Annotated in this window: 49 protein-coding genes and 1 tRNA gene; 30 read left to right on the top strand and 20 right to left on the bottom strand. The window is 42.8% G+C overall.

Features of this window, described 5'->3' with window-relative positions; genetic code table 11:
* The first annotated feature begins 352 nt into the window (after nucleotides 1–352).
* From AACX33_RS26490 to AACX33_RS10235, 3 genes are all read left to right on the top strand, one after another.
* Nucleotides 353–490 (top strand): plasmid mobilization protein, encoded by a 138-nt coding sequence (locus AACX33_RS26490; RefSeq protein ID WP_416209808.1) that lies wholly within the window; start codon nucleotides 353–355, stop codon nucleotides 488–490.
* A 193-nt stretch (nucleotides 491–683) separates the two neighbouring features.
* Nucleotides 684–3,950 carry a carbamoyl-phosphate synthase large subunit gene (carB, locus tag AACX33_RS10240; RefSeq protein WP_193997378.1) on the top strand — a complete coding sequence of 1,089 codons (3,267 nt, stop codon included), beginning with the start codon at nucleotides 684–686 and terminating at the stop codon, nucleotides 3,948–3,950.
* An 897-nt stretch (nucleotides 3,951–4,847) separates the two neighbouring features.
* A complete protein-coding gene (locus tag AACX33_RS10235; protein WP_193997379.1) occupies nucleotides 4,848–5,804 on the top strand; it encodes an RNA polymerase sigma factor, RpoD/SigA family in 957 nt (318 codons plus the stop codon).
* An 83-nt stretch (nucleotides 5,805–5,887) separates the two neighbouring features.
* Here the strand turns inward: AACX33_RS10235 and AACX33_RS10230 are convergent, their stop codons facing one another.
* A complete protein-coding gene (locus AACX33_RS10230; protein WP_227789006.1) occupies nucleotides 5,888–6,067 on the bottom strand; it encodes a DUF6364 family protein in 180 nt (59 codons plus the stop codon).
* Between the two features lie 709 nt (nucleotides 6,068–6,776).
* On the opposite strand from AACX33_RS10230, the gene AACX33_RS10225 reads away from it, so the two are divergent.
* The 5 genes from AACX33_RS10225 (at nucleotide 6,777) to AACX33_RS10205 (ending at nucleotide 10,440) form a co-directional block, all read left to right on the top strand.
* A complete protein-coding gene (locus tag AACX33_RS10225) occupies nucleotides 6,777–7,121 on the top strand; it encodes a DUF760 domain-containing protein (RefSeq protein ID WP_193997380.1) in 345 nt (114 codons plus the stop codon).
* A 272-nt stretch (nucleotides 7,122–7,393) separates the two neighbouring features.
* On the top strand, nucleotides 7,394–7,846 hold the full coding sequence (gene mutT, locus AACX33_RS10220) for an 8-oxo-dGTP diphosphatase MutT (protein WP_193997381.1): 453 nt from the start codon (nucleotides 7,394–7,396) through the stop codon (nucleotides 7,844–7,846).
* A 161-nt stretch (nucleotides 7,847–8,007) separates the two neighbouring features.
* A complete protein-coding gene (locus AACX33_RS10215) occupies nucleotides 8,008–8,466 on the top strand; it encodes a CBS domain-containing protein (protein WP_193997545.1) in 459 nt (152 codons plus the stop codon).
* Between the two features lie 95 nt (nucleotides 8,467–8,561).
* Nucleotides 8,562–9,224 (top strand): phycobilisome degradation protein NblB, encoded by a 663-nt coding sequence (gene nblB, locus AACX33_RS10210; RefSeq protein ID WP_193997382.1) that lies wholly within the window; start codon nucleotides 8,562–8,564, stop codon nucleotides 9,222–9,224.
* Nucleotides 9,225–9,804: 580 nt separating this feature from the next.
* On the top strand, nucleotides 9,805–10,440 hold the full coding sequence (locus AACX33_RS10205; RefSeq protein WP_193997383.1) for a PEP-CTERM sorting domain-containing protein: 636 nt from the start codon (nucleotides 9,805–9,807) through the stop codon (nucleotides 10,438–10,440).
* Between the two features lie 356 nt (nucleotides 10,441–10,796).
* Here the strand turns inward: AACX33_RS10205 and AACX33_RS10200 are convergent, their stop codons facing one another.
* The 3 genes from AACX33_RS10200 to rpaB all read right to left on the bottom strand — a co-directional run bounded on the left by AACX33_RS10200 (nucleotide 10,797) and on the right by rpaB (nucleotide 12,800).
* Nucleotides 10,797–11,318 (bottom strand): DUF456 domain-containing protein, encoded by a 522-nt coding sequence (locus tag AACX33_RS10200; protein ID WP_193997384.1) that lies wholly within the window; start codon nucleotides 11,316–11,318, stop codon nucleotides 10,797–10,799.
* Nucleotides 11,319–11,324: 6 nt separating this feature from the next.
* Entirely contained in the window at nucleotides 11,325–11,987 is a 663-nt protein-coding gene (locus AACX33_RS10195; RefSeq protein WP_193997385.1) for a cofactor assembly of complex C subunit B, read from the bottom strand.
* Between the two features lie 84 nt (nucleotides 11,988–12,071).
* Nucleotides 12,072–12,800 (bottom strand): response regulator transcription factor RpaB, encoded by a 729-nt coding sequence (gene rpaB / locus AACX33_RS10190; RefSeq protein WP_006196591.1) that lies wholly within the window; start codon nucleotides 12,798–12,800, stop codon nucleotides 12,072–12,074.
* A 171-nt stretch (nucleotides 12,801–12,971) separates the two neighbouring features.
* On the opposite strand from rpaB, the gene radA reads away from it, so the two are divergent.
* The 3 genes from radA (at nucleotide 12,972) to AACX33_RS10175 (ending at nucleotide 18,245) form a co-directional block, all read left to right on the top strand.
* Nucleotides 12,972–14,591 carry a DNA repair protein RadA gene (gene radA, locus AACX33_RS10185; protein ID WP_193997386.1) on the top strand — a complete coding sequence of 540 codons (1,620 nt, stop codon included), beginning with the start codon at nucleotides 12,972–12,974 and terminating at the stop codon, nucleotides 14,589–14,591.
* A gap of 224 nt (nucleotides 14,592–14,815) precedes the next feature.
* A complete protein-coding gene (locus AACX33_RS10180; protein ID WP_227789005.1) occupies nucleotides 14,816–17,131 on the top strand; it encodes a serine/threonine-protein kinase in 2,316 nt (771 codons plus the stop codon).
* Nucleotides 17,132–17,351: 220 nt separating this feature from the next.
* Nucleotides 17,352–18,245 (top strand): SDH family Clp fold serine proteinase, encoded by an 894-nt coding sequence (locus AACX33_RS10175; RefSeq protein WP_193997388.1) that lies wholly within the window; start codon nucleotides 17,352–17,354, stop codon nucleotides 18,243–18,245.
* Nucleotides 18,246–18,367: 122 nt separating this feature from the next.
* Here AACX33_RS10175 and AACX33_RS10170 read toward each other — a convergent pair whose 3' ends face one another.
* A complete protein-coding gene (locus AACX33_RS10170; RefSeq protein WP_227789004.1) occupies nucleotides 18,368–19,048 on the bottom strand; it encodes a peptidoglycan-binding domain-containing protein in 681 nt (226 codons plus the stop codon).
* Nucleotides 19,049–19,311: 263 nt separating this feature from the next.
* Here AACX33_RS10170 and AACX33_RS10165 point away from each other — a divergent pair, with 263 nt between their 5' ends.
* The 5 genes from AACX33_RS10165 (at nucleotide 19,312) to infB (ending at nucleotide 26,961) form a co-directional block, all read left to right on the top strand.
* A complete protein-coding gene (locus AACX33_RS10165; RefSeq protein WP_193997390.1) occupies nucleotides 19,312–20,760 on the top strand; it encodes a hypothetical protein in 1,449 nt (482 codons plus the stop codon).
* A gap of 310 nt (nucleotides 20,761–21,070) precedes the next feature.
* On the top strand, nucleotides 21,071–21,532 hold the full coding sequence (gene rimP / locus AACX33_RS10160; protein ID WP_193997391.1) for a ribosome maturation factor RimP: 462 nt from the start codon (nucleotides 21,071–21,073) through the stop codon (nucleotides 21,530–21,532).
* Nucleotides 21,533–21,729: 197 nt separating this feature from the next.
* Nucleotides 21,730–23,001, top strand: a complete 1,272-nt coding sequence (gene nusA, locus AACX33_RS10155) for a transcription termination factor NusA (protein ID WP_193997392.1) — start codon at nucleotides 21,730–21,732, stop codon at nucleotides 22,999–23,001.
* A 151-nt stretch (nucleotides 23,002–23,152) separates the two neighbouring features.
* On the top strand, nucleotides 23,153–23,422 hold the full coding sequence (locus AACX33_RS10150; RefSeq protein ID WP_193997393.1) for a YlxR family protein: 270 nt from the start codon (nucleotides 23,153–23,155) through the stop codon (nucleotides 23,420–23,422).
* Between the two features lie 416 nt (nucleotides 23,423–23,838).
* Nucleotides 23,839–26,961 carry a translation initiation factor IF-2 gene (infB, locus tag AACX33_RS10145; RefSeq protein WP_193997394.1) on the top strand — a complete coding sequence of 1,041 codons (3,123 nt, stop codon included), beginning with the start codon at nucleotides 23,839–23,841 and terminating at the stop codon, nucleotides 26,959–26,961.
* 83 nt (nucleotides 26,962–27,044) lie between these two features.
* Here the strand turns inward: infB and AACX33_RS10140 are convergent, their stop codons facing one another.
* On the bottom strand, nucleotides 27,045–27,200 hold the full coding sequence (locus tag AACX33_RS10140) for a hypothetical protein (RefSeq protein WP_193997395.1): 156 nt from the start codon (nucleotides 27,198–27,200) through the stop codon (nucleotides 27,045–27,047).
* Nucleotides 27,201–27,209: 9 nt separating this feature from the next.
* On the opposite strand from AACX33_RS10140, the gene AACX33_RS10135 reads away from it, so the two are divergent.
* Together AACX33_RS10135 and AACX33_RS10130 are read left to right on the top strand one after the other, a co-directional pair.
* Nucleotides 27,210–27,845, top strand: a complete 636-nt coding sequence (locus AACX33_RS10135; protein WP_193997396.1) for a low-complexity tail membrane protein — start codon at nucleotides 27,210–27,212, stop codon at nucleotides 27,843–27,845.
* 111 nt (nucleotides 27,846–27,956) lie between these two features.
* Complete coding sequence (locus AACX33_RS10130) at nucleotides 27,957–28,154, top strand: hypothetical protein (RefSeq protein WP_193997397.1); 198 nt, start codon at nucleotides 27,957–27,959, stop codon at nucleotides 28,152–28,154.
* On the opposite strand, the gene AACX33_RS10125 is transcribed toward AACX33_RS10130, so the two are convergent.
* On the bottom strand, nucleotides 28,151–28,669 hold the full coding sequence (locus AACX33_RS10125) for an alpha/beta hydrolase (RefSeq protein WP_193997398.1): 519 nt from the start codon (nucleotides 28,667–28,669) through the stop codon (nucleotides 28,151–28,153). The genes AACX33_RS10130 and AACX33_RS10125 overlap by 4 nt on opposite strands.
* A 384-nt stretch (nucleotides 28,670–29,053) precedes the next feature.
* Here AACX33_RS10125 and AACX33_RS10120 point away from each other — a divergent pair, with 384 nt between their 5' ends.
* Nucleotides 29,054–30,754, top strand: coding sequence for a DUF1565 domain-containing protein (locus AACX33_RS10120; protein WP_193997399.1), 1,701 nt, complete (start codon nucleotides 29,054–29,056; stop codon nucleotides 30,752–30,754).
* 233 nt (nucleotides 30,755–30,987) lie between these two features.
* On the opposite strand, the gene AACX33_RS10115 is transcribed toward AACX33_RS10120, so the two are convergent.
* Nucleotides 30,988–31,257, bottom strand: a complete 270-nt coding sequence (locus AACX33_RS10115) for a DUF3493 domain-containing protein (protein WP_193997400.1) — start codon at nucleotides 31,255–31,257, stop codon at nucleotides 30,988–30,990.
* Between the two features lie 33 nt (nucleotides 31,258–31,290).
* Between AACX33_RS10115 and AACX33_RS10110 the strand changes: the two genes are divergently transcribed.
* Nucleotides 31,291–31,362: transfer RNA gene (locus AACX33_RS10110), tRNA-Thr, on the top strand.
* Nucleotides 31,363–31,375: 13 nt separating this feature from the next.
* Here AACX33_RS10110 and AACX33_RS10105 read toward each other — a convergent pair.
* Nucleotides 31,376–31,522 carry a hypothetical protein gene (locus AACX33_RS10105; RefSeq protein WP_193997401.1) on the bottom strand — a complete coding sequence of 49 codons (147 nt, stop codon included), beginning with the start codon at nucleotides 31,520–31,522 and terminating at the stop codon, nucleotides 31,376–31,378.
* A 24-nt stretch (nucleotides 31,523–31,546) separates the two neighbouring features.
* Between AACX33_RS10105 and AACX33_RS10100 the strand changes: the two genes are divergently transcribed.
* A complete protein-coding gene (locus AACX33_RS10100; RefSeq protein WP_265338645.1) occupies nucleotides 31,547–32,323 on the top strand; it encodes a class II aldolase/adducin family protein in 777 nt (258 codons plus the stop codon).
* Here AACX33_RS10100 and AACX33_RS10095 read toward each other — a convergent pair.
* The 3 genes from AACX33_RS10095 to AACX33_RS10085 all read right to left on the bottom strand — a co-directional run bounded on the left by AACX33_RS10095 (nucleotide 32,265) and on the right by AACX33_RS10085 (nucleotide 36,752).
* Entirely contained in the window at nucleotides 32,265–33,338 is a 1,074-nt protein-coding gene (locus AACX33_RS10095) for an SGNH/GDSL hydrolase family protein (RefSeq protein ID WP_193997403.1), read from the bottom strand. The two genes, AACX33_RS10100 and AACX33_RS10095, sit on opposite strands and share 59 nt — an antisense overlap.
* Nucleotides 33,339–33,765: 427 nt before the next feature.
* Nucleotides 33,766–35,145, bottom strand: coding sequence for an S-layer homology domain-containing protein (locus tag AACX33_RS10090; protein ID WP_193997404.1), 1,380 nt, complete (start codon nucleotides 35,143–35,145; stop codon nucleotides 33,766–33,768).
* Between the two features lie 101 nt (nucleotides 35,146–35,246).
* A complete protein-coding gene (locus tag AACX33_RS10085) occupies nucleotides 35,247–36,752 on the bottom strand; it encodes a hypothetical protein (RefSeq protein ID WP_193997405.1) in 1,506 nt (501 codons plus the stop codon).
* A 131-nt stretch (nucleotides 36,753–36,883) separates the two neighbouring features.
* Here AACX33_RS10085 and AACX33_RS10080 point away from each other — a divergent pair, with 131 nt between their 5' ends.
* Nucleotides 36,884–38,089, top strand: coding sequence for a histidine kinase (locus AACX33_RS10080; RefSeq protein WP_193997406.1), 1,206 nt, complete (start codon nucleotides 36,884–36,886; stop codon nucleotides 38,087–38,089).
* Nucleotides 38,090–38,139: 50 nt separating this feature from the next.
* Here the strand turns inward: AACX33_RS10080 and AACX33_RS10075 are convergent, their stop codons facing one another.
* Nucleotides 38,140–39,177, bottom strand: a complete 1,038-nt coding sequence (locus AACX33_RS10075) for a response regulator (protein ID WP_193997407.1) — start codon at nucleotides 39,175–39,177, stop codon at nucleotides 38,140–38,142.
* Nucleotides 39,178–39,584: 407 nt separating this feature from the next.
* Between AACX33_RS10075 and AACX33_RS10070 the strand changes: the two genes are divergently transcribed.
* Both AACX33_RS10070 and AACX33_RS10065 read left to right on the top strand, forming a co-directional pair.
* On the top strand, nucleotides 39,585–39,845 hold the full coding sequence (locus AACX33_RS10070; RefSeq protein WP_193997408.1) for a chlororespiratory reduction protein 7: 261 nt from the start codon (nucleotides 39,585–39,587) through the stop codon (nucleotides 39,843–39,845).
* A 464-nt stretch (nucleotides 39,846–40,309) separates the two neighbouring features.
* On the top strand, nucleotides 40,310–41,464 hold the full coding sequence (locus AACX33_RS10065) for an RNA-guided endonuclease InsQ/TnpB family protein (RefSeq protein WP_322744516.1): 1,155 nt from the start codon (nucleotides 40,310–40,312) through the stop codon (nucleotides 41,462–41,464).
* A 59-nt stretch (nucleotides 41,465–41,523) separates the two neighbouring features.
* On the opposite strand, the gene AACX33_RS10060 is transcribed toward AACX33_RS10065, so the two are convergent.
* Entirely contained in the window at nucleotides 41,524–42,081 is a 558-nt protein-coding gene (locus AACX33_RS10060; protein ID WP_193997410.1) for a DUF2854 domain-containing protein, read from the bottom strand.
* 338 nt (nucleotides 42,082–42,419) lie between these two features.
* Here AACX33_RS10060 and AACX33_RS10055 point away from each other — a divergent pair, with 338 nt between their 5' ends.
* A complete protein-coding gene (locus AACX33_RS10055; protein WP_193997546.1) occupies nucleotides 42,420–42,602 on the top strand; it encodes a hypothetical protein in 183 nt (60 codons plus the stop codon).
* A gap of 155 nt (nucleotides 42,603–42,757) precedes the next feature.
* Here the strand turns inward: AACX33_RS10055 and AACX33_RS10050 are convergent, their stop codons facing one another.
* Together AACX33_RS10050 and ppk1 are read right to left on the bottom strand one after the other, a co-directional pair.
* Complete coding sequence (locus tag AACX33_RS10050; protein WP_193997411.1) at nucleotides 42,758–43,162, bottom strand: response regulator; 405 nt, start codon at nucleotides 43,160–43,162, stop codon at nucleotides 42,758–42,760.
* Between the two features lie 156 nt (nucleotides 43,163–43,318).
* Nucleotides 43,319–45,550 carry a polyphosphate kinase 1 gene (ppk1, locus tag AACX33_RS10045; protein ID WP_193997412.1) on the bottom strand — a complete coding sequence of 744 codons (2,232 nt, stop codon included), beginning with the start codon at nucleotides 45,548–45,550 and terminating at the stop codon, nucleotides 43,319–43,321.
* Between the two features lie 191 nt (nucleotides 45,551–45,741).
* On the opposite strand from ppk1, the gene AACX33_RS10040 reads away from it, so the two are divergent.
* From AACX33_RS10040 to AACX33_RS10030, 3 genes are all read left to right on the top strand, one after another.
* Nucleotides 45,742–47,169 (top strand): sensor histidine kinase, encoded by a 1,428-nt coding sequence (locus AACX33_RS10040; protein WP_193997413.1) that lies wholly within the window; start codon nucleotides 45,742–45,744, stop codon nucleotides 47,167–47,169.
* An 860-nt stretch (nucleotides 47,170–48,029) separates the two neighbouring features.
* Nucleotides 48,030–48,482, top strand: a complete 453-nt coding sequence (locus AACX33_RS10035) for a DUF2267 domain-containing protein (RefSeq protein WP_322744518.1) — start codon at nucleotides 48,030–48,032, stop codon at nucleotides 48,480–48,482.
* A gap of 413 nt (nucleotides 48,483–48,895) precedes the next feature.
* The gene (locus tag AACX33_RS10030) at nucleotides 48,896–49,723 is read left to right on the top strand and encodes a hypothetical protein (protein WP_193997415.1); all 828 of its coding nucleotides are present in this window, start codon (nucleotides 48,896–48,898) and stop codon (nucleotides 49,721–49,723) included.
* 47 nt (nucleotides 49,724–49,770) lie between these two features.
* Here the strand turns inward: AACX33_RS10030 and AACX33_RS10025 are convergent, their stop codons facing one another.
* The 3 genes from AACX33_RS10025 to AACX33_RS10015 form a co-directional block, all read right to left on the bottom strand.
* A complete protein-coding gene (locus AACX33_RS10025) occupies nucleotides 49,771–51,177 on the bottom strand; it encodes a GAF domain-containing sensor histidine kinase (RefSeq protein WP_193997416.1) in 1,407 nt (468 codons plus the stop codon).
* A gap of 52 nt (nucleotides 51,178–51,229) precedes the next feature.
* Entirely contained in the window at nucleotides 51,230–52,255 is a 1,026-nt protein-coding gene (locus AACX33_RS10020; protein WP_193997417.1) for a tetratricopeptide repeat protein, read from the bottom strand.
* 98 nt (nucleotides 52,256–52,353) lie between these two features.
* Nucleotides 52,354–52,983, bottom strand: a complete 630-nt coding sequence (locus tag AACX33_RS10015) for a sigma-70 family RNA polymerase sigma factor (RefSeq protein ID WP_193997547.1) — start codon at nucleotides 52,981–52,983, stop codon at nucleotides 52,354–52,356.
* A 175-nt stretch (nucleotides 52,984–53,158) separates the two neighbouring features.
* Here AACX33_RS10015 and AACX33_RS10010 point away from each other — a divergent pair, with 175 nt between their 5' ends.
* A complete protein-coding gene (locus AACX33_RS10010) occupies nucleotides 53,159–53,755 on the top strand; it encodes a glyoxalase-like domain protein (protein WP_193997418.1) in 597 nt (198 codons plus the stop codon).
* 109 nt (nucleotides 53,756–53,864) lie between these two features.
* The gene (locus tag AACX33_RS10005; protein ID WP_193997548.1) at nucleotides 53,865–56,081 is read left to right on the top strand and encodes an FdhF/YdeP family oxidoreductase; all 2,217 of its coding nucleotides are present in this window, start codon (nucleotides 53,865–53,867) and stop codon (nucleotides 56,079–56,081) included.
* A 322-nt stretch (nucleotides 56,082–56,403) separates the two neighbouring features.
* Here AACX33_RS10005 and AACX33_RS10000 read toward each other — a convergent pair.
* The coding region (locus AACX33_RS10000) for an FG-GAP-like repeat-containing protein (RefSeq protein ID WP_227789002.1) at nucleotides 56,404–57,671 on the bottom strand (1,268 nt) is incomplete at its 5' end.

The raw sequence follows: 57,671 nt of genomic DNA, 5'->3' as shown, positions 1-57,671 counted from the left end.
GTTCATCGACGTGCCTTAAAATTGTCTATCCTTGCGGCAATACTTAAACCTGATACCCGTTCAATAGAACCAAGTATCTAGTCTAATTTAAACAACTCCAGTGGGCTTCATCTCCCTAAGCGTTGGAGAATAATTCTCCAGTTCCGGTATGCCCTACCGTACTTTAATTCAATTAATAGTTTGATTTACTGGATTGAATGCTCATTGGCATCCTGGCTTTTTTTATCGTGGTATTTCGCTACCCACTATCCATTGTTTTTTCCTAGCCAGTCGTTTTGGGGTTGGTTATCCATTTGTGCTAGCGGTTATTCTACCTGTGGCATAATTACATTGTACCCTCAAATGTTCGTGTATGTCTAGGGAGAAATCAATTAAGGTTAGGCTATCTCAGTATGAGCTTCAGCAGTTAAAACAAGAGGCTGAAAAACAAGGGGTAGGAATGTCTGATATTCTCAGGAAGTGTATAGCTCAATTCCCAAAGCCGTCGTAGAACGACGGGGCTTTAAACCCAACTTTTCGGTAATTACGGCAGTTTCCCTGATCAAATAGCTGGCGTTCCAGATGAGAAAAATCAAGGTCTGTGCTATCTCAAACCTGGAAAACTTAATAATAAATAATATGACCGAGGGTAAAGACCCTTAAAATAATCAAGATTTGTATTCTCTTACTCAAACCCAAATACTATGCCCCGCCGTCAAGATATACATAAAATACTGCTGTTAGGCTCTGGTCCTATTGTCATAGGACAAGCCTGTGAATTTGACTATTCTGGGACTCAAGCCTGTAAAGCCCTGCGAGAAGAAGGCTATGAAGTGGTGTTAATCAATTCTAACCCCGCAACGATTATGACCGATCCAGAAACGGCTGATCGTACCTATATTGAGCCGCTAACACCGGATTTCGTGGAAAAAGTCATTGCTAAAGAACGTCCTGATGCTTTGCTACCCACAATGGGAGGACAAACTGCGCTCAATCTGGCTGTAGCCTTGGCGAAAAATGGCGCTTTAGATAAGTATAACGTGGAGTTAATCGGCGCTAAGTTACCAGCGATTGAGAAAGCCGAAGATCGTAAACTGTTTAACGAGGCGATGGCTAAGATAGGCGTGGCTGTGTGTCCTAGTGGTACAGCTTCATCTTTAGCAGAATCCAAGGCGATCGCACAAAAAATTGGTACTTATCCCCTAATTATCCGTCCTGCCTTTACAATGGGTGGTACTGGTGGGGGTATCGCCTACAACAAAGAAGAATTTGAAGAAATGGCACAGGTAGGTATTGATGCTAGCCCTGTTTCTCAAATTCTGATTGACCAATCTTTACTCGGTTGGAAAGAATACGAATTAGAAGTGATGCGCGATTTGGCAGATAACGTTGTGATTATCTGTTCCATCGAAAACATTGACCCTATGGGTATCCACACAGGGGACTCCATTACCGTCGCTCCCGCCCAAACTCTGACTGATAAAGAATATCAGCGTCTGCGGGATATGGCGATTAAAATTATCCGCGAGATTGGGGTAGAAACTGGCGGTTCTAATATCCAATTTGCTGTGAATCCCGTGAATGGGGATGTGGTAGTCATTGAGATGAATCCTCGTGTTTCGCGGAGTTCCGCTTTGGCTTCTAAAGCTACTGGTTTCCCCATTGCGAAAATTGCGGCGAAGTTAGCTGTGGGTTATACCCTGGATGAAATTAAAAACGATATCACCAAGCAAACCCCTGCATCCTTTGAGCCGACTATTGACTATGTAGTTACCAAAATTCCCCGCTTCGCTTTTGAGAAGTTCCCCGGTTCTGACCCGGTGCTGACCACTCAAATGAAGTCGGTGGGTGAAGCGATGGCTATTGGGCGGACATTTAATGAATCTTTCCAAAAGGCGTTGCGTTCCTTAGAAACTGGACGCGCTGGCTGGGGTTGCGACCAAGCCGAAAAGTTACCCAGTGGTGAACAAATTCGCGCGCAACTACGAACACCTCATCCTGACCGGATTTTTTCGGTGCGTCATGCTTTACAACTGGGGATAAGTACGGAGGAAATCTATGAACTTACGGCTATTGATCCGTGGTTCTTGGATAAAATGCAGCAAATGCTGGATGTGGAAAAGTTCCTGAAGCGGACTCCTTTAAAGCAGTTGACAAAAGAGCAGCTTTATGATGTCAAACGGGATGGTTTTAGCGATCGCCAAATTGCTTTTGCAACTAAAACTACTGAAGATGAAGTTCGCAGTTACCGCAAACAATTAGGTGTTATTCCAGTTTACAAAACTGTGGATACCTGTGCGGCTGAGTTTGAAGCTTTTACTCCTTACTATTACTCCACCTACGAAGACGAAACCGAAGTCTTACCCACAACCAAGCCCAAGGTGATGATTTTGGGCGGAGGTCCGAACCGCATTGGACAGGGAATTGAGTTTGACTATTGTTGTTGTCACGCCGCTTATGCTTTGAAGAAGGCGGGTTTTGAGACAATTATGGTCAATTCTAATCCTGAAACAGTTTCTACAGATTATGACACAAGCGATCGCCTCTACTTTGAGCCGTTGACCAAAGAAGATGTCATCAACATTATCGAAGCCGAAAATCCCGTAGGCATAATTATTCAGTTTGGCGGACAAACACCCCTAAAATTGGCGGTTCCTTTAGAACAATTTCTCAAAAATAACCCGTCTCTCCCCACCAAAATTTGGGGAACATCCCCAGATTCTATCGATATGGCGGAAAATCGGGAACGATTTGAGAAGATTCTCAATCAGTTAAATATTGCTCAACCGCCGAATGGAATTGCTCGCAGTTATGAAGATGCGCTGATTGTGGCGAAACGCATTGGTTATCCGGTGGTTGTGCGTCCTAGTTACGTGTTAGGCGGTCGGGCGATGGAAATCGTCTATTCTGATACGGAATTGGAACGTTACATGACCTTTGCGGTGTTGGTGGAACCAGAACATCCGATTTTAATCGATAAGTTCTTGGAAAATGCCATCGAAGTTGATGTGGATGCGATCGCCGATCATACCGGACGAGTGGTGATTGGTGGCATTATGGAACACATCGAGCAAGCGGGGATTCACTCAGGAGATTCTGCTTGTTCTTTACCGTCTATTTCCCTGTCGCCAGCAGTTCTGCAACAAATCCGCACCTGGACAGTGCAGTTAGCCCAAGCCTTATCAGTTGTGGGATTGATGAATATTCAATTCGCCGTTGTGGGCGCTCAAGGCTATTCTCCCCAAGTTTATATTCTGGAAGCCAACCCCCGCGCCTCGCGCACCGTGCCTTTTGTATCTAAATCTACTGGTGTACCTTTGGCAAAAGTCGCATCCTTGATTATGTCCGGTAAAACCTTAGAAGAGCTTAACTTTACCGAAGAAGTGATTCCATCCCATATTGCTGTCAAAGAAGCAGTATTACCGTTTAATAAATTCCCTGGAACTGATACAATATTAGGCCCAGAAATGCGCTCGACTGGTGAAGTGATGGGAATCGACAAAGACTTTGGGCGGGCGTTTGCTAAGGCAGAATTAGCGGCTGGTGAGTTTTTACCCCTCAAAGGAACTGTATTTGTCTCCATGAGCGATCGCGACAAATCTGATGCCGTTAATGTAGTCAAAGAACTGATAGCATTGGGCTTCACGGTCATGGCCACATTAGGTACACGCCGTGTCCTCCAGGAAAACGGCTTAGATGTGGAGTTAGTCCTCAAACTTCATGAAGGTCGTCCCCATGTTCTAGATGCGATTAAAAATCAGAACATTCAACTGATCATTAACACACCTTCAGGGGAAGAAGCCCAAACTGATGCCAGATTAATCCGGCGCACAGCCTTAGCTTACAAAATCCCGATTATTACGACCATCGCCGGAGCCAGAGCGACTGTGGCCGCTATCCATTCACTACAGACTACTACTTTAGACGTAAAAGTTATCCAAGATTACTGCACGGTTCTAGACCTGGGCTAAAAGCTGAGAAAGTAGGAGGAGACTAGGCTTTACTCAGCCAGTTGGGGACTATGGGGGAAAATTAATCTGAAAAATCCCCCCCTCTTCTTTTCTTAATCTGCATTAAGCGGTATTTACAAGAAAAATTAAGCAATTATTATAGAAGCAGGATTATTGTTTCCATTGAGATATGTTAAGAAATATGAGGAATTATTTTCTTTGCCAGACAAAGATTATCAAGTCTGCTACAAGCAGAATGTCCCAGAAAACGGTAATGTAAGTCCTTTGGTAAAAGTCAGTGTCTTTTATTTAGAGGTTGGTAGTTGTGGATAAATTCGATCTCAGTAGTAAAGTCGGCTCTAGTGGTCGTCAGCAGAAATTATTTATGTCAGTAACCCCAGGAGTCTTCAAGTGTGATCTCTGTGGGTTGGGGAGAGCTAGAGCTATGCTGTAATGAATTGGCCGCAGTCCGACAATGGATAACGCCGATGCTGCGTGGTAAAAACAAACAGAAAATGTGATTTACAGTGGCTATTTTTGACATCGGTAAAGACATCAGCAAAATCCAGCAGACAAGGAAAGTTTTCCTCTGCATATGAACTGGAAAAGCTAAAAAAATCAGGGACACAGGTCTTTCCATTTTTTCTCATAAAGGTTACAATTATTAATATTCGACAATACATAAAGCTTTTGTTTACTACGTTTTATCTAACCTGAGACACTTGTGAAAAATGCAAAATCATCGTAGCGTCTAGCAGTCAAGACCTTAAATTTGATTAATATGAGCAGCCGACAACATCGGAGGCGTAAATTAACCACCTGAGCATGGGTTCTCAGTCTAACTGGGTAATACCCCGCAGCAGCATCTATCAGTGAATGACCCCACCGTCAAATCCATCATTACCACAGAGTAGCGCCATGAAGACCGCTCAGACAGCCACAGACCTCGTGCGGACTTACCTGCGTGAGATTGGCCGTGTGCCACTCTTAACCCACGAGGAAGAAATTTGCTATGGCAAACAGGTGCAATATTCCCGTATTTTGCATGAAGTCAGGGATTCTCTTGTCAACCAACTGGGTCGTCAACCGAGTCTAGATGAGTGGGCTATAGCCGCAAATTTAGAAGTAGCACAATTGAACGATGCGATCGCCGATGGTGAAATTGCGAAACGCAAGATGGTAGAAGCCAATTTGCGTCTAGTGGTATCCGTTGCCAAAAAGTATATTAAACGTAACGTCGATCTACTGGATTTGATTCAAGAAGGTAGTATCGGGATGCAGCGGGGTGTAGAAAAATTTGACCCGACCAAAGGCTACAGATTTTCGACCTACGCTTATTGGTGGATACGTCAAGCCATCACGAGAGCGATCGCCGAAAAAGCGCGAACGATCAGATTACCAATTCACATTACAGAAAAATTAAATAAAATTAAAAAGGCACAGCGCCAGTTATCTCAGCAACTAGGACGCGCACCTTCAGCTGCTGAATTAGCTGATGAATTAGAGTTGACACCAAAGCAGGTACGAGAGTATCTAGAAAGGGCGCGTTTACCTCTGTCCCTAGATTTGCGCTTGGGAGATAACTACGACACCGAACTGGGAGAAATGTTAGAAGATCCAGGCGCTTCTCCCGAAGAGTTTGTCATGCAATCTTCTCTATCTTATGACTTAGAGCGTCTGATGGAAGAACTCACCCCGCAACAAAAGGAAGTGCTGAAACTTCGCTTTGGGTTACTTGATGGACAAGCTCTAACTCTAGCAAAAATAGGTGATCTCCTGAATATTAGCCGCGAACGAGTCCGGCAAATTGAACGGGAAGCCTTAACCAAACTTCGCAAGTCCAAAGCCAACATGAACGAATATTTGGCGAGTTAACGTGTCGAGGAAGTCCCCATCCTCAATGTACTCATAGGGTGGGGTAGTGACGCTTTCGGCGACGATTACACCTCCGACCGATATCAACCGTTAGGTTGATCAGGGAGTGGGGTGGACAAGGAGTCGTCAATCTTGGAACTAGGCAGCCTGTCAATCCAATCCTCAACCAACTGCGTAACCGTTTTTTCTCTGTTTTCTGCATAGATTTTGAGTTTGGCTAATCTCTTCTCAGATATCCTTAAATTCAATCTTCCAGTTTTCATGAGTAGACGTACAATGTATGTCTATTTATGGTAATATATAAATGGTTGCTAACCCACCCGACCGGATTGAACAGACAGGCTAACTTCAAAGTAGTAGTAGTAAGATACTTGCCGCAGATAAATCGGTAGATCGGGGAAGGAACACTGTTAGCTGGTTGACTATTGTCGTAAATCCAAGCGGTGTTGTACAAGTAAACAATCAAACCGCCTGTGGTAGATGGGCGGCTGCCTGTGGACGCTGTGTAAGACCATGATCGGGTTTAGTCCCGAACTTCTATTGCTAGAAGTTCCTAACGTGGCGACGGCGGTTGAGACGGGAAACCCGAAAGACGAATAAGACCGTCGTTGTTGTAGTTGAAATTGGAAGCCCCTTTTTCAGCGAAGCAAAAAGGGGTACTTCACGCAGTAGAGACGCGATTAATCAGCCAGCGCTTTGTGGCGGTCAACTGGGGTCGCGTCTCGACAAAAAAATGCTTTGAGCGCAGATTGGGAAGTCAACAGCCTGCCGATGCCAAACTAATACTGTGTTGAGAGGAGAAAATACGCTCCTTGAGGTACGGTTACACCGACTTCAAACTGCGAATGACACTGTTACATTAATTGATAGGAATAGTTCATAGCCAGTTAAATTTTAGAAGAAACCAGGCATTTACTATTCAAGTTGCAAACACTACACTACAGCTAGTAGTGGTAGTACAGGAGGTACAACATGAGTAACAGATCCAATAAAGTCTCAGAATTTTTTAACGGTGAGTCAGAAACCAGTAACTTGCTATGGCAATACGTTAAATCCCTGAGTCCGGACACAGTTACCCAGCTATCCAAACCTACTTCTTCAGAAGTTTTTCAGGTGATGGAACGTAATATCATTGGATTATTAGGTAACCTACCTTCAGAACACTTCGACATCACAGTCACCACCAGCCGGGAAAGTCTTGGTCAGTTACTTGCTTCCGCGATGATTAGTGGTTATTTTCTGCGGAACGCCGAACAGAGAATGAATTTTGAAGCTGTTTTGCAAGGAACCGAAAATAATCATCACGAAATTGACTAAATAATCCCCAATGTCAGCTAAAAAATTCCACATTATTGGGTGGGGATTTCTTTACATTCATGGATAAACCCATTAAATTTAATTTCATGTAGAATTTTCAAAATCTAACTTTCCTGAAAATAAATGGCAAGCTCGGCAGAAAGTAAGTTTATTTTGCCGATTTTTGCTATTTTTTGGATTTTCAGTTGATCTAAAATTCAGAACTCGGTTTTCTTAACCCGGCAGAAACCCTGGCTGATTAGCAAATACTTGTTCTACGCCACCGATAATCTATGAGTGTAACTAGTTCTTTCCCACCCCACAAAATTATTGGTGTGGCTGTAATTTGGAACGACCATGAGCAAATTTTAATTGATCGTCGCCTTCCAGAAGGTGTAATGGGTGGTTTATGGGAATTTCCTGGTGGCAAAATTGAGCCTGGTGAAACCATTGAAGAGTGTATTCAACGGGAAATTCAAGAAGAATTAGCAATAGAAATTGAAGTGGGAAAGCATTTGATCACCATTGATCACACTTACACTCACTTGCGCGTCACTCTCACAGTGCATCACTGTCATCTAATTACAGGTATTCCCCAACCTCTAGAATGTGATGAAATTTGCTGGGTAAATTTGGAAGATTTGGAAAACTTTACTTTCCCCGAAGCTAATAGTCAAATTATCGCCGCCTTGAAGCAGGGAGCAGAAGAGGTAGGGGTGCAGGGTGCAGGGAGCAGGGGGGAGTAGAAGAGGCAGGGGTGCAGGGTGCAGGGAGCAGGGGGGAGTAGACGGTAACTTCCCAATGACTAATGACTAAATTCCGTAACAATGTATTAACTGAATCAGGTTGAGTCCCGCAATTTTCTACAATGGTTGCAGAGACTTTGATCAAGGTGATCAGCAAGCAAATGCCTAAAACCGTTACCGACGTGATGAGCCGTGACCCTATTGTTGTCCGGACGGAAACTCCACTGAAGGAAGCTATCCAAATTCTGGCAGAAAAACGCATCAGTGGTATACCTGTTGTGGATGATGTTGGTAAATTGGTGGGAATTATTTCCGAAACAGATTTGATGTGGCAAGAAACGGGAGTAACTCCTCCGGCGTACATCATGTTTCTTGATAGCGTGATCTATTTACAAAATCCTGCTACTTACGAACGGGAATTACACAAAGCATTAGGTCAAACTGTAGGTGAGGTAATGAGCAAAAATCCTGTGACTATTTCTCCAGAAAAAACCGTAAAAGAAGCGGCTCAACTGATGCATGATCGCAGCATTCACCGCTTACCTGTAATTGACAGCGCGAGTCAAGTTGTTGGTATTCTTACCCGTGGTGATATTGTTCGGGCAATGGCAGCTAGTTAATATGGTTATTGGTCATTATTCCCGAACTTTTTAGCTTTGGTTGTGACTGTTAATTATTCAGCTTTTTTAACACTTAAGAAAATTAGGACAAATAAATGAGTATTACTCCTGAGTCTGTAAAGCAAATGCTCAGTTCTGAAGATTTGGGCGATCGCTTGCGTGCAGTTAATCAAGCTCGTGACTTGGAACCAGCAAAGGCGTTTGAACTCATTCAAATTGCTATTGGTGACAGAAATTCGCGAGTGCGATACTCAGCAGTAAGTCAGATGGATACCCTGGGAAACCAAGATTTACAGTTATCTTTAGATGTCTTGCGTAGTCTGCTCAGTGACCCCGAACCTGATGTCCAAGCCGCAGCCGCAGACTGTTTGGGTGCATTAAAGCTACACGATGCTTTTGACGATTTGCAGCAACTCTACAATACAACCCCAGAATGGCTAGTACAATTCAGCATCATTGCCACATTAGGAGAGTTAGGCGATCCACGATCCTTTGAACTACTCAAACAAGCACTCTCGTCAGAAAATGAATTAGTCCAAACAGCTGCCATTAGTTCCTTTGGAGAATTGGGAGATATTCAAGCAATTCCCCTGTTAGCTCCCTTTGCTAGCAACTCCGATTGGCAAATTCGCTACAGAGTGGTCCAAGCATTGAATCATTTGGGTGGTGCAGATGCTAAATCGGTTTTAGAAACTCTCACTCATGATCAAGTTGAAGCAGTGGCAATTGAAGCTAAAAAATCTTTGCAATCAACTTGAATTCAAGTTAATATATACCATCACGGAATTTTAGTCGTTGAGCAAAAATTACTAGTGATTGCCAGAACTATTACTGTGTCTTATTAGAGCTATTAAAGTCACATCATAGATAACAGCCCAATCAATCTTAACGATTGGGTTTTTGTGTACTTTATAACAGGTATAATAATTTTAATAGCATCAAGACTAGAAAAATTTACACAAACTTAGTGTGATCTTTACTGCTTTTTTAAAAAAAATCTACAATTGCGTGTGATAATGTCGCTATGTCAAGCATAAGACTTTGCCCACAAGAAAATTTGGAGTTGAGTTTATACTATTTGTTAGTGTAGTATTTACTTAAATTTAGTTCTCATCAGGCAAAAGCTTGTGATTAACTAAATGAACTGTGTTTCTAGAACTGCATATCAACAGTATTCTTCCCAGAACCACGGCATTAATTTCTAAAGATGCGCCTAACTAGGCTATTCATAAAGATATAGCCTATTAATAAAGTGGCACAGGTGCAGTTAAACAAGGTGTATTTTTACCCTAAACTTTCGTATCAAACACAACTGTAAAGTTTTACATAGACAAAACCATGAAAACACTCAACAAGATCGGTATTGGCGCAGCCTTGGCTGCTGGCACATTAGCTTTCAGCACTGTAGGTATGTCCTCTGCTCAAGCATTCATTATTGGTGAAGTCAACTTAGCTGGCAGTGCCAATATATTGAATAGCGGTGACTTAGATCCTCTCTCCGAAGCAATTACATTTAGTAACGCTTTTATTTTGCCAGGAGCGCAAGGTAGCTTTGCTAGTTTGGCAGAATTAACTCCAGGAGAAGTAACATTAAGTAATGTTAGCCTAGATCGGACTGCCCCAACTGTATACACTGGTACAGCAGGCAATCCATTCATCTCCTTCGCTAATGGTTGGACATTCGAGATTGATAATCCTTTCACTGCTAGTAGAGATACAGTGGTTAACCCTGTCTTAGGTACTCTAACCAGCATAGATATGTCATTTACTGGTATGTTCTTTAATGATCAAGGTGCAAGTATCGGTGCAGGTCTTTTGACTGCTAACAATATCCAGAATGGTAGCTTTTCTGCTACTCTCACAGCGGCTAGAGTACCCGAACCTACAACCACCCTTGGACTTGCAGCTTTAGGATTGGGAGCATTCTTCAGCAGCAGCGTGGCTAAAAAGAAGAAAGCCTCAGCAAACGCTTAATATAAACCGTTTATAACCATAATTACCCAAATTTGGTGATGATGGTAGGTAAAGTTTATCTGGCGTACAGCTGCAATAAAAACTGTAGCTCGTAAATAACCAGCTACTTAGAGCAAATACAGTAGCTGGTTATGTATCCAAACTTATAACCCTATATACCCCTATGACTCGTCACAGTCGCAGGGGTATTTTAATTTGATTAAATAAATATATAACAGGAAATAAAATTTTGACTTGAGTCCAAAGGCACATAATCTGAAATTCTGTGATTTTTTGCTGGGTGTGACTGAGAAGAAAAAGCCCAATTTCTTGAATAAAGCAGGCTTTAGGCATCGAGCCTGAGAAAATGTCAAGAATTATGAAACCCCATAAACTTGAGGCCAAGTTGTGATTATGAAAACGACAACTGCGGCGATCGCCAAAACGCCTTGAATCAAATTTCCAATCAGCGACCCGACAATAATTCCGATACCAGCTTTAACGGCTAACCATAATTGACGACGATAAATAAATTCCCCAATAATTGCGCCCAGCAGAGGCCCTAATAAAATGCCTAACAAGGGTCCGCCGAAAGGTAGCGTTGGTAGTAAACCGAAAAAGCCCACGATTAACCCCACAATTGCGCCAATCTGTCCCCACTTACTCGCACCTGCTTTTTTTGCTCCTAAATAGCTAGCTAAAAAATCAACTCCGATGCTCAAGACTAAAACTAAAACTGTCACAATCAGTGGTGTTTTAATGGCTGCAAAGGAACCGCCCAGAACACCCCAAATAATAATCGAGGTTAAAATTAAACCGCTACCAGGAAGTCCAGGAACCACAGCACCGATGATACCCACCACCATGATCAGAATTAGTAGCCAATAAATAACTTGCATAAACTTTTAAATTTCCGCATCAGCTAGCAAAGAAGAATCGAGCGTCACTGCTAATTTGTCAGCAATTCCAGCAATCCATTGTTCATCTTGTTTGGTGTAACTGCGGGGTGCATTCGCTCCTAAAATCAAGACACCCTGATTACCAATTGGTTGACAAACTACACCTTGTGTATTTTCAGGTAAATAATCAAATTCGATTCTGCCTGGATACACATACAAAGCAACTAGATAAATTGGCTTTTGTGTTTCCAAGACTCGTTTTAAGATTGGCCCTGGTACTACTTCTGCTTTAGCAGCCAGAATACCGCGACGCAACAATATTTTGCCTTGATAGTAAACTATGAGCGATCGCGTCACCGTATTGGTCAATAATAAATGGGATGCCCAAGCTAATTCTGTTTTGACAGCTTCTGGTAAATCTGCTGCAAGTACGAAACCTTGCTCCCCAATTAGTTCTACAGTATCAGGCGATCGCGGTTGTACTTGCTGCCAAATTAAACCTGTTAAAATCAACACAGCGCTCAAAATTACACCCACTACATCCCCACGCGCTTGAGACTCCGTTAATTCTGGAGTCAGCAAACGGTTAATCAGTAAAAGTACAGCGCCTAACCCACCCACAACTAAGGGTAAACGCCGTAAAATTCGATTGGGATCAGATTTAGTCATTAGTCATTGGTCATTAGTCATCAGTCATTAGTCATTAGAAAATTTCTTCTTCCCCCCTATTCCCTACTCCCTACTCCCTACTCCCTATTCTTCCCCAGGTTCTATGATTCTCTGAAACAAATAGCCAGTACCTCTGGCGGTGAGAATTAATTCTGGGTTACTAGGATCATCTTCTAACTTTGCCCGCAAACGGGAAATATGGACATCTACGACACGAGTATCCACATGGCGTTCTGGTGTGTAACCCCATACTTCCTGTAAAATTTCGGAACGAGAAAACGCTTCTCCAGAACGGCTGACTAGCAACTCTAGGAGGCTAAATTCCATTCCTGTCAAGCGAATGCGCTCATCGCCTTTGTAGACTTGGCGTTTATTGGTATCTATTTTGATGTTACCAACATGAATCACCCCAGAGCTAGGTATACCAGAAGCTCCGGTTTTGTCTACTCGTCGCAGCACTGAACGAATTCGTGCTTCTAATTCCTTCGGGGAAAATGGTTTGACTACATAATCATCAGCGCCCAATTCTAAACCCGTGATGCGATCGGCAACGTCGCCCAAGGCTGTTAGCATAATAATTGGGACATCCGATTCCTTCCGCAATTCTTGACACACACCGTAGCCGTCAAGTTTTGGCATCATTACATCTAACACAACTAGGTCAGGTTCTGATTTGCGAAAGGTTTCTAGAGCTTCTTCTCCATCGCCAGCCGTTACTACATCGTAGCCAATCATGGAAAGGCGCGTTTCCAAAATCCGGCGAATGCTGGCTTCGTCGTCTACCACCAGGATTTTTTCTTTATGGCTTTCCAAGTTTCTCAGCGCTCCCTAACTAAAATTTCTCATGATTAATTTTTAATACCATAATATTAAGATATCATTCCATCAATTGATTGAGAAAAACCTGTATCTTTTAGTATTCCTGGATTCTAACTTTAGCTAAAACATTAAGTAAATATTAAGATTATTTAATAAATTTTAAGAATGGCAAAGCCTAAAACCTCTTTCATTTGTAACGCCTGTGGGGCAGAATCTTCTCAATGGTTTGGCAAATGTCCAGCCTGCGGTACTTACAACTCCTTAGAAGAGCAGATTTCCATCCAATCATCGGTAGACGTACCATCTAGAGGAGGAATTAGTAATTGGCAAGCAAATCAAAATAATGGCAAACCTGCTGCGAAACCAGCCAAAGCACGAGCTTCGCTGACATTTGATCAAATTACCGATCGCCAAATTGCGCGATGGGAATCAGGCTATGGTGAACTAGATCGGGTGCTGGGGGGTGGAATTGTTCCTGGTTCGATGGTTCTCATTGGTGGTGACCCCGGCATTGGTAAATCTACCTTACTGTTACAAGTATCAAATGCACTGGCGCAGAGATACCGTATTCTCTACGTAACTGGGGAAGAATCCGGACAACAGGTAAAATTACGAGCTTCGCGCTTGGGAGTATCCAAAATTCCTGATTTGCCTAGTAATGAGGATGATGAGCATAATGAGAACGGTAAAGTAGCAGCAGAAAGTCTTGATTTGCCTAGTAATGAGGATGAAGATCATGCTGAGAACGGCAAAGCAGCCGTCAAAATTCTGACTTCTGAAGAAATCGAAGAAGGTAAAAATGCAAACTTGTATGTATTACCGGAAACAGATTTAGAAGAGATTTTACGAGAAATTGATTCTCTCAGACCGAATTTAGCAGTAATTGATAGTATTCAAACGGTGTTTTTTCCAGCACTGACTTCTGCGCCAGGTTCTGTAGCCCAAGTCAGGGAATGTACCTCAGCCTTGATGAAGGTGGCAAAGCATGAAGATATTACCATGTTAATTGTGGGACACGTCACCAAAGAAGGTGCGATCGCCGGGCCGAAAGTTTTAGAACACTTAGTTGATACTGTATTGTATTTTGAAGGCGATCGCTTTGCCTCCCATCGATTGTTAAGAACAGTCAAAAACCGTTTTGGCGCAACTCACGAAATCGGCATCTTTGAAATGGTGGAACACGGACTGCAAGAAGTGTCCAATCCTTCAGAGCTATTTTTAGGTAATCGTGATGATCCTGCACCGGGTACAGCCATTGTCGTAGCTTGCGAAGGGACTCGCCCCATCGTGGTGGAATTGCAAGCGTTGGTAAGTCCTACCAGTTATCCTTCCCCCCGGCGTGCGGGTACAGGTATAGACTATAACCGCCTCGTGCAGATTCTCGCCGTGTTAGAAAAACGTGTCGGGATTCCCATGTCCAAACTAGATTCTTACGTCGCCTCAGCCGGTGGGTTGAATGTAGCAGAACCAGCAGTAGATTTAGGAATTGCGATCGCCATTGTAGCCAGTTTCCGCGATCGCATCGTCGATCCTGGGACAGTATTAATCGGTGAAGTTGGCTTAGGCGGACAAGTGCGCTCAGTGTCCCAAATGGAACTACGATTAAAAGAAGCAGCCAAACTGGGATTTAAACGTGCGATCGTACCCAAAGGGCAAAAATACCCTGACTATGACATCGAGATATTACCAGTCTCCAAAGTAATAGATGCAATTATCGCCGCCATCCCCCACCAAACCCTAGAAGCCAGCGACTTAGAACTGGATGAAGAGGAAGAGGAAGAATAAGGGAACACCAAAAAACAAATTCCCAAAAATTGTAGGGTGGGTTAGCGTAGCGTAACCCACCATCATCCATGAATTCCTCACCTAACTCTCTGCTCTGAAAATCGCACTTTTCCCGCGTGACAGCTTCCGTAGGCGGAATCAGCAGCAACTCCCAACTTTTCTGCCAAAAAAACCAGATTTTAACTGTGTCACAATAAATATCAATAAATCTACCGACTTTACCAATGGCGTGGAATCCAGGGCAAAAATTATTTGGTGGGCGCTACATAATCGAGAAACATCTGGGTGAAGGTGGTATGGGTATCACCTACTTAGCTAAAAATCTGAAGGGTGAACTGCGGGTAATTAAAACTCTGCGCGAAGAAATACTAAATAGAAAAGTTAAAGATAAACTCAAACAGGACTTCAAACAAGAAACTTTACGCTTGGCTTTATGTCGCCATCCTCACATTGTAGAAATAAAAGACTATTTTGATGAGGGTGATTTACCCTGTACGGTGATGGAATACATTGAGGGTGAGGATTTAGGCGAACGAATAGAAACAAAAGGAGCATTACCAGAAGCAGAAGCACTGCAATATATTAGGCAAATTGGTGAAGCATTGACTGTAGTTCACGAAAAGGGTTTGCTGCATCGAGATTTAAAGCCCAGTAACATTATGATCCGTGCAGGCAAGCCAGAAGCCGTACTGATTGATTTTGGTCTGGCGAGACAGTTTATTCCCGGTGCTGTTTTAGATCATACAGAGCATTTAACTCCTGGTTATGCACCACCAGAACAGTATTTATCTCAAGCAGAACGGGGAGAATACATAGACGTTTACGCCTTAGCGGCAACGCTGTATACTTTGCTGACTGGACAAAAACCCATTTCAGCATTTGAAAGACAGTACAACTACAACCTCAAACAACCCCAATATTTAAATTCCAGCATTAGCGACAGGGTGAATGAGGCAATTATGAAAGGCATGGAGCTTGACTACAAATCTCGTCCCCAGTCAGTGCGGGAGTGGTTGGATTTGTTGGCAATACCAAATAACTGGGAATGTGTTCACAATATTCTAGATATTTCTGGAGAAAGAGCCTTTAGCCCCAAGGAAGATATACACGCAAGTGTAGCTGGTAGGGTTATTCACTTGTTGTCGGCATCTACTGGTAAACTTATCCGCACCCTCTCTGGTCATTCCGACTGTGTTCGTTCCGTAGCCTTCAGTAGAGATGGGCAGTTTCTCGCTAGTGGTAGTTTTGACAAAACTATCAAATTGTGGAATGTGTCCACTGGCAAAGAAATTTACACACTCTCTTGTCATTCCAACCCTGTTCGTTGCGTAGCCTTCAGTAGAGATGGGCAGTTTCTCGCTAGTGGTAGTTTTGACAAAACTATCAAATTGTGGAATGTGTCCACTGGCAAAGAAATTTACACCCTCTCTGGTCATTCCCGCTTTGTTAATTGCGTAGCCTTCAGTAGTGATGGGCAGTTTCTCGCTAGTGGTAGTTTTGACAACACTATCAAATTGTGGAATGTGTCCACTGGCAAAGAAATTTACACACTCTCTTGTCATTCCAACGAGGTTTATTCCGTAGCCTTCAGTAGAGATGGGCAGTTTCTCGCTAGTGGTAGTGATGACAACACTATCAAATTGTGGAATGTGTCCACTGGCAAAGAAATTTACACCCTCTCTGGTCATTCCGACGAGGTTTATTCCGTAGCCTTCAGTAGAGATGGGCAGTTTCTCGCTAGTGGTAGTTTTGACAACACTATCAAATTGTGGAATGTGTCCACTGGCAAAGAAATTTACACCCTCTCTGGTCATTCCGACGAGGTTTATTCCGTAGCCTTCAGTAGAGATGGGCAGTTTCTCGCTAGTGGTAGTTTTGACAAAACTATCAAATTGTGGAATGTGTCCACTGGCAAAGAAATTTACACACTCTCTTGTCATTCCAACCCTGTTCGTTGCGTAGCCTTCAGTAGAGATGGGCAGTTTCTCGCTAGTGGTAGTTTTGACAAAACTATCAAATTATTGTGGAATGTGTCCACTGGCAAAGAAATTTACACCCTTTCTGGTCATTCCGAGTGTGTTAATTCCGTAGCCTTCAGTAGTGATGGGCAGTTTCTCGCTAGTGGTAGTGATGACAAAACTATCAAATTGTGGAATGTGTCCACTGGCAAAGAAATTTACACACTCTCTTGTCATTCCAACCCTGTTCGTTGCGTAACCTTCAGTAGAGATGGGCAGTTTCTCGCTAGTGGTAGTGATGACAACACTATCAAATTGTGGAATGTGTCCACTGGCAAAGAAATTTACACCCTCTCTGGTCATTCCGATGAGGTTTATTCCGTAGCCTTCAGTAGAGATGGGCAGTTTCTCGCTAGTGGTAGTCCGGGCAACACTATCAAATTGTGGAATGTGGCGACAGGCAAAGAAATTCAGACATTGAGTCATTTTGATAAAGTTTTTTCCGTCGCCTTTAGCCCCGATGGAGGTTGGCTAGCTGCTAGAGACAAAGGCGGAAATATTAAAATTTGGCGGCGATGTTAAAGTATTACCGTGGTTCAGTCAGTGGTCAATCAACTGATAGGAATGATCACGCAAAGGCGCATTCGTTTCTTCTTACTTCGTGTTCTTTGTTTCTTCTCCCAAAGGGAGAGGCTAGCGCCAACGTGGTTCGTGCAATAAGATAAACATAAAGATAGATATGCGATCGCCTAAAATTTGTCACCATTAATCACATGAACCGTTATTATTGAGCCTCATTCCTATGGACTTTGGCATTGGTGATTTATTCTGGATTTTCCTGCTCTTAACTTCCCTACAACCCCTCTGGCAAAAACGCCAAATAGAATCTCAGCGCCTACGCACCCTACACGGATTCCAGCAGGAACGCAAAAGTCGAGTAATATTACTGATACATCGCCAAGAATCCATCAGTTTATTAGGAATTCCCATATCCCGCTACATTACTATTGAAGACTCAGAACAGATATTACGGGCAATTCGCCTCACCCCGCCCGATGTTCCCATAGACTTGATTCTACACACCCCTGGCGGTTTGGTCTTAGCCACCGAACAAATCGCTAGAGCATTAATTCGACACCCTGCCAAAGTCACCGTTTTTGTGCCTCACTATGCCATGAGTGGCGGTACAATGCTTGCCCTCGCCTCAGATGAAATTATTATGGATGCCAACGCTGTCTTAGGGCCAGTTGATCCCCAATTAGGTAATTATCCGGCAGCCAGTATTTTAAAAGTGGTTGCAGATAAACCCATCGGTGATATTGACGACCAAACCCTAATTATGGCAGACCTAGCAGGCAAAGCAATTCAGCAGGTACAGCGCTTTGTCAGGACTCTACTGAAAGACAGCATACCCAAACAAAAAGTTTTACCAGAAGATATCGAACCGATTATCGAAGCCTTAACAACAGGACGCGTCACCCACGACTATCCAGTCACCGTTGAGGAAGCAACAGAAATGGGGTTGCCCATAACCGTCGGGCTACCCCTTTCTATTTACAAACTCATGGATTTGTATCCACAACCACAAGGAGGACGACCCAGCGTCCAGTACATTCCCATGCCCTACAATGACCGTCGTCCCCTATTACCCTCGCCCAAAGGCAGACCAATGGAAGAACCAAATCAGCGCTCTTGAGGTTGTAGGCTAGAATTCATCTAATTTGCATAACCATGTGTCTTGAACCTTTTGTGGGGTGGGCATCTTGCCCGCCCTAACTATGCAAGTTAAATGGAATAGCTTGACTATTTTGTTAGCGCTTACGGTGTTGGTGTTGGCGTTGGTGTTGGTGTTGGCGTTGGTGTTGGTGTTGGTGTTGCTCTCGGTGTTGGTGTTGGTGTTGGTGTTGGTGTTGGTGTCGGCGTTGCTCTCGGTGTTGGCGTTGGAGTTGGTGTCGGCGTTGCTCTCGGTGTTGGAGTTGGTGTCGGTGTTGCTCTCGGCGTTGGTTTTGGCGTTCCTGTAGGCTGAGTTATAACTTTCCTTGCCTCTTCATTCAACCTCTGGCGAAATCGCAAATTAGCAATGCCGGTTTCTTCCATCTGAAATTTTTTCTGAGCCTCTCTCACCGCAGTTTCTGTCTGAGTTCCATAAAATTGATCACGGGGTAAAGAAGTAGCTGGTTTAAGTACCGCATTCAAATTTGCTTGCAAAATTTGCACAATATTAGCGGCAAAATTTTGGGTTTGAGGGCCTGCTATACCATCAATAGTCAGCTTATAGCCCCTTTGAAATTCTCTGATTGCCTTTCTCGTTTCCTCATCTGTGAGAGGGGTATTTGCCACCTTCACCTCATAGCCTAATCCCCGCAACACAGTACGGAATTCTTCTGGTGTATAATTACGCTGACGAGCTGCAAAAGTTGAATCCGCAACCACGAAACTAGCAGTTACGAAGCAGGTAACTGCAATTGTCATACTCGATTTTCCAAATCCACACCACATAATTTCAAACTCCTCTCGGTTAAAGCAACAATTTTCAGAAGTATATAGAATTTTTGAGATAAATTTTACATTTATTTAAACTTTGTGTCTAGAATTATCAATAATTGTTGATTAATGTAAATTAAATTTATTAAATTTAGTCATTGTCTAAAAAAATATTTTTGCCATCATTCTATAGAGGTATTTTAATTTAGCCGTCATCATGGGTTTAATAATTATGCAACGATAATAAATGCATTTTTATGTATAAGAAAACCGAAAAAATGACTAAACGAAAATTACCAAAACGGCAAAACCTGATCTTTGAAAGATTAATGGCTATGATTGCCACCGTAAATTTATTCTTAGTATTGTTTGATTTGAGTTACGTACCTTGGCGGGATTTCTATTTGCGTAATTTTCCCCAAATCACCCAAATTTATGACCCGGTTAAGGGAATTGAAGATCATAGAGAAACCACAAATTATTTAAATAAAATCGACGCACTCCAAGAACAGGTGAGTCAAACTGGGTTAACTTCACCAGAAGCGAAGACTAAATTAGAGGAAATTGAGCGTCTCAGCAACGAAATGGTTGACAGTAATCCATTTGCAGCAGTGAATAAAAGTGGTAACTTTGAAAAAGCCAAAAATCGGATGCGCGATCGCATCGGTGAAGAATCTGCAAAAGAGTCATTTTCCCGATTTTGGAGTCCAGAACATTTATCACAACAGGGCTGGAACCAAGAAATTAATTTTTTTAACAGGCAAATCCGCCCTTTAATCGCCACCAACTATTTCCGCCGTATCGGTGAAAATGGCGAGCTTCTAGATCATTTTTGGCTGATTGACTTACCATTTGTCTTGTTATTTAGCGCAGAGTTGCTGGCGCGCTCCTTTTATCTGCGTCGTCGTCATCCCAGTTTTAGTTGGATAAATGCCATATTGTGGCGGTGGTACGACCTATTTCTGCTGTTTCCTTTTGTGCGGTGGTTACGCATTCTACCCGTAATCATTCGCCTTGACCAAGGGCGGTTATTGAATCTGCAACCCTTACAGCAGCAAATAAATCAATCAATAGTAGCTAATTTTGCCGAAGATATCACAGAAATAGTCGTAGTTCGAGTAATTAACCAAATTCAAGGTTCAATTCGGCGCGGTGATTTAACCAGATGGCTGACGCAAAAAGAAAATCTGCGACCCTACATAGATATTAATAATACAAATGAAATTGAAGCGATCGCAGGGATTTTGGTGCAAACATTAGTCTATCAAGTGCTGCCCAAAATTCAACCAGAAATCATTGCCCTTTTACGTCACAACATTTCCACCACAATCAATCAAGTCCCCGTCTACCGCAACCTCCACAACGTTCCTGGGATGGGAGATATGCAAAACCAACTTAGCGAACAGCTAGCAACTCAAATTACCACCAACCTTTATAGTGCTGTCACTGCGGCCATGGAAGATCCCGTGGGAGCAAAACTTTCTAGTCAACTCGCCGAAAGCTTCACCAAAGCCTTGGGGGAACAAGTACAACAAAAACACATACTTACCGAAATTCAAAGCTTAATGTCTGACTTCCTCGAAGAAGTTAAGCTCAACTATGTCCAGCGCTTGTCCCAAGAAGACATCGACCAGATTATGGAGCAAACTAGACAACTAAGAACACAACCATCAGTTCAGCCATTAGTAGATAAAGGTACTGTTCTCCCAGTCAAGAAAGAAAGTTAGCCAAAGATCAAGGAAATCAGCTCAGAAATGTGGATTTAATCAAATACACCAACCTCACACCCAACCAGAGGCGAAACTTTGAGACAAGTTAAAGGCAACTTGAGGTGAAAAACCTTTCTTTGGATCTGATTGAATTCATCTTCCTCATGACTAATGACCAATGACCAATGACTATTGACTATTGACTGTTAAAGAAATGCGCTAAACTCGGAATAGAGACGAACCATTATTGATTCGTCACAAGACTTCTTGGAAGATATCCCTATCGCAGGAAGTGGGTCTATGCCCACTTTTTTTATTGAAATTTCGCATGACTCATCCCTTAGTTCCACAAATTATAGATTTGGCGACACCAGTAGCCGCAGAACTGGGCTTGGAAGTCGTTGGCATAGTTTTCCACACTAACCAGCGCCCACCAGTATTACGGGTAGATATCCGCAATCTCCAGGAAGACACTGGTTTGAATGATTGTGAGCGGATGAGTCGTGCTTTAGAAGCTTCCTTAGATGCGGCAGAGATCATTCCAGATGCTTATGTCTTGGAAGTGTCCAGTCCTGGAATTTCACGACAATTAATAACAGACAGAGAGTTTATTTCCTTCAAAGGATTTCCTGTAATCATCTCCACTTCCCAACCCTACGACGGACAACAAGAGTGGATTGGTCAGTTAATTCGGCGGGATGAAACCACTGTTTACTTAAACCAAAAAGGTCGCGTTATCGAGATTCCTCGCACCCTAATTTCTAGGGTGTTGCTAGATGAGCGCCAATAGACAAGGAACTAAGGGCTAGGGGCTAGAGACTAAGGACTAGAAGCTAAAAGAGAGGGAATAGAGTCAAAATTTTCTCTAATCCCCAGTCTTTGATGCGTAGTTTCTCAGACCTCACCCCTTTGTACAGACGTGATTAATTGCGTCTCTACTCTGGCTTATCCCTAATTTTTAAACTCTGATTTTAAAGGAGATTGCTTATGTCAATGGTTAGTTTACCAGGATTAAAAGAATTAATTGAAAGTATCAGTCGCGAGCGCAATTTACCTCGTCTAGCAGTTCAAACAGCTATTAGAGAAGCATTACTTAAAGGCTACGAACGTTATCGTCGCGCCCAAAACTTAGAAAGAAGACAGTTTGATGAAGAATATTTTGATAATTTTGAAGTAGAACTTGATATCGAAGGAGAAGGGTTTCGTGTTCTTTCCACGAAAAGCATCGTGGAAGCAGTCGATAACTCCGACCATCAGATTTCCCTAGAGGAAGTACAACAAGTTGCCCCTGAAGCCCAGTTGGGAGATTCTGTAGTCCTGGATGTCACGCCAGATCAAGGTGAATTTGGTCGGATGGCGGCAATGCAAACCAAGCAAGTGCTAGCGCAGAAACTCCGGGATCAACAACGGCAAATGGTGCAAGAAGAGTTCCAAGACTTGGAAGGAACTGTTTTGCAAGCCAGAGTCTTGCGGTTTGAGCGACAATCGGTGATTTTGGCAGTAGCCAGTGGCTTTGGTCAGCCAGAAGTGGAAGCTGAATTACCAAAGCGAGAACAACTGCCCAATGATAATTATCGGGCAAATGCCACCTTTAAGGTATATCTTAAAAAAGTTTCCCAAGGGCAACAACGAGGACCTCAGTTGCTAGTATCTCGTGCTGATGCTGGTTTGGTAGTTTATCTGTTTGCCAACGAAGTCCCAGAAATTGAGGATGAAGTGGTAAGAATTGTTGCCGTAGCACGAGAAGCTAATCCCCCTTCCCGTTATGTCGGGCCGCGGACTAAAATTGCTGTAGATACCCTTGATCGCGATGTAGACCCTGTTGGTGCTTGTATTGGAGCCAGGGGATCACGGATTCAAGTGGTAGTCAACGAATTACGCGGCGAAAAAATAGATGTGATTCGCTGGTCTCCAGACCCATCCACATATATTGCTAACGCCTTGAGTCCCGCACGGGTAGATGAAGTCCGCCTCATGGACCCGGAAACCCGGCAAACTCACGTACTGGTGGCTGAAGACCAACTCAGTCTAGCTATTGGTAAAGAAGGACAAAACGTTCGTTTGGCAGCCCGTTTAACTGGTTGGAAAATCGACATTAAAGACAAAGCTAAGTACGATTATGCAGGAGAAGATACTAAGTTTGCGGCTGCACGGGCTAAATATCAACCAGAGGATGATGATCTTGAACTAGAGGAGCTAGATTATGAAAATCAAGAAGAACTAGAAGAGGAATCTTTTGAGACGAGTGATCAAGATTAATTTATTAGTCTTATGGACTTCTGCTACTATTTACAACATTACTAGTCTTAATGATTACCACCGAATCAATCATTCTCGTGTAAGTAAAGATTGGTAAAGCCAAGTTTATTTTCACAACCAGATTGCTCACCTGTAAGTCAAATTAAGACTAATGAAACCAAATTATCGGCGTTGTATTAGTTGTCGCAAAGTAGGCTTGAAAGAGGACTTTTGGCGGATTGTCCGCGTCTTTCCATCTGGAAAGGTACAATTAGATCAGGGCATGGGGCGTTCTGCCTATATTTGCCCACAAATGAGTTGCCTACAAGCGGCTCAGAAAAAAAATCGACTAGGGCGATCGCTACATGCATCAGTGCCAGAAGCATTGCATCAAACATTGTGGCAGCGTCTAGCCCAAAGCCATCCCCAAAATCAAAATTGAAATTAGGTGGAAAAACCTCCTGGCGGTAATCCCCAGAGTCCTTGTGCATAAAGCCGACTCTGCAATTGATGGGGTGAATGCCAAAATAGTAAATGGGTGTAGTCAGCTGCGGCTTTTTCACAAGCAGAGTGGCAGAGCAATACTCCCAAAAAGTTTTACTCGATTGTGTTGTAGAAGACTCAGAATCAGCAAAACAAAAAACTAAAAAATGGCAACCTGGTAGCGCTCAGGCGCAGCTTGGCATCAACCATCATTCTTGGTGGTCATGCCAGAGTTAAACCGAAACATCTCTCTTTCCTGACTGGAGGCACCGGCAAAATCACCAAGGGCAACCTAAAAACAGTAATCAAAGGATGGAGATGTCGAAAACCAGGCAACCATCCGCTAAAAAACTGTAAATTAAAGGGGAAGAGTGGATGAACAACGGCAAAGTTAGAATCTACGAATTATCAAAGGAATTGAATTTGGATAACAAAGAGCTATTAGCAATTTGCGACCAGCTCAACATTGCGGTCAAAAGTCATAGCAGCACGATTTCAGAATCAGAGGCAGAACGCATCCGCACGACTGCCGAAAAACTGACAGCTACTAATGTGATGCAAAAAAAGGAACAAGGTATATCCAGCCATAAACCCAATTCATCACCAACTGGCGATCGCAACCGACCTACCCCACCTCACAAACAGCAAATTTTGGAAATTCGCAAACCCAAAATATTGAGAAATACAACCTCCAACGCCCCAGAAGCTTCAGTTGCTAGTGATAGCCAACAAGCTTCCTCGGAAGTGAATTCTACTTCAGCACCACAGCCCTTCGATACAACAGTCTCACCCATGAAGCCGACGGCACCAATTCGACCTGTACCCCGGAATCAATCTGAGACCTCAGCAGAACCTGCAATCACACAAGCAGATCAAGTTTCTAATCCAGAGGCACCGGAAACAATAGCCACGGGAAAACCGGAACAAGCTGGCACTGAGCGCAGCCGAAGTGCGGTTTCACCAAGACCGAAAGCGGAAAAACCACCAAAACCGCAACTGGTGTCCCCACCAGCTAGACCGGCATCGGAAAATTCTCCGGTCACCGCTGACCAGCTAGCGACCGCTGATAAACCATTACTCAAAAGAGATCAAGTCAAGCAAAAGGTTGCTCAACCAACCAGCACAGAAGCCCCACAGGCTCCAGTTCCCAAACAAGCTCGTCCTACTCCATCTCCCACGCGATCAGAGCCAAGAGCAAATAGACCGCCGGCACACCAATCGGCAGATGGGCCAAGACCCAGCCGACCAGTACGTCCATCTGAAGTTGTAGCAGCAATGCCAATTGCTACTCCGCCTAAACCAATGTCCGGCGGACAAGGAAAAGCGGATTTAAACAATGATCGGGCTTCAGTCGAACTACTTGATTTAAAACGCCCCACGCCACCGCGTCTAGCCAAAGGTGGTAAAAAGTGGCAAGAAGAAGAAATTATTGACGAAATCAAGGAAAAGGCTGGCAAGTTAGGAGTTAAAGGCAAGCGGGTCAAACCAGTTGTTGATGATGACTTTGAAGAAGACGATTTACTTGATGGTGACGATCAAGACTCACCAGCTACCGTCCAAGTCAGTCTTTCCATTGCCCGTCCTCCCAAACCAAAAGCCACACGATCTGCACAGTCACCCGGTGCAGCAGTTATTAGCGCCCCCACTACCAGAAAGAAAAGATCCTTTTCTTCTCGCCGCGACCACAACCGTCGCCAAGAAGTCGAGACGAAGCTTGATCGTCCAGAAAAAGTAGAGATCACAGGGCCAATGACAGTCCAAGAACTGTCTGATGTTTTAGCTGTTGCCGATACAGAGATTGTCAAAATCCTGTTCCTCAAAGGCATGGCGGTGAGTATCACCCAGAATTTGGATATTCCAACCATTAATTTGGTAGGTAAAGAGCTAGAAATCGAAATCGAAATCGCCGAACGAGAAGCAGAAGCGCGCAAAGTCACAGAAATGTTGGATGTGGCAGATATGCAACTACTCCAGCGCCGTCCGCCAGTCGTGACTATTATGGGTCACGTAGACCACGGTAAGACAACTCTGCTCGATTCCATTCGCAAAACCAAAGTAGCTTCTGGTGAAGCTGGTGGTATTACCCAACACATTGGTGCATACCATGTGGATGTGGAACACGATGGCAAGGCGCAGCAAATCGTCTTCTTAGACACTCCCGGACACGAAGCATTCACAGCGATGCGCGCACGGGGTGCGAGAGTGACTGACATTGCCATCTTGGTAGTAGCTGCTGATGACGGCGTTCGTCCGCAAACTATTGAAGCTATTAGCCATGCTCAAGCCGCCGAAGTTCCAATTGTTGTAGCCATCAACAAAATTGATAAAGAAGGCGCACAGCCAGACCGCGTTAAACAAGAACTGACTCAGTATGGTCTCACACCTGAAGAATGGGGTGGTGAAACGATCATGGTTCCTGTGAGTGCAATCAAAGGTGAAAACCTCGATACCCTCTTAGAAATGATTCTGCTAGTCGCAGAAGTCGGAGAACTATCTGCTAACCCAGACCGTTCTGCTAAGGGAACAGTAATTGAGGCACATCTCGATAAGGCTAAAGGAGCAGTTGCTACCTTGCTGATTCAGAATGGGACCTTGCACGTAGGCGATATGTTAGTAGCTGGCTCGGCATTCGGTAAAGTGCGGGCGATGGTTGATGACAGAGGCAAACGAGTAGACATTGCTAGTCCTTCCTTTGCAGTCGAGGTACTGGGTTTAAGTGATGTACCGGGTGCAGGCGATGACTTTGAAGTCTTTGCGAATGAAAAAGAAGCCAGAACGTTGGCTGCAACTCGCGCGGACAAACAACGTATATCGCGCCTGTTACAAGGACGGATTACTCTGACAACTCTCTCAGCTCAAGCACAAGAAGGCGAGTTGAAAGAACTCAACTTGATCCTGAAGGGAGATGTACAAGGTTCTGTGGAAGCCATTGTGGGATCTCTCAGACAAATCCCCCAAAACGAAGTTCAAATTCGGATGCTATTGGCTACTGCTGGAGAAATAACTGAGACAGATATTGACCTAGCCGCAGCCAGTGGAGCCGTAATTATTGGCTTCAATACCACCTTCGCCAGTGGTGCTAGACAAGCCGCCGACGAATCTGGTGTGGATGTGAGGGAATACAATATCATCTACAAACTCTTGGAAGACATCCAAGGAGCCTTAGAAGGTCTTCTGGAACCAGAATTGGTGGAAGAACCCCTTGGTCAAACCGAAGTTCGTGCCGTCTTCCCAGTTGGTCGTGGAGCTGTTGCTGGTTGCTATGTGCAGTCTGGTAAATTGGTTCGCAACTGCAAAGTGCGAGTGCGTCGTTCCGGTAAGGTGGTTTACGAAGGTGTGCTTGACTCCCTCAAACGAATCAAAGAAGATGCGCGTGAAGTTAACTCCGGTTACGAATGCGGCATCAACATTGATAAATTCCATGATTGGGCTGAAGGTGATCTCATTGAAGCCTTCCAAATGGTAACCAAGCGTCGTACACTCACACTGACGAAGTAGTGTCGGTGATTAACTGCTGGGTCATGAGTAAAAATGATGAGTTTTGAGTTGAAAAGAGTTGACAACTCAAACTTCAAAACTCATCAATCCGCACTGGCTATGCCCTTGATGCTAAAAGCGTTCAGCAATGCCAGTTGCCACCCTAGAGATAAAGTCTTTTGCCGTTTCTCACGCAGGCTTTGGCCTATACCTCTGGGAGAAGACCGGACTAACGCCGCGCCAGCGTTTACAGCACTCACAAGTTTTATATGGCCTCATTTCGTTCTGAACCTATATTGTGGATTCACGTCGCTGGATTGGCGATGCTGCCAATTTTTTTAGTCCTGTGTTTATTGTTCTTGTCGGTGGGTGAACCACTTTTGCCAGTTTGGATGGAGCTATTTCTCGTCGCTGGAATTGGTGTTTTACCACTGTTATGGATGCAATTACACCGCCCTTTTTATATATTTGCCATTTTGGGTGTAGCACTGAAGCCAGAAAATCTCACTGAGCAACAGCGTAAAATTCTCTGTTTAATTAATACAAAGTTAAATCGTTTTTTGTCCTTGGTGGCAGCCATATTATTAGTTGGAGTCTTGTGGCAACTCTATCAGGTAGTTCCACAGTTAGAAAGTTTAGCTAAATTTTTGCCCCAGTGGCGCAGCTTGGGTTTACTATTAGCTGCTTTAGCTTTTTTTGCCAGTAATCTATTTTTACAAATACCCGTGAGTGTGGCGCGAGTTTTGGTGACCAATGAGACAGAATTTGCCGCTATAGAACCATTATCTTTAGAAAAGATTCAGCAGGATTTTACTATTTTAGGTGTAAGGGTTAATCAAATTGTGCCTCGGTTATTTCTATCCCTGAGAGGGATTAACACAAACCCACAAAAACCCTTAAAGTAGACCCTGATGGGTGTGAAACGAATTATGCACTTTTTCATTCAGGCAATGTCGTATTTGCTGAAAGTGAAAACTGCCATAACGGTTGAAGTTAAAACTGAGGAATGAGGAACTATGGCTCAAATTCCATCTGCTAGCGATCGCCACTTTTCTGCTGATCCAGAAATTTGGTATAGTCTAAAATGCGCGATCGCCACTAGTTCAGGTTTTCAACGCTGGCAACTAGAACACCATGCCCAATTGCAGGGACTTCACCTGGAACAACAGGTACAGAGATATTTACGAGAAACTTTAGAAACTTTAGCTTATTAAAAATTGAGCAACTCTTGTACACCTACTTGCAAGCGGCGAAGTTGATGGTAAGCATTCTCCAAGCGTTCTCCATCAACTTCTACATTTGTCGTGGGATAATTTTGAATTATTTCTAGTAACGTCACCTGCCCATCTTCACTAGCCGAGAGTACCAAAGCTGCGCGTAAAGCTTGCCTGTCGGCTGTACGGGATGGCGGATGAATAACTTGACTTAGCTCATCGAGGATCACGTTACCAATTGGGCTATTCAGAACTCTATCTAAAATCACCAAATCGATGTTTACAGGTGTCGTCAGATATGGACGAATTGCGTTGGGGTCTTGTTGCGCTAAAGCGAAATTGACTCGTAGTGAACGTGAGAGTTCTCCAGTTTCGGCAAAAGTGGATAGTTCCTCCACTGAAATTGATTCACGGAAAATACCATATTTCAGCACTACTTGTTCAGCCGCAAAGGCAGCAGTGTGGAAGAATAGCAGACACGTACTAATTAAAAATAAGGCTCGGCGCAGCACCATAAACTAATACAGCATATCTCTAGACTTGATTTCTCTAGCATGATATCCATCAAAACTAGTGGCAGCATCTGGCTCTAGTTATCTATTTGACCGAAACCACAATGCTATAGGCAGATATTGATATTTTTAATTTAACTCGTAAGCGGGTGTTAATCATCTAATTGGGCTATGGTCATACCTACGGTAAGCTACGCTCAGGTTGTGTTTTTTAAGCTAAACTGATCGAATTTTGCCACCTGAACAAAATTATTTAGGTGTTTTCTTGCGAAACTTAGCTGATTCATTGCTAGTCATCCGATCTAGTTTGGCATGGATTAAATAGCTCTTAGCTGCTATATTTGACCCTGTTTAAGCAACTGTAATTCAGCTAACCACCAACATAAAATGAAATATCGGGAATTTAATATTTCTCTGGCTGCGCCACGCCAGCTATCAGCAAAAAATTTTCGCCTTTTGTTTAGCAGTCACCTGAAATCGACTTTACCCTGGCGAGCCGGACTAACGGCTTTGTTAGTTGTATTCGGAGGTTCCATATTACTGACTAGTCAGGCAAATGCTGGTGCGACCCGCCAACAGACTTTAATGGCGCAAGTTCCTACCTCTGCAACCGTAATTTACGTTAATCCTCAAACCGGTGCAGATACAACTGGAGTTGGTACTACCGCAGCTGCGCCCTATAAAACTATTACTTTTGCTCTCAGACAAGCCCAACCAGGGACAATTATTCAACTAGCACCAGGGACTTATAACAGCGAATCTGGGGAACAATTTCCTCTGTTGCTCAACCCAGGGGTGACCCTACGTGGTGATGAATCTAGTAAAGGTCAGGCAGTCTTGATTACTGGTGGCGGTTTTTATACTAGCCGTACCTTTGCTCGACAAGATATAACCATCTTGGCTACCGAAAATACCACTGTTGCAGGTTTAACTGTAACTAACCCAAATCAGCGTGGTACTGCCGTTTGGGTCGAATCAAGTAATCCCAGCATCCAAAATAATACTTTCACTAACAGTTCCAGAGAGGGTGTTTTTGTCACTGGTACAGGTAATCCCAAAATTGAAAATAACCTGTTTGTGCAGAATCAGGGTAACGGGATTTCAGTAGTTAGAACTGCCCAGGGTGAAATTCGCAATAACTTGTTTCAGGATACAGGTTTTGGTCTAGCGATAGGCGGTACTTCCACACCCCTAATTGAGGGCAACCAAATCATCCAAAACCAAGATGGTCTGTTTATCTCAGAATCGGCTAGACCTGTACTGCGTAAGAATGTCATTCAAAACAATAAGCGGGATGGTATTGTTGCCACTGTCAATGCTCAACCTGACCTTGGTACCAATGAAAATCCTGGTGGCAATCTCATTCGTGGTAACACTCGGCATGATGTAAATAATGCCACTTCTAGTAATACGATTCTTGCTATTGGCAACGATATTGATCAGAGTCGCATTGTTGGTCAAGTGAATTTCGTGGCTGCTAATGTTGACCTGCCCACTGGTCAAAGTGCCTTTGGAGATGTGCCAGAAGGTTATTGGGCAAAAGCTTACATTGAAGCCCTAGCATCGCAAAATATCATTGCTGGTTTCCCCGATGGTACTTTTAAACCCAATGACCCTGTAACTCGCGCTCAATTTGCCACCATTGTCACCAAAGCTTTGACACCACCAGTTAAACGCACAGGGATTAATTTTAGAGATGTCGCTAATAATTTCTGGGCTTACGGTGCGATTCAATCTGCTTATCGAAGTGAATTTCTAGCTGGCTATCCTGATGGTAGATTTCAACCACAGCAGCAAATTCCTAGAGTACAGGCACTGGTTTCCTTAGCCAATGGTCTGGGTTTCACTGCCAATAATCAGAATGCTCTTTCTGTTTACAGCGATGCTGCCCAGATTCCTAATTACGCAATAGGCCCAGTCGCGGCCGCAACTACACGACAATTAGTGATTAACTATCCCACAGCTAGACAACTTAATCCCAATCGTCCTGCAACTAGAGCAGAAATTGCTGCTTTTGTTTACCAGGCACTGGTCAATGCTGGACGTGTCCAACCAATTGCTTCACCTTATTTGGTAACAGCTCAGTAAACTTCTAGCTTTGGCATCCTTTGTGATTTGCTGAGGGTGTCAAAAATAGGGTGTTGGGGGTAGGGGTTAGGGTGTAGGGAAGACAGCATTGGTCGGGGCTTGGAACTCCCACCAATGCAATTGTCTTGAAAAGAGGGGGCTTGTGACCCCTTTCTTTGTTGGGGCTATCTCTTTGTCTACACCCCACACGAACGGGGCTTGGTCAAAGTCTGATTGCTGAGTTTTTTCAACATCTATGAACGTTTTTGGCGATTTTGCTCCCAGCGCCACAGAAAAATCATCAGGGCTAAAACTCCGACTTGAAGCGCCAAGTTAGGCAAAGCGTTATTAACATCTCGTCCAGCCAGGACTTGAAAAAAGAAAATAAATGCTCCAATTAATGCAGATGCACCAAAACCGATATAGATAAATTGCCGGAAACCACGATAGGGGGTGGCCATTTCGGCTTTGAGGCGGGCATATTGTTCAGGATTAAGGCTATTTTTAGAATTTTGATTGATCATGAGCAAATAATGCTATAATATTATGCTGTACGCGCCGATGTGGCTCAGTGGTAGAGCAGCTGATTCGTAATCAGCAGGCCACGGGTTCAAATCCCGTCATCGGCTTGAGTCGAATTACTTAACAATACTTCACTGTAGGCATTGTCTCATGTAACAGTAGTATCTTTTTGTATGCTGCGATCGCGATCGCCGGAGGCGGGGCTTTGCCCATCGCTTGGTCTGGGTTTTTACCAGGGATTTGAGCAACAATATGAAGATTGTTCATAAAAATACGAATTTCAGAAGCAATATGCAAGTTATCCCTCAAGACAAGCCAAATACGCCCCAACCCCCAACCTTTACTTCCATTGAGGATGAACGCCAGCATCGGAAACAGCGACTAACAGCAGCATTACGCCTGTTTGCGCGTTATGGGTTTGATGAGGGTATTGCCGGGCATATCACGGCACGCGACCCAGAACACCCAGAACATTTTTGGGTCAATCCCTTCGCGATGCACTTTAGCTTAATTAAAGTTAGTGATTTGATTCTAGTTAATCAGCAAGGTGAAGTCATTCAGGGCAATTACCCAGTAAATCAAGCAGCTTTTGCGATTCATTCCCAAGTTCATGCAGCTCGTCCCGATGTGGTAGCAGCAGCTCATGCCCATTCTATATATGGCAAAAGCTGGTCTAGTCTCGGTCGTCTGCTCGACCCCCTTACTCAAGATGCCTGCTCATTTTACCAAGACCACAGCCTGTTTAATGACTATACAGGTGTGGTTTTAGAAATAGAAGAAGGTCAACGTATTGCCCAAACATTAGGCAGCAATAAAGCTATCATCCTCAAAAACCACGGTTTGCTGACAGTTGGTCACTCAATTGATGAAGCTGCCTGGTGGTTCATCACAATGGAGCGCTCTTGTCAAGCTCAATTACTAGCTGAGGCTGCTGGCAAACCTTGCCTAATTAAACATGAGTATGCTAGTTTGGCGCATTCTCAGGTGGGGTCAAATTATTTGGGTTGGTTTAGTTTTCAACCCTTGTACGAGATGATTGTGCGACAAGAGCCGGACTTGCTGGAGTAAATGCAAACTTTTTTTGTTGGCGCTTGAGGACTCCTGCTGCACCTAAAACACCAAAGGCCAACATCCCCAATACAGAACCAGGTTCGGGAACAGATTGCGGTTCAAGTGCCAAGAATGCTGCATCTGCTACCAGGCTATGAGCAGGTGTTGTGGGATGGATAAAGTCCCAATAGAAATACTCTTCGGGGTTATTACAGAGTGTCTGAGTGTTTATGTTAAGGCAAGGTTCAGTAAAATTTGCAAACCCTAAATTTTGCGGATTACTAAACAGCGAATTGATATCAAGAGGAATAATGTTTAAACCCAGTGCTGGATTTTGGTTGAAACCTGCGATAAGTGTGGATAGTCCAGCATTATGCTCTTGGGTTAACTGATTAAGGTTGTTAGATACAGATTGACCTAGACTCAGTGCTAGTGGCGTATCGCCCAAATTAGATAAATTGGGTACTAGCAAATTTTTGACCCCAAAACTGGCTAGGGCTTGTATAGCATTTGAGATATTTGCTAAGGTTTGATCAGGGTTAGTAAAAGGCACAAAGTCTAGGGATGTGGTAGGCACATAATCATTTGAACCAAAGGCAAGTATATAGAGTGCATCAGGGTCAACAGGCTGCTGATTTGGATTCAGCAAAGTTTGAAATGCTCCAACTTGCTGTGGCAGTGCAAAAAGATTAGCATCGATGGTATTTGCTGCTGTGGTAGTGGCTCCGCCAAAAGCAAAGTTAATTCCACCTTGAGGGGTAGCTCCATTGGCAACTTGAATAAATGGAGTGGGAGAATCTAAATTCAATTTTTGGGCAAGTTGATCTATCCAGATAGGGCCATTGGAAAAGCGTCCTTGAAAGTAAGGTGGGGGTGGAGATCCCACTCCCGTCGCAGCGGCAGAAGCTGCGAATACATTGCCCGTATCAGACAAACTATCACCAAGTACATAAATCCCAGTAAAAGCTGAAGCCTTTAATGGCAACATGAAAGAAAAGAGGACAAATCCGGCTGCCATGAACTGTGTTTTCATATTTATCTGATTTGAATAGATGTGTTGTGAATTACAAATTACAATCTGGAAGGATTGATAAAAGTTGATAAATGCCGGGTTTATATTGATTGCTCATTGCAAAGCCCAGCACTCTCAATTAGTTGGAATTGCGTAAATGATTTAATACGGTTACCAATACTTAAAGCACTATATAAGTTATATTCACGGAGAATGTAATAATTTACCTGATTTTCATGAATGACAGGGATTTTATGAAGTATTTGTAAAGTGAGACTGCCAAAAATAGGATAGGGAGACAAATAGCCCACCCTACCTTCATCTGTATAAGTAGGTCAACATAATTAAACATAAAACCTTGACGATATAGATCCCCGACTTCTTCGAGAAGTCGGGGATCTGGGTATTACGTTTTTTCAGTTTGAACTACTTATTTACAGCATTTAACTCAGTTTGGCGATGATCGCTTGACGTTCAAAGCCTCAGCAGCCGATATTCCCTCACCTTGAGTGCCAAAATACCCTAAAGCCGCCGCAGCTTCAGCGCGAGAAACTGGTTTTTTAGGTTGAAACAGGGTTGTATAGCCAAACACCCGGCGAATATTAGATTTTTCGCCATTTTGGAAATCAGCCAGCACGGCGCGTAATGCCTTGGGGTCAATTTTTTCCGTATCTTGAAAACCCCAAGTTTCCTTGACTGCATCTACATTGGCCGCAGGTAAGGCTTGGCGAGTATCTAGAGGTAATTTCCACAGAATTAACTGTTCTCGTGTCAGTGGTGCATCAGGTTGAAATAAAACTGCCGTAGAATCGCCAGACAAGGTACTGGGAATTAGTCCTGCTTCAGCTAACCCTTGAATTACGGAAAAATCAACATCGGTTTTTGACACATCACTAAACGTCGGTTGAGTGCTTTCGGATGCCAAGCGAATCTGTTTAGCCGGATTATTAATATAGATGGCATTGTTAGCAGCAACTAGCCAACGGGCATATTCCCGGCGAGTCATGTTTTTACCGGGTTCAAAGGAGTTAGTTATGGCATCATTAGAACTGCTCTTAACTTCCTGAGACTTTAAAGTCAAAACACCCAAAGCTGCTAAGTCTTGGATGGGTTGACGCAGTTCTGGCGGTGCTTGGTTGAGATCGTTGAATTTCTGAGATTTTGGTGTGGCTGTAGCTGTTGTTTGGCTACCGGATGTGTTATCTGGCTGTGTCGCGACATTATCAGGTAGCGCCGGACCGAGAATATTGGGATTGGTGGATGGAGAACTTGCGGTTTCGGTGGGTTGAGTTGCTGCTGTACTATTAGGTACGTACTCAATAACTAATGCAGTCGCTGTTTGTGGTTGATCAGGTTTGGGGTTAGTAACTGATTGTGCCTGAATAGACACTTTCACCTGCAAATCGTCGCGACGTGCTTCAAAAGTATCTAAATCATCTGTGGGCTGTTGTAAAATCTGCCAGCCACTTTTCTGAAACTGGTCACTATAAAAGCTAGTAATAAAATTGCTGGGGTCAGAACTCAGCCAGCGAGTAACTACGCTATTTTCTGAGTCACTAGCAGGTGTGACTGACTCTAATTTAGCATTGGGATATAAAGGGATATTTGGGGGAAAATCAGATGGTAACTCAACGCTGGGTTGGTTCTGCCCTGGTTGCGGTTGATTTTTCTGAGATTCACCAAAGATTCCTGGGTTATCTTCTAGCCTGGGATCTGCCGCCAAAGACTGTTCTAGGGTTTTAGCGCTGGGATTGTTACCACAAGCTGTTAAAGAAGTGAATAAGATAGCCAAACTCAGTAAGACAGCTGGACGTTTACACAAAAGCACAGGAAATTACAAATTACGTGTCTATTCCTACCCTAGCGCAGACTATGACAACTAGGCTATTTTCACACTGTCTCACCCCACTTGCGTGGGCTGAAACATTCTTACTTTTCAATTTTTGGCGCGGGTAATTGATTTAAAACTCGCCACAGCACTGTGTAACTACCATCAGCACGGCGACGCACTGGACGAAAGGCCAGAATCATGTCACTACTGGGAATCTGTTGTAGTTGGTCTGAGGATATAGGCTGACTATTGAAGATCATATCTGGCTGTTGAAATTGTAGCGATCGCACTACATAAGTATGGTTTAATTCAGCGGGAGCATGGGCTAAAATCACTTGATTTTGCTGCCAATTCTGGTCTTTGCCTGTTAAAAACCGCCTTTTTTCTACTTGTAACGCATTCAACTGCTTGGGAGGTTGGTAATTCAGCAGAAACTCTCGCGTTGGCGGCGCTACAGTTTGTAGGCGATTATCCAACTGCTCTAGGGGTACATCGCCCACATTAATCATGAAACTATAATCAACACCTTGATCCACTAGTTGAAAGCGCTCCCCAACCATCTGAAGTGCTAAACTAGGATTAAATCCATCCTTAGCATCACCCAAAGAGGGGAAAGGATAACGCTGACTAACATTGGGTTGCAATCGATTCCAAAGAGTATTCAGGGGACGTTGGTAAGCTGAAGACTGTAATACACGGAAAATACCAGTACGAGGCAATTGCAAAAACTTAGCGTAAGTTTGCGGTTCTTGTGGACTGAGACCGTAGGTCAAGCGGTCAAGTATCCCAGCATTTTCCCAAGGATCTGTAAAGCTGATTTCTGGGGGAAATACTCCTAGTGTTGCCGTTAAGATTTGCTTGGCAGTTGCCAGAGTGGTAAGTGCTGACTCAGGGGCTACTATGGCAGGTTGTACAGGCGGTACATAATTGGCTATGGCTGTTTTCGCATTTCTGCCAATTACTCGGACTGGTGGGGATAACAGTTCGGTAGATGCTGCTTGTCTGACTAAAGTGTTAGTGAATAAATTTGGTTCCCATGTAGAGAAAGGTACTGCGGGCTTTTCTAGATGAGGATACTGTACGGGCGCAATAGAAAGCACCGGATCTGATTGGCGTTCGCCAGTAACTAGGGGTAGCTGTCTGACTAAGGCTAATTCACCTCGTCGAGATAACAGTCTATCTAGGACTGGGGATAGTTTTAATAACTCTTGGCTAGAAATGTACAAAGAACAGTAAATTTGATCTGGGGCTGCTAAGGGCGGAAAATTTCGCGATAAATCCATGTTAGAACTACACAAAGTTTGGGGATTTTGCTGTTGACGATTCACAAAACTTTCTACGGTCTTAACTTGAATTGTTAATTGCCCTCTCACAACTCGGATACGATTGGCATCTGGACTAGTGAGTGCTTGCTCAATACGAGCAATCAAATCTATCTGACGCTGCACCAGTCTCCCGGAATCAGTATAAAATTTTTCATTTGTTGGCTTTGATGTAAGATTTTGAGTTAGGGACGATGGGGGCTGATATTCCGCAGCCAGAGTGGTTCCAGGAACCGAAGCTAGACCAAAAGGCAGCAAAAAGCTGGAAAATAAGTGTCTCATCTGAAAAACGGCGAGCAGATAGGAGTATGAAAAATCTAAAATAGAGATTAAATTGAAGAAATTCAACGACAATTGACAACCGTCAGTCCATTCTACTTTCTGTTAAGCGAAGCGTCGCCAGGTTGTTACCAGTGCTGAAACACGATTACATGCAAGTTTCCCAGGATCAGCCTATCTATTCTGAGGCTCCACTCCAGCTGTTACTATTTGTCGATGGACGACCAAAGTCTCGACAACAAGTGCAGCGTATCCGTGCTTACTTAAAAGAATTGCAGGCTGAGTATAACTTTGAACTTCAAATTATCGATGTGGGACAACAACCCTATTTAGCAGAACATTTTAAATTAGTCGCCACACCAGCTTTAATTAAAATTCACCCAGAACCCAGACAGATTATAGCTGGGAGTAATATTATTGCCCAGTTGAAAAACTGGTGGCCTCGCTGGCAAGCGGCTGTGGATGCTTACTTAAAATTGCAAGAAGACTTACAAGAACGAATAGATGACAATAATCGGATGTCATCACCCAAATCAACAATTCGTTCTGTAGCTGTTTCTGCGGAACTGATTAAACTTTCAGATGAAGTTTTTCGCTTAAAACAGGAAAAAGAGAAACTTCAAGAGCAGTTACAATTTAAAGACAGGGTTATTGCCATGCTGGCGCACGATCTCCGCAATCCGCTCACAGCTGCTGCGATCGCCATAGAAACTCTACAGTCTAATTACAACATCGAGATGGGTGCATTTGTGCGGTTGAAACCAGCTATGGCAGCACATTTGTTAAAACAAGCCCGCAATCAAACTAAGACAATTGACCGGATGATCGCTGATCTTTTGCAGGTAGGTCAGGGGAGTGATACAGAACTGCCAATTATACCACAAAAGATGGAACTTGGCAAACTCTGTTTGGAGGTGTTGTCAGAATTGCGCGATCGCTACATTGCCAAATCTCAACAAATAGAAACGGATATTCCCCAAGATTTACCCAAGGTATATGCCGATCCAGAACGTGTGCGCCAAGTACTCATAAATTTGTTGGATAATGCCATCAAATATACACCAGAAGGGGGGAAAATTAGCGTTTCCGGATTACACCGCACAACCCAAAAAATTCAATTTAGTATTAGTGACACTGGCCCGGGAATTCCCTTAGAAAACCGCGATCGCATCTTTGAAAACCACTACAGGCTCAAACGCGATCAAGCCATAGATGGTTACGGCATTGGTCTTTGTTTATGCCAACGCATCATCCAATCACATTACGGACAAATTTGGGTAGATTCCGCTCCCAATGGCGGAGCATTGTTCCAGTTTACACTACCAGTATATCCATCTTAAGTAGAAACACCATTAATCGCCTCTTTACAAGAAACTCGGCAAAAAGATTGTCATCCTTTCAGCCACGAATTCTGCACAATTCGATTGCGCCCCTCTTTTTTTGCTTGGTAAAGTGCCTGATCCGCAGCCATAACCAAATCAGCAGCAGAGGATTCCCAGGTAGGAGTAATAGTCGCAACTCCCATACTAATGGTGACATACGGACTAATCGTAGAATCACTATGAGCAATTTGTAAATTTGTCACAGCAGCTTGCATAGAAGTAGCAACGTAAAATGCCGCAGCAGCATCTGTGTACGGCATAATTACAGCAAATTCTTCACCACCATAACGCGCTACTAAAACTTGATGGTTTTGGGCTGTATAGTTTAAAGTATTACCCACTTCACGGATGCAAATATCTCCGGCTGGATGACCATATTGATCGTTATACAATTTAAAAAAATCAACATCACACAAAATCAGCGATAAAGCAGATTTTTCCTGCGCCGAATTAATCCACTGCGTATTCAGATAATCGTCAAAGCGGCGACGATTAGCCAGCCCAGTTAACCCATCAATGTTGGCCAGATGCTGCAAAGCCTGATTTGCCGCTTCTAACTGTTTATATACTTGCGCTTGTTGCAGTAGTCTACGTAATCGTTGACGCAATACTGCCCAATGAATTGGCTTGGTCAGGTAATCTGTGGCTCCGGCATCAAAAGCCCGGTCTACAGACTCCTGATCATCTAAACTTGTAATCATCAATATGGGGGTGCGTTCCCATAACTTTGAGATCACAGTATTGCCCAAAGGAGATTCAGTATCAAGTTTTTCTAGTGCTGTCATCAAATTGTTTCTGGCAATTTGCAGCAATTGTTTACAGCAAGTGAAGCCATCCATGACAGGCATGATTGCATCTAGTAACACTATATCTGGTTTGACAATTTCATAAGCAACTAAACACTGCTTACCGTCAGCCGCCTCAACGACTCGATAGCCTTCTTTTTCCATAGCTTGACGCAACAGTAATCGGATGGTCTTGTCATCATCAGCCACTAAAATCACTGGAGCTTGCTTAGATTGAGAAAATGGGCTTATGCCTGACATGAGTTGCGTTCCACTGAAAATTAGAGTATCGCGTTAGGGTATATTTGAGAAAACCTGACCCTCATTATTAAATAGCCTGCGAGCGAGAATTGTTTGACAGTAGGCAAATTTCTTGAATAAACTTGATGTTCAGTCGCTTTGCTGTGTCTAAGAAAAGTAAAAAATATTATTGAAAATAGAAATATTTATTTTTACGACAAAAGATAGGTAACTTTTGATGAAGAATACCAGTATACTACCTAAAACATTCTATAAGTATCCAATCTAGATGAATTGGCTGGGCAGATAATGCTGATATTAGCCAGTAGTAAGTAAGACTGTAGTGAACATTTTTCCCTAAAAACAGCCAAAAAATTTCATTGCACAATTCTGTCTGAAAATCACAACCTATTCATAAATTTTTTTAAATGCCAGACTCACTAATGTATCAGCAGGATAATTTTGTCGTACTAGAGACAGACCAGCCAGAACAATTTCTCACAGCAGATGAATTATTAAACAAGCTCAAGCTTGTGCTAGAAAAAATCAGTAATCAGGATTTGCCCACAGATTTACAAAAGTTTGATTCTGTAAATGCTCAAGCCCAATATTTAATTGACACCAGTTGTGAATTAGATGTTGGTCCGGGAAAATATTTGCAGTGGTACGCAGTACGATTAGAAAAGTAGCTTTGCAAGTCTCTCTTACCTGGAAGGCTATCGATCAGCCACATTTCGATCAACAATTGATATCTCCGACAAAGAATGTAGGGACAATACCCTTCTCCTAAGTAGACGCGCGCGGTAAGCGCAGCTATGCCCGTCAGGGCTTTAGGGGAAGCCTATTGTGACCGACGAAAATAATGGGATACAAGCCCCGTCCTTCTAGGACGGCTTTTTATCGATTAAACTTCGTGCAAATCCTTCTATCAATTCGCTAACACTAATACCTCTGCTGTCTGCTTCTTTTTTCATAGTTCCCCAGGCAGTGGGCGTTACTACTATTTGATGTCTTTGTTTCACTTCACTGTGCAAAACTGGCACATTTCTTAGCCTCTTCCTGGTTGTCATATTTAGATATTGTGTATATACTAAATAAATATTAGCAAATTAAAGGAGGTGATTCAAGGGTGTTGGTACTAGAGTACAAGGCAGTGGTTAAATCCAACCAAGTCAAAGCTATAAACGAAGCGATCAGGACAAGTCGGTTTGTGCGTAATAAGGTGTTACGTTATTGGATAGATAATCGCGGTGTTGGCAAAAAAGAACTGTACCAGTACAACACTCAGCTACGCGCAGAATTTGGATTTGTGAAGAATTTAAACAGTCATGCTTGCCAATCATCAGTAGAAAATGTAGAACGTGCTATTAACCGATTCTTTGATAACTGTAAAACCAAAAAACTGGGTAAGAAAGGTTATCCCCGGTTCAAAAAACATAGTCGTTCGGTTGAATATAAAGTATCTGGATGGAAGTTGCACCCATCGAAACGACGGATAACATTTACCGATAAAAAAAGTATTGGTGAACTCAAATTATTGGGCAAATGGGATATTCATGCCTACCCAATCGAATTAATTAAGCGAGTTCGGATTGTGCGTCGTGCTGATGGATATTACGTGCAGTTCTGCGTCAAAATTGATCATCAGCAAGAAGCTCCATCAACTACGTCTGAAATTGGTATCGATGTAGGATTGGAGTATTTCTACTCTGATAGCAACGGCAAACATGAAGAAAACCCGCGATATTTACGCAAAGCTGAGAAAGATATCAAACGGGTTCAACGTCATATTTACAAAAATCAGAAAGGGTCATCTGGCAGAAGTAAGGCTCGTGGTGTTTATGCCCGTAAGCATTTAAAAGTAACTCGACAAAGGGAAGAACACGCCAAGGGACTGGCGCGTAACTTATGCCTAGCTAACGCTAAGGTGGTCTTGGAAGATTTAAATGTTTCCGGCTTGGTGAGAAACCACAGGCTTGCTAAGAGCATTTCTGATGCTTCTTGGTATAACTTCCGCCAGTGGCTCGAATACTTTGGAGAGAAGTTTGGACGGCAAATAATTGCTGTCCCACCACACTTCACAAGCCTTGAATGCAGTAATTGTGGTGCTAGAGTTCAAAAATCCCTTAGCACCAGGACTCACTCTTGTCCACACTGCGGGTACACTGAGCAACGCGATGTGAATGCAGCCAAAGTAATTTTAAGTCGTGCAAACGCTAGGGGAGGGCATCCCCAAAGTAACGCTAGTGGAGTTGTAGCCTCTACTTCTGTTGGTCGAAAGACCTGCAAAGGCAAGCAACAACTGTGAAACTAGAATCCCCGTGCGTTCACGCTGGGGAGTGTCAAATGAATTGTCCCTACAAGCCTTTAATTATTTACTTCTGGTTGAGTAACGATTGTTAATTCAATCATATCTTCCCCAACTTCTGTAATTTTAATATCTACTCCAGGGCCAAAATACCTGGTCATTTTCTCCTGTTTTTCCTGCCAAGCATCAAATGAAATGAACGGCGAATCAAATTCTAAAATTAAGGCATAAGCCCCATTAATTTCCGTTTCTCGTAAACCAGTGACGACTGGGCGGTCTTCATCTGTGGGACTTAGACCCAGATAATTCAGAGCTTCATCTAAATGAGCTTCTTGACCGTAGCAGTATCGGGTGATGTCCTTGCGGATTTTATTTTGAGTGACAGTTGCTTGCTGCTCCCGTAAGAGTAATATTGATGGCGTTGTCTCTTGGCTAAAGGGTATGGGCAGAATTTCATTGGCTTTGAGCGCCAGTCCTCCCAGGAATAGAGGAAACCCATAGAAAAACCCTACAAGGTTAAGTGTGGCGTTATCAGCAGCGTAGGCGACGAAACCAACAATGATTAATATACCGCCGATGCTTAAACCGATAGTCCCCAAAGAAATTTTACGTAACATGAGCGGAAGATTTTATAAATTCTTAACATCTTAGTTTTATTATCATCGGTTATTGGACACAAGTTACAGCAGTTTTCACGGATTTAGACCACACTATTGTTGATGTATTTCCTTCTTCCTTTGCGTCTTTGCGCCTTTGCGTGAGATTTTAAAGTGTGGTTCATTTACCTGAAAATCGCTGTAAGGAAGAGTTCCTCACCCAGAACCATCGGTTGGTGGAATTATTCTTGATTCTGGACAGAATCCCCATTCCCCATGTAGTGACACGATTAATCGCGCCTCTACTGAATTTTGGGTTAACTTTAAATTTGAAGCTATTTCAAAACTGGAAAAAAATTATGGATTTACAGACTATAAAAGAACGAATTGCCGTAGTTCAAAGCAAACGCGAGTACCTGTTAAGCCTCTTGGAGCAGCCAAATTTGGGAACTTTGAGAATTGATGTCAACCAGGCTTTGGAAGAAATGGATGATTTAATTGATGAATTTAAACGGACTATTCCCGAAACAGATCATAATTAGGCTCAATTTAGCCAAATAATCAACGCAATAGCGCTAGTACAACCCTGAGTGAGCGGTTAAACTGGCGCTGTTTGTCTAGAGATATTTTCCAGTTGTCCAGTGGAAAGCAGCCTGGGCTAATCTGCCACTAATTTTGCAGCATGATCTATTGTTATTTAACCATTGACGGCACGTTCTCCTAACTTCTTGACTAAAGCAATGAGTTGAGTTGTGGGGACATCTTTCTGGCAAACATCGTCAAAATTAGGCATGGCTTTAGCTCCCAAAAAATTCGCATCTTCCACTGAGGAATAAGCCAGTATTTGAGTATTGGGAGATAGGGCTTTGATATGACGAGAAGCACTCCAACCATCCATAACTGGCATTTGTAAATCTAGAACAATGACATCAGGTTGGCAGTTTTTAACCATTTCTATAGCCTCTTGACCATTGCAGGCTAACCCGACTACTTGGAGATTTTCTTGAGCAGAAAAAGCTAATTTTAGAGTTAAACGTGTCAGTTCGTGATCATCAACCACGAGAACACGCAAAGTCGTAGATTTACAAGAAAGCATTAACATTTAAGGAAATAAAAATAGATACAATAACCCCTATAGTTTACGGTCAGACGCACAAAAAAGCACTCTATCTTATGGTTGAATAAATTGTCTTTCCCCAGAGTAATTGAGTCAAAAGGCTGCGAAAAATCAAGTTTTGCTGACAAAAACTTAATTTAGCTATTTGTCTGTGTAGTAGTAACTCTTTTTGGAATCAATCAAGTTTGAGGCTATACCAGTTGAACGTAAGGCCATATTTATCAAAGTTTTTTGTGAATTAGTTTCGGGACAATCTACGGCTTCGCCACTCAAGCTATCACCAGGACGGCGTTGGATATAACTACCATCAGCTTGTAATTCCCAGGCTTGACGATTATCTGCTAACATAATTCCCAAAATTTCTTGCAAATCTTTGGCAATATCTTGGTCTTTGATGGGGGTAATTACTTCAACTCGGCGATTTAAGTTGCGACGCATCCAATCAGCACTGCCAATATAAATTTCTTCTTGTCCATTGTTATGGAAATAATAAATGCGAGAATGTTCTAAGAAGCGACCAATAATGCTAATAACACGAATATTTTCACTGATGTCTTTGAGTCCTGGACGCAAACAGCAAATACCGCGAATAATCAGATCAATTTGGACTCCGGCGCGAGATGCTTCGTATAAAGTGGCGATAATTTGGGGATCTACAAGGGAATTCATTTTGGCAACAATGCGCCCGGAAAAACCATTTTGGACATTTTCTATTTCACGATGAATTAATGCCAAAAAGCGATCGCGCATATTCACAGGTGCGACTAGCACATCTCGATAAGATTTTTGCCGAGAATAGCCTGTTAAAAAATTAAATAAATCTGTAATATCCGCACCCAATTCTTCACGACAGCTAAACAATCCCAAATCTGTATACAACCGCGCTGTTTTCGGATTATAGTTACCAGTCCCTATATGTACATAGCGGCGCATCCGGTCTTTTTCTCGTCGCACGACCATGACGGTTTTGCAATGGGTTTTTAGCCCTACTAAACCATAGACAACGTGAACGCCAACTCTTTCTAAACTCCGCGCCCAATAAATATTATTTTCTTCATCAAAGCGCGCTTTTAATTCTACTAATACTGACACTTGCTTGCCATTTTCGGCGGCCGCAATCAGGGCTTTGACTATGGGCGAGTCCCCAGAAGTGCGGTAAAGGGTCATTTTAATCGCTAAGACATTCGGGTCATGGGCTGCATGGGTGATGAAGCGCACCACTGTTGCGGAAAAGGATTGATAGGGATGGTGTACCAACAAATCTTTTTCCCGAATCACTGCGAAAAAGTCTTGACCTTCTTCTAATTCCGAAGCATCGGGGCTTAAACTTGGTTCTCTCAACCTTTGCAGACGCGAAGGGACTACTGACTGACGTGGTGGTTCTTTGAGTTCGGGTAATGGCAAGGCCATAAAATACATTAAGTCCCGGAGTCCTAAAAGACCATCTACTTCATAAACATCATTTTCGGTTAAGTCCAAATCTTGCAACAACCGAGAACGTATCGGATCAGGGGTGTGGGATTTAATTTCTAGTCTGACGGTGGTCCCACCCATGCGCCGTTTGCGTAGTTCTTGTTCAATGGCTAAGAGCAAATCATCTGCTTCATCTTCTTCTAGGGCGAGATCAGCATCACGGGTAATCCGGAAGGGATGATATTCTTGGATGTTCATGCCTGGAAATAGAAACTCCAGGTTATGAGCGATCGCCTGTTCTAAAGGTACACCAGTCCAGTGGGCAGTTTGTCCGGTTTCGGAAATTCCTAACTCTGGCGGTAAAGGCAAAAATCGCGGTAGCACACTGGGGACTTTCACCCGCGCAAAAAATTCTTCTTCGGTATCTGGATTTTTGACCACAACTGCCAAATTTAAGCTGAGATTGGAAATGAAGGGAAAGGGATGGCTAGGGTCAACGGCTAAGGGAGTCAGAACCGGAAAGATTTGTTCTTCAAAGTAGTTATCTAAATAAGTCCGTTGTTTTTGATTTAAATTAATATAGTCCAGTATGTGGATACGATGACTGGCTAAAAGAGGTTGTAGGACTTCTTCAAATTCTTGGTGCTGTTTGTTAAACAGGGGACTGAGGGTTGATCTAATATCGTCTAGCTGTTGTTGTGGTGTGCGACCATCAGGAGTTAACTGGGCAACTTTCGCTTCTACTTGTTGCTTTAAAGCTGCAATTCGCACCATGAAAAATTCATCTAAATTGGCGCTAAAAATGGCCAAAAATTTTAATCGTTCTAAAAGCAGTGTCCGGGGGTCACAGGCTTCGTGCAGTACGCGACTGTTAAATTCTAACCAGCTTAACTCGCGGTTAAGGTAATATTGTGGATCGTTTAAATCAATGGGATTGGCATTCTTCTTTGATTTCGGCATGACGATCTCAGGGTAGCCAGATGAGCTAGTACAGCTGGGGGACAATACATATATTAAATTAAATAGGTCTTGAGGGAAACATATAAAAATACGATTTCAGTCGCTATATTCACGATTGTCGTAGAAGTATTTGCCTCAACCATAATTTAACATCCAAGAAGAATAACCACAGAATTTCTTTGCATTGCCCAATGTTTCAAGCTACTCGCCGCCGTCTTGCTATCTGGTACACTGCCGTAACTGCGGTATTACTTTTGCTATTTGCCAGTGGTGTATATTTATATGTCCGCAGTACCTTAATTGAGCGCGTTGATGATACGCTTAATCATGTAGTGGAAATTGTCGAGCGATCGCTTGTGATTGAACCCGTGAATGGGGATGTGGAACAACTGCGGATTAATGTAGAAGCCAGTTTTCGCGACAATACCAGCACCGTAGAAGATGACCACATTGACCTGGAATGGTTTAGTTCCAATGGCAAATTACTTTGGTCAACCTTATCGGAACCTCTAAATATTCCCATTCATGGTAACCGTCTCGGTGAAACCGTCCGCGTCTTAAAACCAGAAACTCCCGACTCCCCACTCCCCACTCCCCACTCCCCTCTTTTACTGCGACAAGTTACCCAGCGAGTGGAAGTGGGACGGCAAGTATTAGGATATCTGCGTGTTAGTCATCCCTGGTTTGAAGTGACTAAACCTAGTCGCCAGTTAATCATTGATTTGGCATTAGGTACTTGGTTTATGGTGTTGTCTGTCGCCGCCAGTGGCTGGTTTCTTTCCGGGAAAGCGATGGAACCTGTCGGTGAATCTTACCAACGACTGAAACAATTTACGGCTGATGCTTCTCACGAACTCCGAAGCCCCATTACTTTGATTCAAACTAATGTGCAAGTTGCACTGGCTGATTTGGAATTGGCAGATACACAAGCTACTACTTCTGTCAACTATCGCCAACAATTAAAGGTAGTGGAACGGCTAACCCAGCGCTTGGGTAAGCTAGTTAATGATTTATTGTTCTTAGCAAGACAGGATAGTGGAATCAGCAAAGATGTGTTTTCATCTTGTCCTTTGGACGCTTTGCTAATGGAAGTAGTTGAAGAACAACAACTATTAGCCAAAGAAAAAAAAATTACTTTAACTCTGGACTTGGTTGATCCTCCCACTTCGGAAACTAGCCCCGAATTATTAGACAATTGGTTTACACTTCAAGGTAAATGGGATCAACTGATCCGGCTGTTCACGAATTTGATTGGTAATGCTTTACAATATACCCCAGCCGAGGGAGAGGTGTATGTACAATTGACGCGTTTAGAGGGAAGTCATCGCGTTTCTAAAATTCGTTACAGCACAGCTTTGTTGCAAATTCAAGTTAGCGATACCGGGATTGGTATTCCCGCCGAAGCTTTACCTCGCTTATTTGACCGCTTTTATCGGGTAGATCCAGCACGTACCCATAAGACAGCAAAGACAAATACAGAAAGTTCTACAGGTTCAGGATTAGGACTGGCGATCGCATCCGCGATTGTCGAACATCACCAAGGTCAGCTACAAGTGGAAAGCAATATTGGCAAAGGTACAACTTTTACTGTGACTTTACCAATCACTCTGGAGTATTAAATTTACTTTCAACCTTTGTTTCTTGTGATAGATGAAAAACTATCAGTTTATCTACTATGTTTATTTAATAACGCTTGTAAAAGATTTCTTTTGAGATTAAAACTCTAGGACTAAACAAACTAAGTTTCTCCGAAAACTTCATGCAAACTGTGCAGGTAGGTTGGGTTTGTATAGCTGCGATTTATGTCGTCGAAGACATCGCTAGAAATTTTTGCTCACAGTGTAATATTGCTATTTTTGATAATTCATTGGGTAGTTATATCAACTGTTAGTTTTAGCATATAGGAATCCGGTTTGATTTATGAAAAAATTAAGTATTTTAGGGTGCGTTAGGATGAAGTCCGTAACGCACCATTATTAAAGTTTTGGTGCGTTACGCTACCGCTAACACACCCTAAGTGTCTGTTCAAAAATCAAATAGTAGTCCTATAGCTCAATACTTGCGTAAAAAAATCTGGGAGGTTTATATGCCAATTAGTATCAGAAAAGATGTTGCTTATATTTTGCTGAAAAAAATTAATGATACCGGACAAGGAATGCACGAGGTGAGATTTAATGAGGCTGATTTAGCCAGTCGCGAATTAACACCCGCAGAATTTTTAGGACATTTAGATTATTTGAATCGACAGGATTATATTAATGCTGAGTTTACGGGTAATCCTTATGCCAATAATGTTCCTGATTTCATTAATCCCGAAGATATAGCCCATAATCAGGGCGCGGATGGAGTATTACCGCACTTGATTACCTTTAAAAAGGCAGAATTGACAGAGAAAGGTGAGAAAATGCTCAAGAAACTGGAGGCGAATCCTCCTGTATCTTTAAACGCAGGTTCATCAGTTCCCATTGCTACGAAAGATATGCCTTTTTTGGAAAAGGTGATGTTAAAAAGTGGTTTAAGCGATGTTTTCGACGCTAGGGACATTACAGAAGTAGTCTACCGGGTAATGCGTGACCTGATGACCACAGCCGCAGCCGATCGAGTAGAAGATGAACTACACAAACCAGTTGAATCTACCAATGATAAATCGTTACAACTGGAAATTGCCGATTTGTGGCATGATACCAATCCGATTGTCGGATTTCTCAGTCGGGTACGTCCACCTTGGCAAGGACCTGGTATCTTTAAGATTGATAGCGATCGCTTTTTATTTAGAGTAGCAAATGAAGGTGGAATGCCACCCAATGCAGACCGTGAACAGGTGGTAAAAGCCATATTTTCTGCCACTAAAGACGAATTATCACCGGAACGCATTCAGGAAATTGCTAGCTGGTTACCAGATAAAGTCCGCCAACTCTGGGAAGAAGCTTAAAATATTAGCCCTGGCGATGATAAAGATGCCTACGCGGCTACACAAACAAAACCCGCCTACGCGGGTTATTTGATCAATTGCACCTGCGTAGACTTTGTTTCTGTAGTAGCGATCGCTATCGGAAGTCCCCTATATGATATTTGCCTAATTATTTCTCTATAAACTAATTATTAACTATTTAATCACCTCATCCTTGAGATTGAAATACTGGTCTGATTTTATTTTTATTTCGTTCCTATAGTTAGATTAAACAACTAGAGTTAATTGATAAATTTAAATTATTCATGAATTTTATGCACCTATTTTTGGTGATTAAAAAATTATTATGTCATTTCTTAGGGTTTTGTTACCTAATTTAAAGCTATTTAGAAGTTTTTCAGGCAAGAAAAGTAGAGATTTCTTAGGAGTTAATTATGAATAGAAATACCCAAAAGGTTCGCAAGTATGCTGGATTATTCAGCGCGATTTGCGGCGGAATACTAATTAGTACGCCAGCAATTGTTCAAAGGGTAGTAGCACAACAACCGACTTCCCAAATAAATCCTTGTCCCAGTATTTACTACGAAGAACCACACAACAACCGGATTTTAGTGCCACAGGGATGTCCTCCCAATGCATTAACGCAAAAATTAGCGGCGCAAGGGCTGCTTCCACCTCCTACCGCCCCGGCTACCTCCGTACCTAATCAGATACCTTTAGGTGTTGGCGGTGAAACACCAGATTCAGCCCCCCCCGGACTTAATCGCTGTCCTGGTATTTACTATGAAGAACCGTTTAATACTCAAAATGTCGTACCACAGGGATGTCCTCCCAATGCACTCACACAACAACTGCAAGCACAGGGGATTCCTCCCAGCCAAACTGTCCCGGCGCGTCCACCAGTTACCGCAATTCAACCACCCTTACCAGAAGCACAACAACCACCCAGCACCAAGATTGCTCTCGCTAATGGTAGGGTAAATATCCGCTTGGTCAATGACTCTGGGGCTGAAGTCACTTATGAGGTAATTGGCGATACACCGGCGCGATCGATTGAGGGGAGATCAGACACGATGCTGCGTGATTTAAACGCACCAGTAACTGTGACATTTTTCCGTGGAGATGGCGGATTGCTTCAGGTGACTCCCCAACCTTCTATGGAAACAGGAACAATTGAACTGAGATTTAACGCCACAACTGATGTACAGGCGGACAAAAATACTGTGCGGATTCAAGAGGACGGTACAGTGTTCTTGAATTAGAACCCCACCCCCAGCAAGAGGAGAAGAAAGAAAAATTTGGTTATAAATTAAATAGGTATTTCCATGACAAATTTCGCGCCTTTTCCTGGGGCAGAAATACAATTTAATTTTCCACCATGCTGCTCAACTATAATTTGATAGCTGATAGCAAGTCCTAAACCAGTACCAGAACCAACGGGTTTAGTAGTGAAAAAAGGATCAAAAATTTGAGATAAAGTGCCTTGATTGATACCGATGCCATTATCAATAATTGAAATTTTGACTACATCTCCCGGAGAAACTAACTCTGTTTTAATTTCAATGATTGGCTGGGAAATGGTATTGCAGTCAGCCCTAAAAACATCAATGGCATTATTCAAAATATTCATAAATACCTGATTGATCTGGCTGGCATAGCAATTGACTTTGGGAATTAGCCCATATCTTTTAATGACCTGAATTTCTGGGAATAAATTATTAGCTTGCAATCGATGTTGCAAAATTAGCAAAGTACTTTCTATTCCTTCATGGAGATGTACGGATTTCTTGCTTGATTCATCAAGCCGAGAAAAATTGCGTAAACTTAAGACAATATCATGAATGCGATGGCTTCCTGCTTGCATAGAATTGAGCATTTTGGAAACATCTTCTTTGAGAAATTCCAAGTCAGCCGCTTGAATTTTGGTTTGCAGACTACTAGATGGATGGGGATGTTCTAATTGATATGCCGTAATCAGTTCTAGCAGGATATGGATAGCTTCTTTTGTATGGGTAATATTGCTATAAATGAAACCAATGGGATTATTTATTTCATGTGCAATACCTGCCACCAGATGACCCAAACTAGACATTTTTTCTGACTGAATCAGTTGAGCTTGGGTGGTTTGCAACTGTTTAAGGGTTTGTTCTAAATAAATATTTTGCTGTTTAAGTGCTTTGTCTGCCAATTGACGCTCAATTTCTGCGGCTGAACGAGCTGCAAAGATTTTTAAGATAGACTCTTGTGCTTCGTAATTGCCTTCTAACGGTTTGGTATGCAAGCCAGCAATATGACCTAGAGGCTTACCATCAGGAGCTAAAATCGCAATTCCTAGATAGCTTTCGGCATTTAAGGTGACTAAATCCGAGTCCTCCGGAAACTTTTGTTGGATACAGTTGGAGTAAATCTGGATACCTTGTTGATAAACAATACCACAAGGAGTACCACTCAAATCATATTCAAAATTGGGGCCAAAGTCTTCGCCTGTCCAAAAAGCCAAAACTCTAGCTCGTGGAGAATCTTCATCAATAAACTCTGCAATCAATGCATACTGAATTTGCAGTACTTCAGCCAAGTAATGGGCGCAAGCTTGGAAGAAAGCTTCACCAACTTGGGATGCAATCCCTTCTACAATCAGTTTGAGATTGATATTTTCTTGGTGGAGTGGTTGACCTAGTAAGGAAATGGCAGGTTCTGTTGAATGCGGAGTCAGCATGGTAGTAGGTTGAATCTTGAGAAGGTGTTACCACAGGTTTTGGACTGACGAGTTACCGCTTCAGCATTTGAGTCAATCGATCAATTAATTGCACTTCCTGTTTGCTATCTGCTAGGGTTTGTGCTAGGATAATCGCCCGTTCATAAAAGTTACGTGCTGTGGAGTAATCACTCAGCTGCTCGTATAAGTGAGCATAAGATTCAAATGATTTCAATTCTTCTCGGAGATTTTGTAATTCCTGAGCGATTGTTAAACGTTGTTCTAGTAAATCAAAGGCGCGCTGATAACGTCCGACAGCGCTGTGCGCTAATACTAAACCGTCAATTGCTCGTAGTTGATTAGTGCGATCGCCATTAGCTTCAGCGATTCGCATTGCTGCTCCATAAGTGCCAATTGTATCCGGATAATTTCTGGCTTCTAAGTAGGCATCACCTAAATTATTCAGAGTATTGGCTTCACCGACGGGATCACCGATTTGACGGCGGAAATTTAGGGCGGTTTCATAGAGTTTAATGGCTTTGTTATACTCTCCCAGCCTGATGGCTACCAATCCCAAATTACTTAAAGATAGTCCTTCGCCTTCAATATTTTTGATATGACGAGCAATTGTCAAGGCTTCTTCGAGGGTTTTACCTGCGGCTATGGGTTCACCTTTTTGCAGTAACAAGGTGCTGATATTATTTAAGCCAAAAATTTGAGATTGAAAGTCTTTTGTATCACGAGCGATCGCTAAACGTCGGCGCAAGACATTTTCCCCTTCTTTGAGGCGATTTAGCTGGATATAAGACATTCCCAGTAAATCATATGTCAGTCCTTGGGCCTGGAGATCGCCAATTGCGTGATAAATCTCCAATGCTTCTAAACTGGATGTCACGGCTTTATCAATAAATCCCGAATCATATTGTTCTTCAGCGATCCGCAGTAATGTATCTGCTTCTTCTCTAGATTGTCGCCAACTGGAACTACTCACAGGGCTGTGGAGTTGTTGCGTAATCTCAGCACCACGCGCCACTGTAGGACTCAGTAAACCCATAAAAATTAAAACATAACACCCTGATAACAAATGCCGTTGTTTCATAAAATTTACCGATACAATTGTGGCTTTCAGTAGAAGGTTTGGGAAACTAAATTAATTTTCTCAAATGAAAACTAGCAGTTTACGTATTTATATTTAGGCTATGATTGCACAGAATCTTCGCCCAAGTAGATGATGCGGATATCTTTGGGTAATTTATCCTCTAGCATAGAATAGCCTTCCTGGAGAAAATTGGCTACTTCGAGAGGCGATATTTTTTCTCCTTCGGCTTGCAGGTAAGCCGCAATTCTCGTTTCACTCCAGTGGAAAGTTTGAGCCATTAAAACCATTAGCCGCAAAATCGGTGGTAGTTGGTCTAAAGCCTGTTCTACATAGCACCATAGCGGTGGGGAAGTGGCTGAAAGGGAATAATGAATGGCTTCGGTTGGCGGTAGTTGAATCTCGTTGATACAGTAAGCGGTGATATTAATCAGCCAATTTTGCAAAGTTAAAGCTTCGGGGCTGGATGAAGAATCAGCTAAATTCAGTCCACCGAGTTCGTAGTAGATATGTTTCCAAGTCAGGGCGAACAAATAATCTGCCTGCACAGGCGATCGCGCTGAATGCTGAATCAAGGTGTAGACTATGGGGCTATAACGGCAAAAAATCACCGTAAAATACTTGCCAGCATCGGGATAACTCTGAAATAGTTTCAGCAGTTCTTGATCATTGTGATGAAACAGCGATTTCACTAAAGGGTGATTGGCTTCGGGAAAATGGGGAATTTGCATAGCTGGGGAGTGAATCGTAGTTAAAATAGTATTTACAATGACAATCGTGCGCTTATCTGCATACAATCCAGGCTGTAATCTGTTCGTTGCTCAAACTCAGACTACTTTAGTATTGATAAACTAAGAACATCGACAATAATAAAAGTTCTCCCTTATATAATCTTTTGGTTTGTTCATGGTTATAGCAGCTAATGTGATGCCTTTCTTATTCGCCCCTCTGACTTCAGGCTCTTTTTTGTCTTCCCTGCCCTTGGATAGCTTATTCTCCACCCAAGGGATTATGGTGATCTTGCTGGCGGCTTATGCTGGCGCTATGTGGATGTTCCTCACCAGTGCGCCCAAAGTCCACACAGTGATGGTTTCTGACTTGGAAATTGCCCGACAGTTGTATGAAGGGCTGCTAGATTTGCCAGCCGCCGAAGTACCTTTGCACTACTACTACAACTACGAACAAACTTTAGGCGCTACTGGCATTGATCCACTTTATATGTCTACCAGCCCCAGTTGGTCTAGCAAGGTAATGAATAATGCTAACGATGGGTTGTGGTATCAAATGAAAAAAAATACCCAGTTGCACGTCATTACAGGGGCGAGTTTGGGTAATAAAAATCAGCAACGTCATGTTTGTTTTGACCGTGACTGCTTGGATCTGATTTTATTACGAGTGGAAATGCGCGGTTTGAAATTCAAGATTCGCAACCAAAAGCCGCTCAATTTTTTGGTGAAGGACTATGAAGGGCGCGTGATTGAAATCGCCGAAGTCGCAAATTAATCATGAGATTTGAGCTTGGGTGTTGCAGTCTATGGCTATCAACACCCAAAATCTGCCTGATTTTTTTACCTATCATCGTAGGCAATGGTTGTTGTTTGCAGGTGAAGTCATGAGTGCTGAGAAAACACCAGATGTCGGTGGCGGAATGCCTGTGATTAAATACTGGGCAGAAAAAACCATATCTGCTGATGGTGTCCAGGTTTGGCAGAAGTTATTTCACAAAAGTGCTTGTCTTTCCTGCGCGTGGGGAACAGGTGGACAAAAGGGCGGTTTTGTCAATGAAGATGGGGAAGTTTTACAACGCTGCGCGAAAAGTGTAGAAGCGATCGCCTCGGAATTACAAGCCGCAACTACCTTTGAAACGCAGTATAATTTATGGCAATTACAACAATTAAATTCCCAAGCAGCGAATAACTTAGGTAGGTTAAGTCATCCTTTAATTTTACGTGCCGGGAGTTCCCACTATGAGCGCATTTCCTGGGAAGAAGTTTATCAAATTGCCCAGACAGCATTTCAAAAACCACCACAGAAATTAGCTTCTTACAGTTCCGGGAGATCATCGAATGAAGCGGCATTTTTGTTACAGTTGATGATGCGATCGCTTGATTCCAATAACCTCGCCGACTGTTCAGACTTGTGTCATGCAGCTTCCACCGTCGGATTAAATCAAATGTTTGGTTCTGGGACTTCCACGGTAAGTTTAGAAAGTTTCAAACAAGCCGATTGTATAGTTTTAATAGGTTCCAACGCCCCAGCCAACCATCCCCGGTTAATGAATGAATTAATCAAATTACGGGAAAGGGGCGGTAAAGTAATCATTGTCAACCCCACAGTAGAAGTTGGTTTAGTCAAATTCTCCTCCCCAGCCTATCCCATCAAATCCTTACTAGCTGGCGGTTCCGAAATCTCCTCACTGTACCTGCAACCAATACCCGGTAGTGATGTAGCTTTATTTGTCGGGATTCAAAAAGCATTAATTGCCGAAAATTTAATTAAACCAGATTTTCTCAAAGCCTATACCGAAGACTGGGAAAACATTATTCAAAATGCCCAAACTATCCCTTGGGAAACCATCACTGCAACTTGTGGTATTTCCGAAGCCGAAATCATCGCCGCCGCCCGAATAATTGGCACATCTACAGGCGTAGTATTTGCTTGGGCGATGGGAGTCACGCAACAAGAAAATGGTGTTGATAACATTCATAGTATTGCCAATACAGCCCTGTTAACAGGCAACGTCGGCAAACCCGGTGCAGGTACAATGCCGATTCGCGGACACTCAAACGTCCAAGGATTTGGTTCTATGGGTGTCACCATCAACTTAAAAAAGAAAATTCAGCAAGCTTTAGAAAAACTCCTGCAACGTCCTCTGAGTCGCGTTCCTGGCTACGATACCAGGGCATTAATTACAGCTGCGGAGAGGGGAGAAGTTAACACATTGATTTGTCTGGGGGGAAATCTCTACGCAGCCAACCCAGATTTAAACCAAGCAAAACGCGCCTTGGGAAAAATTGCCACTATTTTTTATGTCGCCACTAAACCCAATCTCGGACATTTTCACGGTTTAGCCCAGCACAATACAATTATTCTGCCCGTATTTACGCGCTTTGAAAATCCCCACAAAACCACCACCGAATCGGGTAATAATTTTGTCCGCCTCAATGATGAGGGAAAAACCCATTTAAAGACTGCTGATTTGATTTCTGAAATAGAATTGATTGTAGAAATTGCCCATAGAGTTTTAGGAGATACGCCGATAAATTGGCGCAAACTTCAAGACCCCAAATACATCCGCGAACTGATTGCAAAAACCATTCCCGGTTACAAAAAAATTGCCGAAATTGATCAGACGGGCGAAGAATTTATCATTGCTGGTAGGATTTTGGATACACCAAAGTTTGCCACATCAACAGGTAAAGCCAAGATGTTTGTGACTGCTTTACCAAAGTTAAATTTACCCAGCAAAACAGATTTTGGTTTTACAGAATCAACCCCAGGAATTGTATTAATTTTGGGAACAGGAAGAAGTTATTCCCAGCATAATACTGTGGTTTATAAAGATGGGGATTATTATCGTGGAATGCCTCACCGTAACTGTATTTTGATGAATGTTCAAGATATAGAAACAGCAGGTTTTAAGGAACATCAACGAGTTACAGTGCAAGGTGACGCAGGTAAATTAGAAAATGTAGAAATCATTTGCGGAGACATTCGCGCAGGTGCAGCAATGATGTTTTACCCTGAAGTCAACGTAATTTTTAAAGCAAAAATTGACAAGCTTTCTGGTACACCTGCTTATAAAAGAGTGCCTGTATTTGTTTATTAAAGAACAAGAAATTTTGAAACTGCTTTGCAGAATATTGTTAATACTTTACAACAAAATAGCGGTGGTGTAAGGTTGCCCAGGATACAAGCGATAGCTTATCGAATCCAATTATCATTAAAGGTTAAAATTTACCCTACTGTCGTGGCAAAGTTAAAGTAGTGCATTAGAGAAAAAGCAGAAAACATTGATTTATCTCAATTGTCTCAAAAATCTATTGCAACATTTTAAGCTTGCCACGCCACTAAGATACATTTAGATAAAAGCCTTTGATGATAAAGAAAATACGTAAGGATTCAGGTGTTTGAAACCCAGACAAAATTATTTATCTGTTTCTCAGTTTCCAATAAGCTTGAAGAGGACTCATGGTTTTAGTGCGATCGTAGGTATGACCTTTATGAACTTCTAAGTGTAAGTGTTGGGGCATCCAGTATGAACCTAAGTATGCACCATCAAAAACTGTACCAATTATAGTTCCAGCTTCTACACGCTGACCAATGCCCACAGAGTAATTTTCTAAATGCCCATAAATCCAAAGATTACCATCATCACCTTCAATACCAATAAAGAAATTACCAGGAGTAGACTGAATTATCCTAGTATTACCACTAACAACTGTTTTTACTGTATCACTAGCAAGTCCAGCCATATCAATACCATAATGTGTTCCGCTGTAATTAGTAGTATCAAAGTATCCAGCAGTCATCCTCTTGTAAGAACCGAAAATGCCATTTGAGAGATCAGAGTAAACCTGCTTGACAGATGCTAGGCTCTCACCGTTTTCTGTTTTACCGTCAAAAAATAAATTGTCACGACTTTGATAGTTCCAGTCATTATCTATTAATAAGAAAAGGTCGCTATAGTAACCATTTTTGCCTTGAATTTGCCACTCAAGACCGGGAGATTCTAAATCCACTCGGTCAAAGACTTGTGTTCCGGTCATTAACCAAGAATGAACCTGTCCATTTCTATGTCGCCAGAGAATATCTGTGTTGCCATCACGGTTGAAGTCACCAGTTCCTTGAATTTGCCACTCAAGACCGGGAGATTCTAAATCCACTCTGTTAAATACTTGTGTCCCGTTCATTAACCAAGCATGAACCTGTCCATTTCTATGTCGCCAGAGAATATCTGTGTTGCCATCACGGTTGAAGTCACCAGTTCCTTGAATTTGCCACTCAAGACCGGGAGATTCTAAATCCACTCTGTTAAATACTTGTGTTCCGGTCATTAACCAAGAATGAACCTGTCCATTTCTATGTCGCCAGAGAATATCTGTGTTGCCATCACGGTTGAAGTCACCAGTTCCTTGAATTTGCCATTCAAGACCGGGAGATTCTAAATCCAGTCGGTTAAAGACTTGTGTCCCGTTCATCAACCAAGCATGAACCTGTCCATTGCTATGTCGCCAGAGAATATCTGTGTTGCCATCACGGTTGAAGTCACCAGTTCCTTGAATTTGCCATTCAAGACCGGGAGATTCTAAATCCAGTCGGTTAAAGACTTGTGTCCCGTTCATCAACCAAGCATGAACCTGTCCATTGCTATGTCGCCAGAGAATATCTGTGTTGAGATCACGGTTGAAGTCAGCTT

Source organism: Nodularia sp. LEGE 04288, from assembly GCF_963896525.1.
In the GTDB taxonomy this organism is placed as follows: Bacteria; Cyanobacteriota; Cyanobacteriia; order Cyanobacteriales; family Nostocaceae; genus Nodularia.
Note: the sequence above shows the minus strand (reverse complement) of the source record. Positions and strands in the feature narration are given on the sequence as shown.

Excerpts from the sequence above, each read along its gene's own strand:
- AACX33_RS10130 (WP_193997397.1), top strand. The coding sequence starts at position 27,957 with ATGGCTCAAATTCCATCTGCTAGCGATCGCCACTTTTCTGCTGATCCA.
- AACX33_RS10115 (WP_193997400.1), bottom strand. The coding sequence starts at position 31,257 with ATGATCAATCAAAATTCTAAAAATAGCCTTAATCCTGAACAATATGCC.
- rimP (WP_193997391.1), top strand. The coding sequence starts at position 21,071 with ATGACTCATCCCTTAGTTCCACAAATTATAGATTTGGCGACACCAGTA.
- mutT (WP_193997381.1), top strand. The coding sequence starts at position 7,394 with ATGAGTGTAACTAGTTCTTTCCCACCCCACAAAATTATTGGTGTGGCT.
- AACX33_RS10195 (WP_193997385.1), bottom strand. The coding sequence starts at position 11,987 with ATGACTAAATCTGATCCCAATCGAATTTTACGGCGTTTACCCTTAGTT.
- AACX33_RS10040 (WP_193997413.1), top strand. The coding sequence starts at position 45,742 with ATGTTTCAAGCTACTCGCCGCCGTCTTGCTATCTGGTACACTGCCGTA.
- AACX33_RS10020 (WP_193997417.1), bottom strand. The coding sequence starts at position 52,255 with ATGAAACAACGGCATTTGTTATCAGGGTGTTATGTTTTAATTTTTATG.
- AACX33_RS10010 (WP_193997418.1), top strand. The coding sequence starts at position 53,159 with ATGGTTATAGCAGCTAATGTGATGCCTTTCTTATTCGCCCCTCTGACT.
- nusA (WP_193997392.1), top strand. The coding sequence starts at position 21,730 with ATGTCAATGGTTAGTTTACCAGGATTAAAAGAATTAATTGAAAGTATC.
- AACX33_RS10135 (WP_193997396.1), top strand. The coding sequence starts at position 27,210 with ATGGCCTCATTTCGTTCTGAACCTATATTGTGGATTCACGTCGCTGGA.
- AACX33_RS10030 (WP_193997415.1), top strand. The coding sequence starts at position 48,896 with ATGAATAGAAATACCCAAAAGGTTCGCAAGTATGCTGGATTATTCAGC.
- AACX33_RS10035 (WP_322744518.1), top strand. The coding sequence starts at position 48,030 with ATGCCTTTTTTGGAAAAGGTGATGTTAAAAAGTGGTTTAAGCGATGTT.
- AACX33_RS10150 (WP_193997393.1), top strand. The coding sequence starts at position 23,153 with ATGAAACCAAATTATCGGCGTTGTATTAGTTGTCGCAAAGTAGGCTTG.
- AACX33_RS10215 (WP_193997545.1), top strand. The coding sequence starts at position 8,008 with ATGCCTAAAACCGTTACCGACGTGATGAGCCGTGACCCTATTGTTGTC.
- AACX33_RS10120 (WP_193997399.1), top strand. The coding sequence starts at position 29,054 with ATGAAATATCGGGAATTTAATATTTCTCTGGCTGCGCCACGCCAGCTA.
- AACX33_RS10235 (WP_193997379.1), top strand. The coding sequence starts at position 4,848 with ATGAAGACCGCTCAGACAGCCACAGACCTCGTGCGGACTTACCTGCGT.
- AACX33_RS10050 (WP_193997411.1), bottom strand. The coding sequence starts at position 43,162 with ATGTTAATGCTTTCTTGTAAATCTACGACTTTGCGTGTTCTCGTGGTT.
- AACX33_RS10075 (WP_193997407.1), bottom strand. The coding sequence starts at position 39,177 with ATGTCAGGCATAAGCCCATTTTCTCAATCTAAGCAAGCTCCAGTGATT.
- AACX33_RS10100 (WP_265338645.1), top strand. The coding sequence starts at position 31,547 with ATGCAAGTTATCCCTCAAGACAAGCCAAATACGCCCCAACCCCCAACC.
- AACX33_RS10055 (WP_193997546.1), top strand. The coding sequence starts at position 42,420 with ATGGATTTACAGACTATAAAAGAACGAATTGCCGTAGTTCAAAGCAAA.
- AACX33_RS10070 (WP_193997408.1), top strand. The coding sequence starts at position 39,585 with ATGCCAGACTCACTAATGTATCAGCAGGATAATTTTGTCGTACTAGAG.
- AACX33_RS10005 (WP_193997548.1), top strand. The coding sequence starts at position 53,865 with ATGAGTGCTGAGAAAACACCAGATGTCGGTGGCGGAATGCCTGTGATT.
- AACX33_RS10175 (WP_193997388.1), top strand. The coding sequence starts at position 17,352 with ATGGACTTTGGCATTGGTGATTTATTCTGGATTTTCCTGCTCTTAACT.
- AACX33_RS10095 (WP_193997403.1), bottom strand. The coding sequence starts at position 33,338 with ATGAAAACACAGTTCATGGCAGCCGGATTTGTCCTCTTTTCTTTCATG.
- AACX33_RS10165 (WP_193997390.1), top strand. The coding sequence starts at position 19,312 with ATGACTAAACGAAAATTACCAAAACGGCAAAACCTGATCTTTGAAAGA.
- ppk1 (WP_193997412.1), bottom strand. The coding sequence starts at position 45,550 with ATGCCGAAATCAAAGAAGAATGCCAATCCCATTGATTTAAACGATCCA.
- AACX33_RS10170 (WP_227789004.1), bottom strand. The coding sequence starts at position 19,048 with ATGTGGTGTGGATTTGGAAAATCGAGTATGACAATTGCAGTTACCTGC.
- AACX33_RS10205 (WP_193997383.1), top strand. The coding sequence starts at position 9,805 with ATGAAAACACTCAACAAGATCGGTATTGGCGCAGCCTTGGCTGCTGGC.
- AACX33_RS10125 (WP_193997398.1), bottom strand. The coding sequence starts at position 28,669 with ATGGTGCTGCGCCGAGCCTTATTTTTAATTAGTACGTGTCTGCTATTC.
- AACX33_RS10060 (WP_193997410.1), bottom strand. The coding sequence starts at position 42,081 with ATGTTACGTAAAATTTCTTTGGGGACTATCGGTTTAAGCATCGGCGGT.
- carB (WP_193997378.1), top strand. The coding sequence starts at position 684 with ATGCCCCGCCGTCAAGATATACATAAAATACTGCTGTTAGGCTCTGGT.
- AACX33_RS10025 (WP_193997416.1), bottom strand. The coding sequence starts at position 51,177 with ATGCTGACTCCGCATTCAACAGAACCTGCCATTTCCTTACTAGGTCAA.
- AACX33_RS26490 (WP_416209808.1), top strand. The coding sequence starts at position 353 with ATGTCTAGGGAGAAATCAATTAAGGTTAGGCTATCTCAGTATGAGCTT.
- nblB (WP_193997382.1), top strand. The coding sequence starts at position 8,562 with ATGAGTATTACTCCTGAGTCTGTAAAGCAAATGCTCAGTTCTGAAGAT.
- AACX33_RS10085 (WP_193997405.1), bottom strand. The coding sequence starts at position 36,752 with ATGAGACACTTATTTTCCAGCTTTTTGCTGCCTTTTGGTCTAGCTTCG.
- AACX33_RS10230 (WP_227789006.1), bottom strand. The coding sequence starts at position 6,067 with ATGAAAACTGGAAGATTGAATTTAAGGATATCTGAGAAGAGATTAGCC.
- AACX33_RS10105 (WP_193997401.1), bottom strand. The coding sequence starts at position 31,522 with ATGAACAATCTTCATATTGTTGCTCAAATCCCTGGTAAAAACCCAGAC.
- AACX33_RS10225 (WP_193997380.1), top strand. The coding sequence starts at position 6,777 with ATGAGTAACAGATCCAATAAAGTCTCAGAATTTTTTAACGGTGAGTCA.
- AACX33_RS10200 (WP_193997384.1), bottom strand. The coding sequence starts at position 11,318 with ATGCAAGTTATTTATTGGCTACTAATTCTGATCATGGTGGTGGGTATC.
- radA (WP_193997386.1), top strand. The coding sequence starts at position 12,972 with ATGGCAAAGCCTAAAACCTCTTTCATTTGTAACGCCTGTGGGGCAGAA.
- AACX33_RS10015 (WP_193997547.1), bottom strand. The coding sequence starts at position 52,983 with ATGCAAATTCCCCATTTTCCCGAAGCCAATCACCCTTTAGTGAAATCG.
- infB (WP_193997394.1), top strand. The coding sequence starts at position 23,839 with ATGAACAACGGCAAAGTTAGAATCTACGAATTATCAAAGGAATTGAAT.
- AACX33_RS10180 (WP_227789005.1), top strand. The coding sequence starts at position 14,816 with ATGGCGTGGAATCCAGGGCAAAAATTATTTGGTGGGCGCTACATAATC.